Here is a 53010-nt window from a genome sequence, read left to right as displayed (position 1 = left end):
ATCGTCCGGCATGTAGGGGCCTTTCCTCGACCCGGACACCCATGCCTGCGGCCTCATTGAGCAGGTCTTCGTACCGCATCGCCTGCCGTCCTTCTACTCTCGCGGAGTGGTCATCTCGTTTTCCTTGTTGGGGTCATCATTGGCCGCCAGATCGAATTCCTCAGGGTGAGCGGCGATACGATCGGCGAGCGCATCGATGTCCACCTGGTGTTGCGCCTCGCGCTCGCGGGCTTCGGCTTCGGCTTGGAGGCGGGCGGCTTCGCGGATGATGTCGCGGAGGGTCTGGACGGGGTCGGCGTTGCAGACGTCGCAGATCAGCAGGAACTCCGACAGTTTCACCGGCGCACGACGGCCCAGCTCAATGTCGCGCACTCGGTTGTAGCTCATCGATCCGCTTGAGAGCTCCGAGAAGCGTCTGTATGAGTGGCCGCTTTTGCCAATCAACTTGCCCAGTACGTTCTGTGCGGCGAAATCGTACGCAATCCATTCATGTGCTGTAGCCATGCCCCAATGTTAACACCTGACAAACGAAAATAACGACCGTTCACATGTGATGACACGCCGACCTTGCGCAATTGATAACAGCTGTTACCATAAGTAACTGTCATCAGATGTGAACAGGAGGTCGGGATGGACAGCAGGACGGAGACCAAGGCGAGGACCTGGCAGGACACGGCAAGGCCGGACGGGATGACCGACGGCGACTGGCAGCGGTACCTGCACCGGGCGCTCGGCGAGACGCAGGAGACACGGGAGAGACTGGCCGCCCACTGGCGGGCGCTGACCGGCCTGCCGGTCCCGGTCGTCCCGGCCGGCGTCCTCGCCTGACCCGGCCACGGGCGGCGGGCGCCGCCGCCCGTCCTGCCGCGTCCTATCGGAATCTATCGGTTTTTCAACATCGGAAGGGAATCGTCGTGACGGATGTCTCTGTGAAGCGTGGGCCGTCGAATGAGTATGAGCGTCTGGCGGCGGGTGTCGCCGCGGCTACGCGTAATCAGGTGCTCACCACCAAGACGCAGTTCACCACCATCGCCGACAGCCTCGGCATCGCACGTCAGACCGTGAGCAATCGGTTGGAGCGTCCCGATATGACGCTCAGCATGTTCCTCGCCTGCCAGCTGCAGGCGGGCGGCGACCCGGCCAAGGTCATCGCCGACGCGCTCGCGGGCAAGGGGGTGGAGTGATGGGCCGTTTCAATCCGGAGATGAGCAATGACCGGTATCTGGTCGATTACAAGCTGACCGGCAACGCGGGCAGCCCCTACGAGTTCTCCCTGTGGTTCCGCATCGATGACCGGGAGTTCGAGATCAAGGACTTGAGCATGGGCGACATGGTCGACCTCAACAAGGGCATCGCCGGTGCCATCCGTCAGGCCCGCAAAGCCAAACGGGACATGGATTATAAGACCGCGGTACGGCGCCGCAGGGAGACGTCGTCGAATGCCGATTGATGTGAACGGGGTCCGGTCGGACCCGAATCCGGTGCCCTTGTGGGAGCGGCGCACGCTGACCGTGCCGGAGGCCGCGCAGTTGTTCAACGTCGACGCGGACGGCCTGCGCTATGCGGTGCGCAACAAGGATCTCGACGTGCTCTACCCGCTGAAAAGGGACGGGGGGCGCTCGCAAAGGCCGCACGTGTGGCCGGCCGACGTGGAGCGCTACCTCAGGGGCCTGTCGGAATAAAAACACGATTCGGAAAGGAAAACCCATGAGCATGTCGAAGAAGCCGCGTCGCAAGGTCGGCACCGGTGTGAAGGGCGGGATGCTGCTCGCGCTCACCTTCCTCGAGGGCTGGGCCGCCTGCTTCGCGTTGACGCACGACCGGCTGCCCGCGCCCCTAGGGACGGGTACGCCGCAGTGGCTGATCACACTCGCGGTCGGGGTCGCGGTCGTCATCCCGCTGGTGTGGCTGGCGGTCGTGCGCCTGGACACCGACGAGTGACGCGATGAAAAAAGACAGGGAGAAAGGAGACAGCTATGGCATTGGATCCGAGCATCGCGGTCATCCGCGGACGACTGGCCGCCGACCCGGAACTGCGCACCACACGAGGCGGGGCGAACGTCGCGAGCTTCCGCGTCCTGAGCTCCGGATGGGAGCGGGACACGGCGGGACAGCGCGTGGACGTGACCCCCACCAGCTGGCAGTGCGAGGCATGGCGCGACCTGGCCGACCACATCGGCGCGAGCCTGGTCAAAGGCAGTCAGGTCATCATCACCGCACACCCGCGCACCGACCACTACCAGACCAGGGACGGCGCGGACCGGTGGGCGACCCGATGGGTCGTCGACGACATCGGCGCCAGCCTCAAGACCGCGACCGTGCAGATCACCCGCACCCGCCGCGACCACACGCCAGGACCATCCACGCCGCCGGCGAGCGCGCCCGCCCCGAATCCCACGGGTCCCGCCACGGACCCATTCGCCGGCTACGGCCAGCCGGACCCCGGCTACGACGACTACGAGCAGTCGGACCCCGAATTCTAGACACCACCCGCAGAAAGGATCCACAATGACCGGCAAGACCAAGTACGACGAGACCACGCTCGCCCAGCTCTACCAGATCGCCCTCGACGAGGGATGGGACCAGCTCGAACCCGGCGAGCGCATCGCCGTGGGCCGCTGGTGCCGCAGGAACGGGAAACCACGACCCGCCGTCACCCCGACCGTCACACCGCAGACCGCCGGAGAGGAGACCCCCACGACCGAGGAGGCCCCCACGACCGAGGAGGCCCCCACGACCGAGGAGACGCCCACGTCCGAGGAGACGCCCGCCGTCGAGCCCGCACCGGTGCCGGCGGCGGACACCGACCGGATCCTCGACCACCTCTGGACCGACACCGCCGACCACGCCGACCACGACGAGAGCGCCGACGCCCACGATCCGACCCCCGCCGACACCGCGCCGGACGACGAGCCTTCCGTCACCTTCCTCGACACCTGGCCGGCCGACACCGAGAACGACAGCGAGCCGCGCACCAGATGGGCCCGTGTCGCCGCACGCCTGCGCGCCCAGCCCGGCAGGCCCGCCATCATCGCCGACGACCTGTGGCGCAAGCCCGCGGTGGACCTGCGCCGCCGCCTGCGCGACGGCAGCGTCAAAGCCTTCCCCACAGGCGCCTACCGCGTCGAACTCGCACCCGACCAGACCCACGACGGCCGCTACACGGTCATCGCCGCCTACCAGGGCGGGGGCGAGCGATGAAGGCGCGGGACAACGGGGGACGATCCCTCGACATCATCATCCCCGGACCGCCCATCACCAAAGGCTCCTACGCGCCATACACCGGCGGACACGGCAAGGCGCTCGCCGACGACCGGCGCATCCTGGTGTGGGAGAACCGCGTGCGGGTCTTCGCCCTCGACCAGCTGCGCTCGGCCGGCCTGGACCCGTACGACTGCCCCGTCATGATCACGGGCGAGCTGCGCATGCCCCGCCCCCGCAAATCACGCTTCCCCCTCCCCGCCACGCAGACGGCGAAACGGGCGGGGGGAGGCGACCTCGACAAGCTGCTGCGCGCCTTGGGCGACGGCCTGCAGCAGGTCAACAGCAGGCATCTGGGCAAATGCAGGGACGGGGTCCTCGCCGATGACAGCCGCATCATCCGATGGGACGTGGTCAAGCTCTACGAGACCCCGGAACGGCCTATGGGAGCCTACCTGACCATCGCGCCCGCGCAGGACCCCTACCAGACCGACCTCATCCACGGGTGGAAGCCCGCGACCGCCAGGGGACTGCGCCTCCTACGCGCCAGGACCCGAAAAGCCGACACCACAGGCATGCAGGAGACGTCATGAGCATCGAACTCGTCGCAAGAGCCAAGAAGACCAAACTGCACGGCGACAGCACCGCCAAACTCCTCCTCATCGTCCTGGCCGACTACGCCAACGACGACGGGATGGCATGGCCCTCCGTCGCCACCATGGCCCAAGAGGTCGAGAAAAGCGAGCGCAGCATCCAACTGCTGCTGCGCAAACTCGAAAAGACCGGGCTGATCCGCAAAGGCGACCAGCGGCTCGTCGGCAAATACGCCAAAGGACGCCGACCCGTCGTCTACAAGCTCTTCCCCAAGAAAACCAAAAACGAAAACCCCAAGGAACCGCACAACGACACCGAAAACAGGGGTGAAACAGGCTTCACCCCCGAAACCCACTTCACCGGTGAAACAGGCTTCACCCCACAGGTGAAACCGGCTTCACCACACGGGCGAAACCCACTTCACCCCACGGGTGAAACCCACTTCGCTTTAGGGGTGAAACCCACTTCACCCAAACCGTCACAGGAACCGTCAATAGAACCGTCAAGAGAGAGTACGCGCGCGAACCAAACCCAAAACCCGGACCCCGACCTCGACGACCCACGCACCCACATCGACACAAGCGGCTACACACCCGCCGACGACCCCGACGCCACCGCGCTCGCCGCCCGCCTCCACCTCGACGTCGAAAAGGTGTTCGACGACTTCCGCGACTGGGCGCGCGACAAGGGCATGACTAGCGTCGACTGGCCCGCCGCCTTCCGCCGCTGGCTCCGCCGCGAGGCCCAATACCAGGCACGCGACACCGACACCACGCCCACGCCGCCGGGCGGCGGGGACCTGCGCCGACGCGTACGCCGCATGCTCGAATCCAGCACACGCCTCGAACGCGTGATGGGCGAGCGACGCCTCGACCCGCAGGTCATCGCGCTCGCCACCGACATGCGCGCCCAGGGCGAGGAGCCCGCCCGCGTCATCGACCTGCTGTGCGAGGCCTTCGCCGACAGCAAGCCCGCTCCCGGGCCCGTGGACGACCTGGACACGATCGCATGACCGGCCTCGTGTATCCCGCCATCGACTGGCGCACCTGCGAGCCCGCCCGGCTGGACGGCGCCCGATGCGTCCTGCGCACCGCATCCGGCACCGTCATCGACGGGCGGCTCAAGGCCCACCCGCCGGACGGGTCCAACAGCCGGGCGGCGCGGCGGTACACGCTCGACGACACCGACCTCCACCTGACCGCCCTCCACGTGCTCAGCATCGACCCACGAGCCGGCACGCGCATCCTGCAACCCCACGTCACGAACCTGACCACCATCGAAAGGAACCCCGCATGACCACCATCATCGCCACGCCGCCCGCCGCCAGGCCGGACGCGCTCCTCTGGCTCGACCTCGAGACCACCGGCCTCCACACCGGCGCACGCATCCTCGAAACCGGACTGCGCTGCACCAGCATGGACGCGCGCGAGGAGATCGCCCGCCTCACCCTCATCCACCACATCACCGCCGGCGACCTCATCAGCATGGAAATCGACGCGATGCGCATGCACATGGACAACGGGCTGCTCGCCGCATGCGAGACCATGGGCGCCACCGAGGACGACGCGGCCGCCGACATCACCGGCTTCATCACCACCCTCGCCGTCACCCACCGTCTCCACCCGGCCGGCACCAACCCGCAATTCGACCTCACCCGCCTCCTCGACTTCCTCGCCCTCCAGGACCCCGACCTCCACCAGGCCGTCACCACCTGCCTGCACTACCGGCGCCTCGACCTGACCGCCATCCGCCTCCTGCTCCAGGCCGCGGGACACAACCCCTACGCAGGCGACCCCTCCACCCGCCACCGCGTCGACGACTGCCTCGACCGCGACATCCACGACTACCGGCGTTACCTGTCGCTCATCCCGCCCGCCAGACGCCGCGACACCGGCAGCCACGAGCAAGGGTTGTGAGTATGCCGGTACGCATCCTCGCCGAGAAAACCGGCAACTACACGCCGCCCAAACCCATCCCGAACAGCCCGTCGCACACGGATCCCGCGACATTGGCGCTCATGCTCAGCCTCACCGACGACATCGACGCCTACCGGGCCGGAAACCCCACCCACCAGCCGACCGAGCCCGACACATACACCCACGACCCCGAAACCCCCGGCCTCAAACCCCGGTGCCGACGCTGCGAAACCCGCCACAAACTCGACGCACACGGATTGTGCTGGCGCTGCCGCAACACCCTGAACACCACACAACGACGCCACCAACGAAAGGAACACCAATGAACATCGACTACACGAAAATCGCACAGAAAATCGCCGCCAACGTGGACCCCTACGACGACGCCTGCGCAGACGAGGAGAAAACCCATCTCCTACGCAAAGCGCAAATCTACGCCACCCTCGCGCTCGCCGACCAGATCCGCCTCCAGACCCTCATCACCGCCCGACTCCTCGCGGAACTCGGAGACAGCGTCAGCACGCCCGAGGCCAAGAAGTACGAGCACGACGAACCCAACCAGGTCGGAGGCATCTGCATCAATGCGATCACCGTGGACGACCTCAAACACCTCGGCATCGAAAACCCCGAACACGCATGGGAGGACTTCGGATGAGCATATGGGACCTGATCTGCCTGCTCCTCGCCTCCGCCGTCTTCCAAGCCATACTCATGACCGCGACCGTCATCTGCATGACCGTCCTCCACGACGTCTTCGACTGGAACCCCTTCACCAAACGACGACCACAACCCAACCCACCCCGTCCACGCAAACCCGCAGCGATATGGACGACCAGCGAAACCGGAAAGGAACCCCGACAATGACCACCGCCACCCACAACACCGACACCGACGACCTCGTCAAGGCCGCGCTCGCCGCCGGCGCCACCATCCACCTGACCATCACCCCCACCGGCCCCCACACGCCCGACAACGAGGAGGACGACGCCATCGACGCCGAAGTGCCGTGCGACGTGCCGGACCGGCCCGGACTGTGGAAGGACCGCAACGGCTACATATGGCTGATGGACGCCGACCACCGCGCCCACGCCATCCGCACCCCCACAGGCCACTGGATGGGCGGAACCCCCATCCTCAACCTCGACCCCAACTCGTGCAGGACGGACAACGACAGACGCATGACCTCCACCAACCACGGGCCCTTCACCCGCATCCGACTGGAAGGAGACGAAGAATGAGCATCCGCCACCCATTCGACGACTGGACCATGGAAAGCAGCCTCGGCCTGCTCGCCATCATCACCACCATCATCACCGCCACCATCACCGCCGGCACCATCGGACTCTGCGCCTACGAACTCACCCAACCCGAACCCGCTGTGCCAACCCAGACCGTCAGCCAATACCTCGACAAGCAAGGCGACGTCAAACGGTTGTGCCTGGTCTACAAGACCGGCCAGCACGTCGACGCCCTATCCTGCGACCTCATCGACGACACCAAAGGAACCCTGAAATGACCGACCATACCGACTACTGGAAGCTCGCCGGCGAATACCATTGCCCGCAATGCGCACGCCCCCTGCACATGAGGACCGCGCAGCAGAACCACACGCCCCGCACCTCATACCGCGTACGCTGCACCGACCCACGCCACTACCTCGGACCCTGGAAACCCAGCGAACGCGAAGCCTACGAAGCGGCCAGGAAACAACTCGACGGGGAGAGCGCATGAAACAGGAGATCCGCGAGCGCATCATCGCCCAATACGAGCACGGCTTCGACATCCTCGACATCGCCCACCTCACACGCCGCCCGGTCGCCGAGGTATCCGCAGTCGTCAAGGACCACCTGCGCAGGAAAACCCGGGCCGCGACACGGGAAGTGACCCGACTCGAGTTCATCCAACCGCCAAGCCTCTTCGACTAGACGGGGAAAATACACACGAATACACAAAATATCCGCGAATAAAGCGAAACCCCCACCCCCCGAAACAGGGAGCGAGGGCAACACCGAACCAACAGCCAATCGTACACCCGTTCGAACACAGGGGGCTTCGCTTTGACCACACCCACCCAGCTCACCGACGACCTCACCACACTCAAAACCCTCTGGACCCCACTCGACCAACTCGCCAACAAACACATCCACATCGGCGAGCGCGACGGCGGACACGCCACCATGGCGAGCGCGCCCCTGCCCATCAACCTCGCCGCATTCCAACTCCTCCAAGACATCGACGACTACACGATCCGGCTCGTCCACCTGCTCCAACTGCACCCCACGCGCGACATGGACACCCCCGACCTGCTCAAAGGCATCCTCGCCAACCGGACACGCCTCGCCACGCTCGACCCCGAGACCACGACCGCGCTCGCCGGCGAGGCGCGCGATCTGGCGGAGCGGGCGCGGCTGCTGCTGTACCCGCCGGAGGGCACGCGCATGGTCGGCTGGTGTCCCGCCTGCGTGCGTGAACTGCGCTGCGACGAACAGGAGATCGCGGGCGGATACGTACCATGTCCAGTCTGCGGCAGGACGTGGAGGATTAAGGACCTGCACACGCTCGCCATGCAGCGGCTCCACGCGCGTGGCGTCAAGGGCACGCCCGCGCAGTTGTCCCGTCTGCTCAGGCCGTGGGGGATTGACATCAAGGCGGACACGATTAGGAAGTGGGGGCAGCGTGGCGTCATCCGGCCGGTGGGTCGGGGTGGCGGGTCGCCGGTGTTTCTGGTGTGGGACGTATGGGCGGCTCAAACGCGGCTGGACGGGTATGACCGGGCTCGTCGAAAAGCCCGGTATCGTCACGAATCCAGCAGGTCGGTTTGACAAAATGCCTACTGTCCCGCGACACTCTTCTACAGTGGTCATTTCCATACCTACGGTACGGGGATGACACGCTGGCGGCCATCATCCCGGAATCCCCGGGCGGTGGCCGTCGGCATATGGGAGGCTCCCCGATCGGGCGGCGCCGGGTCCACTCCAGTGTCGAATCATGTCCTCCCGCCAAGGCTTGCGTGCCCGAGAGGACTAAAGGACCACGTCGGGATGACGCGGTGTGGAGCAAACGCTGACACTCCACCACGGTTTCGAATACCGTCCAAGCCACCATGCCCATAGTGGCCCAACTGCAGAGGTGCTCCCAAAGAACGGAGAATAAGTGCGGGTACCGAATCCCGCCTATGGGCGCCTACTTCTCAAGCCCCGCCACCGTGCGGGGCTTACTCATATCCAAGAGAGGGGGATCATGGTCGCCCCCAGCAGACGCGTGCGCAAAGGCGGACGTCAGTTCGAGAAGGACAGGAAAGCGTTCTTCGCCAAATGCAGGGCGGCGCACGCCCCATGCTGGCTGTGTGGCATGCCCATCGACTACGAGGCGCCGCAGAACAGCACGGACGACTCCTATAATCTCGACCACTTCTACCCGGTCAGCAAACGCCCGGACCTGCAGCACGACCCCGCCGGCTTCCGCCCCAGCCACACGCAGTGCAACAACCTGCGCGGCAACAAGGACCCGGGAGAGCCCATAGGACAGCTCTCACGCCAATGGATATAGGAGGACACCATGGCACACGAAGACAACGACGGACGCCCCGAGCCGAGCACTCCCATCACACTCCACATCAGCGCAGTCGTCGACGATCACGACGTGGATCTCGCCAGTGTCGAGGTCGACATGCCCATCGTCCTTAGGACCGTCGTCGCCGGCCCTGTCACGTCGGTGCCGAAGCTCGACTCGAAGGCGTTCACTCGCCGCCTCACCGCCGGCGTCAATGCTTTCGTCGATGCGTTCCATTCCTGACCGGCCGGAGGGGCGGGGAGGGGCGGTAGGATCCTGCGACGCCCGTCGATTGCTGCACTATCCGCATGCCCGCCACTCCTCTCTCTCCGAAAATGACCACCCCATCGCGCGCGTGCGCGGGGAAGGAACCGGTGATGGCGAATCTCAAGGTCCAAGCGTTCGCGTTGGACGCGCTGCACACGTACCATCGCAATCCACGGCGCGGCGACGTGGACGCGATCGCCGAATCGCTGAAGGCGCGCGGCCAGTATCGGCCGATCGTGGTCAACGTCGGCACCCACGCCTCGCATGATTACGAGATCCTGGCCGGCAACCACACGTATATGGCTGCCCGGAAGCTCGGGTGGGAGACGATCCAGGCGACGACGGTGGACGTGGACGACGACCAGGCCGCGCAGATCGTCCTCGCCGATAATAGGCTCTCCGATCTCGGCGGCTACGACGAGTCCGAGCTGGCAGCCCTGCTCTCATCCGTCTCCGACCTGGAGGGGACGGGATACACTCCCGAGGATCTGAAGCTGATTTCGGAGTCCCCAGCCGACACTACAGACGAGGAGGAACCGGAGACAAGGACATCTCTGCGAGACCGGTACGGAGCCCCGCCATTCACGGTACTCGACTCCCGGTCCGGACCATGGCGCGATCGAAAGAAAGCGTGGATCGGCCTCGGCCTACGCAGCGACGCAGGGCGGCCCGACGACCTCCTCCTATCCTCACCATCCTCCCACTACCGAAATTGGTATGAGGTCAAGAACAGAGCGGAGGCGGAGGAGGAGCGCAAACTTTCCCGCGAGGAAGTCGTCGGACTATATGGAGATCAGCTGAAGCCGGTGGCGCCCGCGACAAGCGTCTTCGACCCGGTCCTGGCCGAGCTGATGATTTCCTGGCATAGCCGCACCGGAGACCGCATCATCGACCCATGGGCTGGCGGCAGCGTGCGCGGCGTCGTCTCCGCGGCACTGGGACGAGACTACACCGGTATCGAATTACGGGGCGAGCAAATCGAGGAGAATCGGAGGCAGGCCCCGACCGTAGCGGCCAATCTGGGCAATCCAGAGTCGTGGATCGACCCGACCTGGGTAGAAGGAGACAGTACCGAGCGGCTGGGGGACTACCCAGACTCCTTCTTCGACATGGCCATCGGATGCCCCCCCTACTACGGACTCGAGAAGTACTCGGACGACCCCAGAGACCTCAGCACGATGAGACCAAAGGACTTCGACCATGCCATGGCAAAGACACTCTCCGAGATGGCGAGAGTCCTGCGCCCGGACTCCTTCGCCGTCTTCATCGTCGCCTCCGTCCGCGATAAAAGAGACGGCCACATCCTCGACATGCGCCGATGCATGAGCGAGGGATGCGAGGCCGCCGGCATGACGCTGGTGAATGATGCAATCCTCCTGAACAGCGCGGGGAACGCCGCCATCAGATGCATCCGCGCCTTCACACAGACCAGGACCCTGACAAGAGTCCACCAGGAAATACTGGTCTACTGCAAGGGCAATCGACGCAAGGCCGCCAAAAGACTGGGCGCACCAGACACAGGCACCCTCACGGACCCCTCGAATGAGCCGAATGACGAGACATAGGGAGGAGCCGCATGGCAGACAAAGAGAAGGACGCGAAAGCCCTCCGCCTCTTCATCGGCTCCATGCCACTCACAGAGGTCCGCGACATCTGCGGCTTCCGCGACACCACATCGACGGAGGCCGCCATCCGCAGAGCGCTCGCCGTCAATCGGCGGGGCAAGGATCAGGAGACGGAGCGCTCCCTCGAACTTGAGCGCATCGACGCTCTCTACCGTGCCGCCTACCCGCTGGCATTGAAGGGCGACCTCAAGGCCATCGATACATGCAATGCGCTCAGCGAGCGTCGTCTGCGCATCCTGGATAAGCCTGATGATGGCGCGGCGATCACCTCGAGCTATGAGGATACCGTGGCCGCTCTGGACACCACCGACGCGGACGCCGCGGTCATCGCGTCCGGCCGCGCCATAGCCCGGCAGATCGACTACGCCCTTCGCCACGGCACGGGGCAGGAGGTCACCAAGGCCCTCTATCTCGTGCCTCACCTCATGAACGTCCTGCGTGAGCTCGGCGCCACGCCGGCGGCGCGCGTCGGGGTGAAGGCCGCGGTGAAGGAGCAGAAGCCGGTGACCGACGAGTTCGAGGAGTATCTCGCGAGCATCGGATGAGGGGAGGGCGCATGGATCTCGGTGAGATCGATGACGGCGAGCACGGCCGCACCCTTCCCCGCATGTACACGCCCCCGCTGCGCGAGCTGACCCCGGAGACGTCGAACGGGTTCTCCGTCATCGCTTTCGCGGAGCGCTTCCTCGGCGTACGCTTCTACCCCTGGCAGAAGTGGCTGCTCATCCATGCGCTCGAATTGAATCCGGACGGCTCCTACCGGTTCCGCCAGGTCATCACGCTGGTGGCGCGTCAGAACGGCAAGACCACGATCATGGGCGTCCTGTGCGCCTGGTGGCTTTTCGTCGACTCCATCCGCCACCCGGACCGGGTGCCCCCGTACAAGTTCCTCGTGGTCGGCGCCGCCCAGACCCTGGACAATGCGCGCGCCCCCTACCAGGCGGTGCTGAACTGGTGCAACCCGTCGCCGTCGACGGCCGAGGAGGCCGCGCTCGCGGTCCCGGCCCTCCAGTCGCGCGTGCAGCGAGTGAACAACTCGCATGGCGAGGAGGCGATCGTCTGCCGCAGCAAGGCGCAGTACATCGTGCGCGCGGATAAGTCCATCCGGTCCAAGAGCGCGGCCCGCGTCGTCTTCGACGAGCTGCGCGAGCAGTACAACGAGGACGGGTGGAACGCGGTGTCGCAGACCACGAAGGCGATCTGGTCGAGCCAACTGTGGGGCATCTCGAACGCGGGTGATTACCGCAGCGTGAAACTGCGCCAGCTGGTCGACTCCGGACGCCGGCTCGTGGCCTCGTGGGCCGAGGATGTGGAGGCGGGCGACGTGCCCGCAGACACGTGGGCCGCGGAACATGACGCGAGCTTCGGCTACTTCGAATGGTCCGCGCCCGACGGGTGCGCCATCGACGACCGCGACGCGGTACGCCAGGCGAACCCGTCGATGGGGTACGGGGCGATGACCTACCGCAGCATCGTCGCGGACCTCGAGAAGGGCATGACCGAGGCCGCGTTCCGCACCGAGGTCCTCTGCCAGTGGGTCACTGCGGACATCATCCCCTACATCGACCCGAAGCAGTGGAAGCGCGGTATCGACGACACGTCGTCCATTCCCGACGACGGGCGCGTGGTCCTGTCCGTGGACACGAGCGCGGACCGGGAGACCACGTACATCGCCGCCGCCGGCTACCGCGCCGACGGGCTGCCCCACGTCGAGCTGATCGTACGCCGCGACGGCATGCTCTGGGTGCCCAAATACCTCCGGCTCCTCAAGGAGAGATGGCCGTCCATCCATGAGGTCGCGATCCAGTCCAAGGGGTGCCCGGCCGTCGACTTCTGCGACCCCCTGACCGAGGAAGGGTGGACGGTCCACATGATCGAGGGCTTCCGCGTCGGCGCCGCCGCCGGCCGCTTCCGCGACCGCATACGCGACGGGAAACTCCGTCATCTGCCACAGCCGGCCATCGAACAGCAGGCGGCGGTCGCGATCACCCGCCGCCTGGGCGAGGTCGAGGTATGGGACCGACAAAAAAGCGTCATGCAGATCAGTGGCCTGATCGCGGAAAGCCAGGCGCTGTACGCGCTCGAGACGATGAGCGGGGAACCGGAGAAGCCGAAATACCGGCCGTCGACCGGCATCCGTATTCACTGCTAGACCCGACAGGAGGGGCTATGGGACTCTTCACCCGACTCTTGACTGGCCCCGCCGCGATCGCGGAACGCAAGGCCGCACAGGTCGCCACGCCGACCATCATGGACGCGATGCCCGAGGCGATCAGCTGGCCCACCGACGACGACTTCCCCTCCTACGGCATGGCCTACGGCCTGTACGCGCGCGAATACGCGGTACGCGTCGTCGTCGACTTCATCAGCCGCCAGATCGCCTCCCTGCCCTTGAAGGTGTACCGCAAGCGGGCGGACGGGTCGGCCGAGGAGGCGCCCGACTCCATGCTCGCACGGCTCATGAAGCGCCCGTCGCCATTGCGTCCGCGCGAACGGTTCGTGGAATCACTGTTGCGCGACATGCTCCTCGACGACCGGTGGCTGTGCGTCGTCGGACTCGACAAAACGTCCGGGGACTACACGCTGCGCCGTATCCCGCCCGACTCGTACAGCCTCCAGGCGAACGCGTACGGGGAATTGACGCAGGTCACGGTCGGCAGCGACGGGACGGGCCCCGTCACCCGCTACCCGCTGCCGGACCCGCGCGTGGTCATGGACATCGGCTACCTCGACAGCCTCGACTTCGGCAATCCCGTCGCCAATGTGCTGCGCAGCCTCCTGGCCGAGGCGCGCGCCATGGCCGCCTATCGGCGCAAGATCTCGTCGAACGCGCCGCAGACGCCCGCCTACATCTTCCGTCCCAAGGAGGTGCCGTGGGAGTCGCAGGAGGACTACGACGACTTCGTAGAGGCCCTGCGCAACTACCAGTCGGGCGGCGGACGCGAGGGCGCATGGCTCCCACTGCGCGACGGCATGGAGGTGCGCGAGATCGGCAGCCTCTTCAAACCCGTCGACATGAACGATCTGGAGGCGCGCGACAAGATCAACGAGCAGGTCGCCCTCGCCTTCCAGATCAGCCCGGAGAACATCGGCTTCCGCACCGGCACCAACAGCAATATCGCCGCCTATAAGGAAAAGCTCTGGAATGTGGAACTGCTCCCGTATTTGACGGCCTTCGAGGAGGCGTTGAACTTCACCCTGCCCGCCGCACTGGGCGAGCCGGACTGCTATGTGAAGGCGAATCTGGACGCGAAACTGCGCGGCACGCTCGAAACCCAATACCAGGCGCTGTCCACGGCGACCGGCCGCCCGTTCATGGAAACGAACCGGGCGCGCGCCCTGCTGGACATGCCGCCCGTGCCGGGAGGCGACGAGCTCATCACCCCGCTCAACGTCACGGAGGGCGGACAGCCCAGCCCGCAGGACGGCGGGCAGACGCAGAACGCGCAGACCTCGAGCAGCCCCAACGGCAAGGCGCTGGACATGCTCGCCGAATTCAGGCGGGCGTACGCGTACGACGCACGCTTCCGCACCCAATGGGACGACATGATGAAAGGAGGGGCCGATGAGGCTCGACCATAAGAGCTTCCAAGTCAAGGAGCTCACCGAGGACGACGGCGGGGGAGAGGGCGTCTTCCGCGGCTACGCGTCCACGTGGGAGCGCGACATGTACGACGACGTGATCGTCAAAGGAGCCTTCGCCAACACCCTCAGCGCCGACTATCCGGACGGGGGAGCGCACATCCCTATTCATTGGCAGCATAAGGACGGCTCGCCCTTCGACGTGATCGGCGAGACCCTATCCGCGGTGGAGGACGAGCACGGCCTGCTCGTCACCGCCCGCCTTGACACGTCCATCCCGGAGGGTCAGCGCGCCTACGAGCTGCTCAAGCGAGGGCTCATCCACCAGATGAGCATCGGCTTCGTCGCCCAGAAGACCGCGTTCGTGGAGGACGAGGAGTCGAAGAGCCCGTGGGACGGGTACCGGGAGATCCGGGAGATCAAGCTCTTCGAGATCAGCCTCGTCCAACTCGCCGCCAACCAGGGCGCCGAGGTGCTCGAGGTCAAGGCCGGCCGCCGCGCCGGCAAGACCGACCGGGAGACCCTGCGCGGCATCATCGCGCAACTCACCGAAATGGCCGGCCCCGACGACACCGAGGACGACAAGCCCAAGGACGAGCCGGACACGGACAAGCCCGCATCCGAGCCCGCCGACGAGCCCGCCCCGACCGCCACCGGCGACGACACCGCGGACGACGACAAGCCATCCGACGACACCACGGACGACACCACGGACAAGCCGGACGACGAGTCCGACAAGCCCAGGGACGAGTCCGACAAGAAAAGTTTCGACCCACAATCGTGGGCCGCCGAATTCCAGTACATCAGCGACTTCTTCTCGCTGGCCGACATCAGATAAGGAGAACACCCACATGAACCTCGTGGAACAGCTCGCCGCCGAGAAGAAGGCGGCACAGACCCTCATCAGCAAGGGCGCCGACAACCTCACCGAAGAACAGGTCACCGAACTCAAGCAGCATTACGCGGAAGCCAAGCGCCTCCAGGAACGCATCGACCTGTTCTCCGGCGTCAAGAACCTCACGGACGACCATGCCGACCCGGCCCCGCAGGCCAAGGGCGCGCGCACGCTCGGCGACCACTACGCCGCCGAACTCAAGCACGCCGGCCTCACCGTACGTGAGGCCAAGCAGTTCGCCACCACCGACTACAAGGCCGCCACCGACATCCAGACCGTCGGAGACGGCGCCGCCGGCACCGGATACCAGCCGATCATCACCCAGATCGACATGAACGGCGTATGGCCCTACGAACGACCCCTCGTCGTCGCAGACCTCCTCGGCACCGTCACCCTCTCCGGCAACGCCAACACCGTCGAATACCCCGTCTACGGGCCCCTCGAAGGCGGCGCCGGCACCGTGAGCGAAGGCGGCAAGAAGCCCCAGACCCACCTGCCCGCCCCCAGCTGGAAGGCCGACAGCCTCAAGGAAGTCGCCGCATGGTGGAAAGTCACCGACAACATGGCCGAAGACCTCGCCTACATCGTGTCGGAGATCAACAACCACGCCCGCTACAACCTCCAACTCCTCGAAGAGACCCAACTCCTCTCCGGAGACGGCATCGACGCCAACATCAACGGCCTACTCAACCGCGAAGGCATCCAAGCCATGGGACAGGGCACCGACAGCGACCCCGACCGCATCTTCAAGGCACGCACCAAGATCGCGCTCGCCACCGGCTTCCGCGCCGACGCACTCGTCATCAACCCCGCCGACTACGAGACCATCCGCCTGTCCAAGGACGCGAACGGCCAGTACTACGGCGGCGGCTACTTCAACGGCCAGTACGGCAACGGCACGATCATGCAGGACCCGCCCCTGTGGGGACTCAAGACCGTCGTCACCGAGGCCATCGCCCAGGGCACCGCACTCGTCGGCGCCTTCAAGCTCGGCGGCGCCGTCATCCGCAAGGGCGGACTGCGCGCCGAGTCCACCAACAGCCACGCCGAGGACTTCACCTCCGACCTCATCACCTTCCGCGTGCGCGAACGCATCGGCCTGCAGGTCAAGTACCCGCAGGCCTTCGTCAAGGTCACGCTGGGAAAAGCCACGAAGTGACGCCTGACGCCGAGAGCATCACCGTCACACCCGACACCCTCGCAATGAGGGTGGGGGAGACGGCGAGACTCGAGGTATCGGTCCTCCCAGCCAACGCGTCACAGGAATTCACGGCCGAGATCGAAAACCCGGCCATCGCCACCATCGAAAAAGAGGAATCATGACCGATGCGACCATGACCGCCACCGTCACCGACACCACGGCCGACCCCACCCAATACACCACCCGCCTCACCCTCCTGGACACCGACGGCAACCCCATCGACTTGTCCAAGATCAGCGGCGGCGCCATCACCAGCGTCAAAGCCACCGCGCTCGCCGCCGGCACGGCGCCGACCGCGACGCTGGCCGGCGGCGTGCTCACCTTGGGCATCCCCGCCGGCGCCACCGGCCCTGCGGGAAGCCCGGGGGCCGCGGGCAAGAACGGCTCCAACGGCGCGGCCGGCGTGGGTGTCAAAGCCATCGCCCTGACCACCGACACCAGCGGCAAGGTCACCGCCGGCACCTGGACCGACACCGCCAACGCGGCGCACGCGATCACCGTCACCACCGCGGCCGCGGCAGGCGACCAGCCCATGGACCAGCCGTCCGCCATCCAGTAGCCGGAGGGGAGGATCAAGCATGGACGAAACCGCGCCGGCCATGCCGGACATCATCACCGACCCGGCGACGTTCGACGCGGACGGCCTCTTCTGGCTCCACGCCGCACAGGCCGCCATCCGCCGCTACTGCGGCTGGCACATCGCCCCGAACATCGAACTGACGGGAGCGATCAACAGCCGCGGCGGCACCGTCCTGCGCCTGCCCGCACGCCACGTCACCACAATCGACGAGCTCACCGGCCGCGACGGCAAACCCATCGCCCACGCATACGACCCCGCCACCGGCCTCATCGAATGCATGAGCGGAACCTTCCCCACCGGCGTGGCCGCGGTCCACTACCGCATCCACGCCGGCTGGCCACTCGACGACGTACCAGACGTGCAGGGCGTACTCGTCAACGCCGCCAAACGGGCCGCGACCGCCGCAGCAGGCGTCATCCAATCCCAATCCGTCAACGGTTCGACCGTCACCTACAACGTGACCCTCATGGCCGACGAAATGGCCAAACTCAACCCGTACCGGCTGGGAGCCATGCCATGAGCCTGCTCGACGACCTCAACACCGTCAGCATGCCCGGCGCCAGACGCTTCATACGCCTACGCGCCCGCCCCGTGGCCGACGACTACGACCCGACCGACACCACCGACGACTGGACCGACCCCGAGCAACTCGCATTCCGCGGCGCGCTCGCGTCCTCGTCGTCGATGCGCACCCCGGACGTGCTTGACCGGCGCACCACGACCGCCGCCTACCTCACTGTCCCGGACCCGACCGTGGACATCCGGGTGGGCGACCGTATCCGCGCCGACCCGGCCGACGGGGTCGTCTGGTCGGTGACCGGGGTACCCAGCCGGGACGTGAACGCGTTCACCGGCTGGCATCCCACCACCGAGATCCAGCTCACCGAGTGGAAAGGATGACCGATGGCCGGATACGGACAGACCTACATCGATTTCAACGAGTCGGTGTTCGACGAGATCCTCAACTCGGCCGGCGTGCGCGCCATGTGCCGCGGCGCCGCGGAGAAGGCGCTGGCGGCGGCCCGGTCCAATGCGCCAGTCGACACGGGCGCCTACCGGGACGGGCTGGCGGTGGAGACGGTGCAGCACGAGCACCGCACCACCTACATGGTCGTCGGCCACGACCCGAAGACCATGCTCGTCGAATCGCAGACCGGCAACCTCACCAAGGCGTTGAAGGCGGCGAAGTCATGACCGGCGTCGTCCCGCCTGACCTCGAGCAGTGGCTGTGCGACTACCTGCGCGCCCGACTGCCCGACGTGCCGGGTTTGAAGGTCAAGAACAAGACGCCGCCGGACTATGTCGGCGCCTATCCGCTCGTCACCATCCGCGACGACGGCGGTGACCGCGACGAATTCCTCGAATATACGCGGTCCATAGGCGTGAACGTGCTCGGCTGGAATCAGGCGCGCGACAAGCCATGCAAGGACCTCGCGCGCCGTGTCTCCGCGCTGCTCACGGACGAAACCGCATTGCAATCCGCGTCCGGCTCGCCGGTCATCGCGGTCGACTACGGCTCCTGCAACGGCCCCTACGCGGTCACGGAAGAGGCCGAATACGCCCATTACTACCTCATCGTCGGTCTCATGGCGGCCGGCGAACCAATAGATTAAGGAGGATTCCATGGCACGAGACGCCGATGGAAACAATCTGGAAGACGTCAAGTACGTCAAGACCAGCAAGATTCTGCTCGCCCCATACGACGCGACGAAGAAGCTCACGGCCGACATGATCGCGCCGAGCGTCGCCGACCCGATCACCGAGCTCGCCGACATCTTCCCCGTCGCCACCAGCTCGGTCGGCCTGATCACGTCCGACGGTGCGCCGCAGGACTCCCGCGACGCGGACGACGCGAGCGAATTCCACCAGCCCGGCTACCTGCTCACCGCCGACCCCAACCTCTCCCTGGCATTCACCGCCGCGGAGGACAACGAACTGACCCGCCGCATCACCATCGGCGAGCCGGACGCGAACGGCGTCTACCACGTGAGCGACATCATCCAGTCGGAGAAGTGGTTCGCCTACCAGGAGACCGTGTACCGGTCCAACCGGAAGCGCCGCCGCCTGGGCGTCGTCCAGATCACCGGCAACGAGCCGGCGCAGGACACGCGCGGCGAGACCTCGGGCCTCGCCCTGACCGCCCAGTGGCAGATCGACCCGAACGTGGACGGGGGCGCCTCCCGTTACCTGCAGTCCTACGTCGACCCGAAGTGATCCGGCGTCGACCCTGATTCCTCCCCGCGGGCCTCTTTCGGACCCTTTCAGACCCGCGGGGACCTTTCCCTTCCTCTCTCAACCGCAAAGGGTCCCATACGCGTATCCGAGCAAAGGGTGAACCATGTCCAAGACCACTGAATACCAGCCGTCCATCGAGGACTTCGACTCATGGGACGAGACGCAGGACGAGAAGGCCATCAAGGCCGTCGCCGGCCATCTCACCGTCCGCCACATCATCAAGAACGACGAATACTGGGCGCTCGCGCCGTCCAAGCGCATCTACAAGCTGCCGCTGCTGCTCAGCCTCAACGACTTCAAGCGCCTCACGAACGCGGACACGGACGCGGAGAGCATCGACGCGGTCTCCGGCATCCTCGCCGCCTTCGCCGGCCAGAAGCAGGCCGACCAGCTGGCCGACGAGCCGGTGCAGGTCGTCATGAACATCCTCGCCGACTACGGCGAGACCATCACCCGCACCCAGGGCGTCGACCTGGGAAAATCCGATGGTTCTGCGAAGTAGTCGCCGGCGATGACGGCAAGGCGCCGCGCGCAGACTTCGCAACCCGCGGATGGAGCCTGACCGCCGACCTCGGCGGCCGACTCCGCTTCGCCGACGCCATCGCCCTGTATGAAACCCTCGCCGGCGACCCATCCACCCACATTGGCGCCGCCACATTCCACATGCCCCTTCCATTGGATGCGACCGGCATCATCGCCGCATCCGCCATGGGAGCGCACGGACTGCTCGGCGACCTGTCCGGCCAGGCCGAGCAGTGGACACCGAGCGAGGAGGAGCGAGCCGAGGCGGACTCGCAGCTCAGCGGCCTTTTCGACAGATAATCCACATCCCCACTAGGAGGTGACGCATGGCGAACGGCGCCGAGGTCGGTACCGGCCATATCTCGATATTCCCCACCATGAAGGGGTTCCGCAGCGCGGTCAACAAGGGCATGAAGACCGCCGGCAAGGCCGGAGCCAAAACCTTCGGCACCGCATTCGGCACCGGGTCGAAACTCGGCAAGGCCTTCGGCACCAGCTTCAAGACGGGATTCCGGGCGAACTCCGGAGACATGGCCAAGGACGCGCTCAAACCGTTCCAGAGGGACGTGGCGCAGGCATCCAGCAAGGCGTCCGCCGCACTGCTGAACTACCGGCAGGCCACCGTGCAGGTGCAGGCCGCCCAGGACAAGCTCAACGCCGCCGTCAAGAAATACGGGGCCGACAGCACCCAGGCTCAGGCCGCGTCCATCAGACTCGAGCAGGCGCAGCTGCGCCAGTCCGTCGCCCTGGACAAGTCCAACGCGGCCGCGGAGAAACTCGCCGCGGCCAAGAAGGTGCTGAAAGCCGCCGAAGCCGAACTCGTCAAGGAAACCGGCAAAACCACGGTGTCCATGCGCACCATGGCGAGCTCCTTCCTCAGCGGCTTCCAGTCCATGGACCGCGGCCAGTCGTCGTTCACCGGCCTGTCCGGCGCGATAGGCTCCCTCGCCCGTAGCCTGATCGGCATCGACGCGGTCTGGAAGCCGCTCGGCTCCAAAATCACCGGCTTCGCATCCACCGCCACCCAGGCCCTGTCCGGATTCGCCGTACAGGCAGGCGCGAAAATCAGCAATGGCCTGAAAGCCGCGGTCACCGCCGCGCAGAGCACGCTCAAGGGCTGGGGGTCCAATCTCGCCTCGTGGGCCTCCGGCATCGGCACGTCCTTCGGATCGAAAATCGCGACGTGGACCGCCCCATTCCGCACATGGGCTGCGAACACCGGCTCCACCATCAAAACCGCCGTCGCGACGTGGACCGCTCCCGTCCGTGAATTCGGCGGCAAGATCGCGACCACGCTCGCCCCCGTCGCCAACACCATGGCCGCCCCATTCCGAAAATTCGGCTCCATCGTCTCGCCGATCATGTCGAGCACGATGAACAAGGTCGGGGGAGCGGTCAAGACCTATGCCGGCAACATCGCCACCTCCGCATCCGCCGTATGGGCAAAACTCCCCACCGGGGCGCAGAGTGCCGCCGGTGCCATAGGCAGCGCCCTCGGCGGCATGGCATCCACCGCGGTCAGCGGCTTCTCCAATCTCGCCTCCGGCGCCCTGTCCCACCTGAAGGGGCTCGCCACCGGTGCGGTCGCCGCCATCGGAGCCGGGGCCGCGGCCATCGGCGCGAGCGTCGTCGCCGCGGGCAAGCAGGCGCTCGACGCGTACGCCACATGGGAGCAGGCCGTCGGCGGCGTCGACACCCTCTTCAAGGGCGCGTCCGGCACCGTGCAACGGTACGCGGCCGAAGCGTACAAAACGGCCGGCGTCAGCGCGAACGATTACATGAACCAGGTCACGAGCTTCGCCGCAAGCCTCGTGAGCTCCCTCGGCGGGGATACCGCCAAGGCCGCCGAATTCGGCAATCAGGCCATCATCGACATGTCGGACAACGCCAACAAGATGGGCACCGACATCGGCAGCATCCAGCAGACCTACCAGTCGCTCGCCCGCGGCAACTACGCGATGCTGGACAATCTCAAGCTCGGGTACGGCGGTACGAAGACCGAGCTGCAGAGACTCATCGACGACGCGAACAAGCTGCCCGGCGTGCTCAAGGACGGCAACGACCTGAGCATCGACAGCTTCTCCGACGTCGTCGAGGCCATCAGCCGCGTCCAGAAGGAAATGGGCATCAGCGGCACCACCGCCAAAGAAGCCGCGACCACCATCGAGGGCAGCGTCAACTCGATGAAGGCCGCCTGGTCGAACTGGCTCGCCGGCCTCGGACAGGAAAACGCCGACATGGGCGCCCTGTCCCAACAGCTCGCCGAATCCATCGGCACCGCGCTGAAGAACATCCTTCCCCGCATCGGCCAGATCGCCAAGGGCATCGTCGCGGCGATCCCCAGCCTCTTCTCCGGACTCGTCGACCTGCTACCCAAACCCTTCCAGGAAGCAGTGGACGCGGTCTCCGACGTCTTCTCCGGCTTCGGGGACTTCATCAAACCGATACAGGGAGCCATCGCCCCCTTGGTCGCGGCCTTCACCGCACTGGGCATCGGAGGCATAGCCCCGCTCCTATCCAACATCCCGCTGCTCGGCGGCGCCCTGAGCGGTCTGACCGCCCCACTGTCCGCCCTGGGCGGCCCCATCGGAATCCTGGTGTCCGCCATCGCCGCGCTCGTCGCGACCACGCCCGAACTCCGTGACGCGTTCGGCGATCAGGTCACCGCCATATTCAGCCAGTTCAAGGGCGAAATCACGGGCATGCAACCTGCCTTCGACGCGATGGCGAAAAGCATCCAATCCGCGGTCAAGCAGATCCTGCCCGCCATCACGGACACAATCGGAACGCTCATCCCCGCCATCGGCAGCATCATCCAGACGCTCATGCCGCTCATACCCACGGTCATGGAACCGCTCATGGCCGCCGTGACCGCGATCATGCCCGTCATCGGGCAGCTCGTGTCGAGCATCCTGCCGCCACTGGCCGAACTGATTGCCGGACTGCTGCCGCCGGCCGCGCAGATCATCACGATGATCGCCGAGGTCGCCGCACAAATCGTCGACATCCTCCTACCCATCATCCAGCAGGTGATGGATTTCATCAGCCAAGTGATCACGGTCATCGCGCCCGTAATCCAACAGCTGGTGACGGTCATCACCGAAGCCGTGGCGGGAATCGTCGGCATCATCCAGCAGCTGCTTCCGGTCATCCAGAGCATCCTGAGCGTAGTAGGGTCCGTAATCTCCACCATCGTGGGCTTCATCACCGGGCTACTGCTACCCACAATCCAGTCGATGCTCCCATATGTATCCGGAGTCATCAACGGCATCGGCGGAGTCATCCAAGCCGTGGTCGGCATCGTGTCCGGCGTCATCAGCATGGTATCCGCCTTAATCAGCGGCAACTGGTCCGCAGCATGGAACGCTTTCAAAAGCGTCCTATCCAACGCGGCCAGCGGAGCACGCAGCGCACTCAGCGGCGTCACCAGCGCCATCAAAGGCGTCTTCGCCGGCGCAGGCACACTCCTCCTCAGCGCAGGCAAAGCCATCGTCCAAGGCCTCATCGACGGCATCACCGGCATGATCGGAGCCGCCGGCAGCGCCATCAAAGGCGTCATGAGCAAAATCGCCTCCTTCCTCCCGCACTCGCCGGCCAAGGAGGGGCCGTTCTCAGGACGCGGCTGGACCCCGTACTCGGGTCGAGCGCTCGTGAGGGGCCTCGCCGAGGGCATGGACTCAGCGTCTTCGGATGCGGAGAATTCCATCGGGAAAGTGATGGAGGGAATCAGCTCCCGTGTCGCCGGCACACGACTGGCCGTGTCCGGGCTGAAGGTGAACGGTGTCGCCGCCGGATCCGGCATGTCCGACGCTGGCAGCACTCCCGCGTCAATGGCCTCCGACATCCCGACCCTCTTGGAAGAAATCCGTGGGTTGCGCTCGGACCTGCGGTCCTTCCATGGAGACATCGGCCCGATCATCGCCAAGTACGCGCCCGGCATGACCATCCGTGAAAGCAAGCGCGTGCTCGGCATCGTCTGAAAGGAGACCGGAAGATGAGAAGCATGACCTACAGCTGCGGGGCGAACCCACAGCGGGTGATAGATCTCATCGACCCGGCCGGCATCATGGTCAGGCGCATCGAGTCCCTACGCACCCACTCGTGGGATGTGGAACTCGCCTCCCACGGCATCGAGTCCGCGGTACGCAAGGCGACAACGGTGAGCCTGACCGGCACGTGCGGCGACCTGACCCAACTCGACGAGGCCTGCCGCCTCTTCGACGCGGACATGGCCGCCGCCACCCCACTAGGCGGCCGCGGGGTCGCCGGCACCCTACGAGTGGACGGCTGGTCGCAGAACGCGCTCGTCACCGGCGTCACGCCAGACTACGATCCGCCCGGACCCGCCACCTTCGAATTCTCCATCGCACTCCTGGACGGCGTCTGGCGCAAGCCCGGCGACGTGCAGCAATACCTGGCCGACGAGCTCGTACCGGACCTCGACCTCGACTACCCGTACGACTATCCATACGACTACGCGCCCGGCTCGCGCGGCCAGACCGTCACCAACCCGGCCGCAGCGCCCATGCCATTCCGCATGGTCATCTACGGGCCGGCCGCGAACCCTCAAATCACCATCGGCGAGAACCTGTACGCGCTCGACATAACCATCCCCACGGGCGCGTACGTGACCGTGGAAAGCGTCGACGGAAACCGGACCGTCGTCATGACGCACGAGAACGGCGACACGGAGAACGTATTCTCCAGCGCTCGCCGCGGTACCGGGCTAGACGGGGGCGAATACATCTTCCAACCCATCCCTGCCGGCACGAGTGATGTCGCATGGCGCGGCTTCGGCTTCGATCTGACCGTCTACGAGGAAAGGAGCACACCCGCATGGCTGACCTCATCGTGACCGACGCCGATCGGCGCGACGACGCATGCCTGCAGGACTTCACCCTCGACCTCGCGTGGGGGAGCGGAGACAATGGCGAAAACGACTTCGAACTCACCGCCGCCAGACTCATCCCCGCCGGCGCCCTCGTCTACATGGACGGCGGCGAATGCGGCGGCGTCGTCGACGCGATGCGCGACCAGCTCGACGCATCCGGATCCACGCTCACCTACACCGGGCGTACCTGGCACGGCATCCTCGCCGGCAAGGTACTCCAGCCCGACAAGGGCAAGGACTACCTGACAGTGTCAGGCGCCGCCGGCACGGTCATCGCCTCGCTTCTCTCCCGCATCGGACTCACGCCATTCTTCCAAGCCAATCAGCCGGCCGGAGTCAACCCCACCGTCAACGCTTTCCAATTCGACCGGTACATCGACGCATACACGGGGCTGACTGCCATGTGCAAGGCCAACGGCCTGAAATTGCGCCTCGCATACCGGTCCGGACACGTGGACGTATGGGCCGAACCCGCCGCCCACTACGGCGACACCATCGACAGCGACATCCTCGACTTCGACGCCACCCGCACCTGGCGACGCGTCAACCACCTGATCGGCATGGGCAAAGGCGACCTCGCAGCCCGCATCATCACCCACTGGTACGCGGACGAAAAAGGCAATGTCAGCCAGACGCAATCCATGACCGGCATCGACGAGATCACAGAGACCTACGACTACAACAACCTCGAACTCGCCGAACTCAACGAAAAAACCCGACAGAAACTCCTCGACGAACAATCCCAAGGCGACGTGTCCGCAACCGTCAGAGACGGAGCCGGCATCCTGCTCGACGTCGGAGACACGCTCTCCGCACGCGACAACATCACCGGAATCACCGTCGACGCGACCGTCGTCAAGAAAATCGTCAAGGTCACAGGCGACGTGACGAGCGTCGACTACGAAGCCGAATAACCGGAAGGAACCACCACATGGCAAGAATCGACGACTGCACCGTCTTCCAATGCGACCGGTGCAAAACCATCAAATGGTATCCGCCCACCGACGAAGACGGTATGAAGGAATGGTACTCGACCACCCGCTACGACGCGAATAATGCTGGACACGAATACCTCTTCTGCTTGAACTGCTGGCAGGAATACCTCAACAAGCTCAAGGACGCAGACAACGCATTCGACTCATGGATGCAGAACGCGGGGGTGAGATCATGAGCTGCGAACTCGTCACAGGCCACCTCGGAGAGAAGCACATCAACCCCGAGGACGACGCCGGGCTGACCGCCGGAATCCTCGGCGCCGACGAATACGTCCTCGTCACCGGAGACCAACTCGCCATCAACGTCGTGTCCGCCAACAGCGTCACCATCGGCACCGGAGACCTCGTCATGCAGGGGTATCACGTCACGTGCCAGAAGCCCACGACGCTGACCATCACCAACGGCGCACAAGGGATGAAACGTAACGACCTGATTGCCTGCCGGTACACAAAGACCACTGCAGGAATCCAATCAGCCGACCTCGTAGTCATCAAGGGCACCGCCACCACCGGCACACCCGTCGACCCCACCTATACGACCGGAGACATCCGGGGCAACGTTTCCACTCACACCATGCCCCTCTACCGCATCCCCCTCGACGGCATCACCGTAGGTACGCCCGTCCCGCTCTTCAACGTCTTGAAGCCGATGCAGAGCGTGTGGGATTCGCTAACCCAATCCGGGGACCTGTCCCTGGGAGGAGGATGGGTGACGAGCGGCGTGGCGCGATGGAAGCGGGTCGGCGACATGCTGATCCTGGCCGGCATCATCAAATCGAATTACGCCGTGAACCCCAGTGCGGGAGACGTGCTCTTCCGCCTGCCGACTCCGGCCAAGAGCCGCTTCCGCGCCATCGTGGGCACCAACATGTGGTGGCAGTCGATAGTCATGGAAGCAGCCGCCGGCAGCAACACCGTCAAGCTCGTCGGCGGCGAGACCGGCACCTACAACGCCGGCACCGAAATCGTGCTCTCCGGACTGTCCGTATACATCGGATAGCTTTCGCTAACCCAATCAAGGAAGGCAAAGCTCAATCCCGGTCTCTCCGGCATCTTCAAGGAACTCGACCCCCCTAAACTGGCGACGCGTCGGCAACATCGCCCAATTGGGCGGCAGCGTCCGTCTCGTGGGCAGTTGGAACCCAGTCGCGCCCGGCAATGGCGACCGGGTGATAGTCGACACGCCGTTCGAGTTCGACGGCTACCAGCAGAACTTCACGTGGGCAACGAACAGCCGACCAAACACGATCCTCACGGACGGGGACAGTCTCCGGCTGACCGGTACGGGCGGAATATCCGACTGGCCGGTCGGCACGTACATCTATCTGCAGTCCACTTGGATTGTCAAGGACAAATAGCACCCAGGGGATTCGCTAACCCAGTCCGTTCCACAGACGGTCCGATGGACAGACCTGGCCGCACCGGGCAACCCCCAGCTGGTGGTTGCCGCCTGTGCGGTGGGCCGGTTCGTGTACTGCTGGTGCACATGCACCGGCAATCTCACCGGACTGGGCCCCGGGCGCGACGACAAAAGCGGCCCTCTGCCTGAGGAGTTACGCCCCACAAACGCCATACCGGAAATCGATGAATTTTACCTGGTTTCCGCGCCGACGGAATCGGTAAGCGTCACCCGTGATGGCTACATCCATTTCCGTACGTCCAGCCAATCCTCCAGCAGCACCAACCGCTTCCCGCGCGGCCACGCCATGTGGATTCGCTGAACGCGGGATTCGCTAACCCCTCGGCAGTTCGTGCAGTGTGGGTCGCATACGGTCACGACGAACGAGGACGGGACGTTCCTCTTCGGAGTGAAGTCCCCGAACGGCAAGAAAGCGGATTACGCTGCCTACACCATCGGTCCCTTCGGCAGCGGCTTCATCCAGGCGGGAGAGTTCACCGTGCAACGCTGGGAGACCGCGGACGTGAACAAAGTCCGTTTCCGATTATGGGACACCAAGAAAAACGACTGGTGCGGTAGGGTCGCGATCTTCGGCTGCTGGATCGCCATGTGGAACCTCGTCTAGCCGAACGTGACCCCGTCGGGGATGGGCAGGGTGCGGGGAGTGTGGATCAGACGGTCGTCGGCGTTGCCGCCGCCGACGACCGCGACGTCACCGTTGGTCTGCCATCGCGCCTGATTCGCGAAATTGCCGGACGGGATCGACCACAGGCATCCGAGGTCGATGGTCTGGGATGGCTTCGGCCCGGACTTCCAATGGAACACCGCGAACGAGCCGGGCAGGCCCACGCGGAGCTTGAAACCGGACAGGTGCACGTGCAGCAACCGGTTCCTTTGGTCGACGATGATTTCCATGCCCCCGCCGTACGAATCCGCAGCGAAGGACCCCGTGTCCTGCCAGTCGAACTTCGCGCGCAACGGCGTCTGGGTTAGCGAAACCCTTAGAATCTCTCAGTCAATTAAAGCCCGCTCGTAGAGGCGTTGGGCGTCTCTCAAGGCGGTGATGTCGGGCTTGAGGTAGTAGGCGGCGGTGGTTTTGATGTCCGAGTGGCCGAGCATGCGGCTGACCACGGCGATGTCGGCGCCGGCGTGCAAGGCGTTGGTGGCCCAGCTATGTCGGAGGTTGCGTGCCGGCACGTGCGGCAGATTATGCCGCTTGCACCATGATGTGTACGCCCTCGCGACCTGCGGGGGTGTGCGCTCGCTGATGAGCCGGCCTCCCGTCTTGGGTTTGAGTTCGCGCAATCGTTTGACGGCGAAGCGGGGCAGGGGCAGCGTGCGCCGACTCAACTCGGTCTTCGGCTCGACGACGGCTTCATGCCCTTTGACCCATTGCAATCCTCGCTCTACATGGAGGACGCCGCGTCTCAGGTCGATGTCGGTCCATGTGAGTCCGTAGCCTTCCTCGGTTCTGAGCCCGCAGGTTGCGGCGCAGATGAGCCATGCCTCGAGTTCGTGCCCGTAGAAGCCGCGGAGGAGCTGCCGTGTCTGTCGCACGGTCAACAGGGTCGGCTCGTAGCGACGGCGTTGTGGCAGTCGGATGTCGCGGCGCGTGATGTCCTCGTCGAGCAATCCCCAGCGGATGGCGCGGCGGAGCATGGCGCGCAATACGGCCCACGCCTTGCGTGCGGCGCCCGGCTTGTCGAAAGCCGCGAGCCACGCGTCCACGGCCTCCACCGTGACCGCGGACAACTCCATGTCGCCGAACGTGGGCCGGATGTGGCGTCGCCACGCCGACTCGTAGCCGACCAGTGTGGATTCACGCAGCGCCTGCGCGCAGTAGGGGTGGAAGCGGGTCGTCCAGTAGTCCTTCAAGATCATTCTTTTCCTCCGGAAATCCCACACGTCTGGCGGCCGGTCCGCCTGCGGGACGCGTGTGGGTTTTCCACTATCCCGAAGGGAGTCCGATGATGACGTCCTTGCCGGCCTGGGTGACGATCCTGGTCGCCTTGATCACCACGTGCGGGGGCACGGTATGCGGGTGGATCCTGCGCCGTGTGGACGCGCACGAGTCGACCATCACGCGCGACCGTCTCGACCAGGCGCTGGCAGATTCGACCACGATCCGCGACCTGCAGGCGAAGCTGGAGCGGGATTTCGAACGTCTCGAGGAGTCGGAGCGGGAACGGCGCGCGATCCGTCTGGACGTGCTCCGCGTCGAGATGTTCGCGCACACCAACAGTCGTACCCAGCATGAGCGGCAGTTGGAGGCCGGCAAGGAATACCTCGAATTGGGCGGCAACGGTCTGGGGCATACGCGCTACGACGCGTTGCGCCAGGATTACCTGCGCCGCGAGGCCGGCTGCGACTGGACCTACCGGTAAGCATCAACCATTTGAAGTAAGGAGACAGTATGACACAGGTGCACATCAGCATCAAGAAGCCGTTGGCGGACGGCACGCTCGCCGGCGTGGCGGGCGTGGTCCGCTTCCGCCCGGTCCGCCGGCATTTCGACACGGAGAAGCATCTCGTGGTCGCCGAGGCGTTCGAGCTGACGCTCGACGACAAGGGCGAGGGCACGGTGGACCTGCTGCCGACCACGCCCGCGTTCGTCTGGCAGGTCGTCGAACTCGCCGACACGCCGCTCGCCTTCACCCGCTACGTGGAGGTCCCCTCCTCGCAAACGCAGGTGGAGTACGCGGATCTGGTGGACGTGGATCCGGCCACGGGCCAGCCGCTCGCCGTGGCGGACAGTCCGTTGGTGAATTGGATGCTCACGGGCTCGCAGACCAGCGCGGAGCCCCTGTCGGCGGCGAATCCGACGAAGCTGGTCCTGTATTTCGCGGACACGACCGTCTCCATGGCGCGCGAGGTGATGGAGTCGCTCGACCAGTTGAAGGCGTTCGCCGAGACGAACGCGGCCACGGTCGCGGCCATGAAGACCCGTGCCGTGTCGGACGCGGGCGTCGTGTCGGACGCGGTCGCCTCCGCGTCCATGGTCGGCGAGCACGCGGCGTCGGTCAGGGCCGAGATCGACGCGAAGGGCTCGCAGGCGGCCGTCGCGATCGACGAGGCCGTCGCATCCGTACGCGACAAGGCAGCGCAGGCCGGCAGTGATCTCGACGCCGTGCAGGACACCACGGCCGCCACGGTGGAGGACTAGCCATGCCGGTACTCCTGAATGGCAAACCGATAGGCCGGCCGTATCTGAACGGAAGGCCCCTGAACGCGCTCTATAACGGCCGTATCGTCTGGCCGACCCCCGCGGACACGGTCACCAAAATCGAGATTCTCTCGACGGACGGCAAGCCGGCGCCCACGAGCCTGCCCGTCGATGACACGGTCGCTCTTGCGGCTCGTGCCACGTATGCGGACGGCCACCAGTCCGATCTGCTGACCGACCGGGGTGTGACGTGGTCGAGCCTGGACACGAGCGTGGCCACGGTCTCCGGCAACACGGTGTCGTGGAGGCACGGCGGTACGGCGCTGGTCACGGCACGGGTGGCGGGTTTCACGTCCGCCGCGCTGAGCATTGCGTGCGCGTACGCGCCGGAGTCCGTCAGCGTATCGGATGACGCGGGCAGGCCCGTGGGCTCGGTGACCCTGCGTGCGGGCGAATCCATGAACCTTCAGGTGAAAATCCTGCCCGCGGAAGCGTCGCAGGAGTTCACCGCCGTCAGCGGGGACGAGACGGTGGCCGTGGTGGGCGACGCGAAACCGACCGGCATCACGGTCTCACCGGAGTCGGTGACATTGCGCGTGGGCGAATCCACGACCCTCGACGTGAGTATCCTGCCCGCGTACGCGCCGCAGGAGTATACGGCGGACATTCTCGATAAGACCATCGCAGCCATCAACAAGGAGTGATTGATTATGAGTGAATCTTTTAGGGGGGGGGTGGCCGTAACCGGCCTCGTCCCGGGTGAGACGAGCCTGAAGCTCACGGCCGATAATGGTGTCGTGAAAACCATGCCCGTCATCGTGCGGGAGAACCTGCTCAAGGACTGGCCCAACGCCATCTTCACGGTCAACTCGTTCGACAACAAGACCATTCCCTCGTTCGCGATCACGGGCGGGACCATGACCTTGACGGGCGCGGCCGGGGTCACGGACCAGAGGGTCGCGACCGTCGTGACCCTACCGGCGGGTTTCGGCTCCAAGGTCACGGTCGGATTGGACTACACGGGTCCCACATTGGCGAGCATGGGCTTGGCGGACGGACTGCTCAGGGTCATCGCCGTCGGACCCGACGGCTTGTACTCGCCGGTGGCGACGCTGCAGGCGCCCGCCACGGTCACGCCCGGCCATTACCGGCTCGACGCCGTCCTGCCCGACAAGGCCACGCAGGTCGAAATGCGCATCGGCGTGTTCACCACCACCCCGTTCACCGTCACACGGCTCGCCATCATGCGGACCAGCGAATACATCGAATAAGCAAGCCCCATACGGGGCTTTTCCCATCACAAGGAGGCCCCAATATGGGCGAAGCATTCAGGGGGGGGGGCTAGCGTCCGCGCCCTCAAGGAGGGCGACACCCTCATCACCATCACCGCCGGCAGCATCGTAAAGACCATCCCGGTCAGCGTGTGGGAGAACAAATGGGCGTTGCCCACCCTGCCCGCCACCGCCAACGGCATCACGTTCACCGCGGCCGGCGACGGGATGGTGCATGCGGAGGGCACGTCGACCGGGTGGGCGACCGTCCGCACCACCACGGCCCTGCCGGCCGGCGAGTACACGCTCGAACACACGCTCGGCAGCGGCGACAGCCTGTTCTGCGAATTGAAAAGCCCGGACGGCACGGTCGATTTGTTCTCGCATTCCAGCGTGAACAGGGCGACGATCCCGGCTGGCGACTACCAGATGATCGTCAGCGTCCCGCCCTCCAAGACCGTCGACCAGGCCATCACCCCCATCCTCAGGAAACTCAACTAAAGCCCCGATTGGGGCTTTCTTCATAAGGAGGCCCCAATATGGGCGCGTTATCAATCACCGGCAAAACTATGGGCTCCACCAGCCTCAACCTCAAAACCGGCTCCATCACGAAAACCATTCCCGTCACCGTGAAATCCACGAACCTCCTGTCGTACGGGCCCGCGGAAGCCAGCAATTTGAAGGCCACGGTCACGGCGGACGGCAGTCTCGACCTGTCGTCGGCCGGGGACGTGGAAGTCGGCAGGGGCGTCCAATGGGAGCTCGACATGAGCATGCTCATCGGCAGGACCGTGACCCTCAGCTATGAGGGCAGCGTCCCGTCGGCCATGATCGCGTCCGTCCGCAAGGCGGACACGACCGGCGGCGCGAGCGTCTACCAAGGCAAGAACAACCAGTCGTTCACCGTGGACGCGAGCATGAAGACCCTGATCTTGCGCGTCTACAAAGGCGGCAGCACCGCCGGCCCCGTATCCGGCAACCTGAAGATCACCCTCAACGAGGGCACGACCGCATTGCCGTGGATGCGCCCCGACGACACGACGCTCGCGGGGGGGGGGGATTTGAGTTAGCGAACCTGTGGCCCACGTTCCAGGCCGGCGCCAGCAACGGCGTGACCATCACCCCCGATGGCGCCGGCGGGTACACGCTCACGGGCACCCCGACCGCATGGACCGCATGGACCCAACCCATCACCCTCACCCCGGGCTCGTACCTCATGCTCCCCAACGAGACCGGCACGGGCGCCACCGCGGCCGTCTACAACGGCGACCCGGGCACGACCCAGCCGACCACGGGCCGGTTCGAGGTCACCGAGACCGGCGAATGGACCGCGCGCATCTACACCGACCAGCCCGGCAGCACGGTCGACGCGACCCTCCACCCGCGCCTCATCCGACCCTGACCACACCCAACCAATAAAGGAGAAAACCATGTCCGAAACATTTAGGGGGGGGGGCTTGCGGTTTCCGCGCTCACTCCCGGCACCACCCACCTGACCATTACCTGTGGTGACGGTGTTACCAAGACCATCCCCGTCACCATCTACCCGGCCGGCGTGTTCCCCATCCTCGATTCCATGCTGCCGAAGACCATAAACGGCGTCGTCTACACGACGGGCCCCACGCCGGGAAGCATCCACGCCACGGGCACGGTGACGGACTGGGGCGGGGTCAACCAGACCATCCAGTTGGAGGCCGGCGAATACTCGGTCGCCGGCACGGTCTCCGGCGACGTGAAAAACCTGTACGCGCAGGCCCTACTGCCGGACGGCACGATCATGAACACCAGCAACGGGATCAGGCCTCCTTCACGCTCACCGAGCCCGCGACGATCACGCTCAGCGTGGTCGCCCGCAACGGCACCACCGTCGACGCGGACATCACACCCATCCTCACCAAAACCAAGTAAAGGAGCACCCATGCGTCCCCTCCCGGATCTGCTCATAGCCGTCCTCGGCGTCGCCGTCCTGCTCGCCGTCCTCGGCGTCGGCGTGATTCTCGCGTTGGGAGCGGTCTCATGGTGAGGATCCTGCTCGTCGCGGGCGCGTGCGTCGCCGCCATCCTGCTGCTCGGTCTTCTGGTCCTCTGGATGGACTGGATGGAAGCCAGATGCAGTCCCCACGCGCGCCCGTATCCCATGCCGCCCCGTCATTGGAGCGGCCAGTATTCCAAGCCCCTCGGCCACCCGGTTGAGGGGCTTCATCATATCCACCGCATGAAAGGAGAAGACCATGACCACTGAGCCAACCGTCCAGCCGCAGGGCGACAGCCTGCCGCCCGACAATATCCAGCCCATGAGTGAACTCGAATCCGAACAGGCGCTCACTGCCGCTGAGGGCGCCGCCGACGAGGGGGAGGCCGCCTGATGGGCAATCTCAACACTCTCGTCAACCGGATGCGCTACTGGTGCGCGTCCGTGTCCCTCGGCTATGACCAGTCGAACCGCTGGGACATCAGGCCCGGCGGCGAATGCGATTGCTCCAGCCTGGTCATCCACGCGCTCAGGGAGGCGGGCTTCGACACCGGCGGCGCCACCTACACCGGCAACATGTCGAGCAATCTGACCGCGCGCGGGTGGCGTCGCCTGCCCGCCGACGGCAACCCCCGCCCCGGCGACATCCTCCTCAACGACATCCACCACGTCGCCGTCTACCTCGGCAATGGCATGCTCGCCCAGGCGAGCATCGACGAGCGTGGCAAGGCGTCGGGAGGCAAGGCGGGCGACCAGACCGGCCGCGAGACCAATGTGCGCGCCTACTACTCGTACCCGTGGAACTGCTACCTGCGCTACGGCGCCGACACGGTCATCACGGTCGGACCGCTCAAGGTGGACGGCTCGTGCGGCACCGCGACCGTCAGCAAATGGCAGGCCGTCATGGGTACCCCGGTCGACGGGGTCATCTCGGGTCAGGTCGTCCCCGACCAGAAGACCTACTGGAGGCCCGCGCTCGACACGAGCGCCGTCTCCTACGGGGGTAGGGGCTCCCAGCTCATCGGCGCCGTACAGCGCACACTCGGCCTCAAGCATGACGGACTCCTCGGACCCAAGACCATCAAGGCCATCCAAGCCCACCTCGGCGTCACGCAGGACGCCTCCTTCGGCCCCGCCACCGTACGCGCCCTCCAGACCCGGCTCAACACCGGCCGCTTCTAACCCACCGACAATCAGGAAGGAACCTCATGGCAGACCATGCAGCCCACGACACCGACACGTCCGCGATCGACCAGAGCGAACACGTCACCGAACCCACATCCACGTACACGCCCATGTTCAACGACACCGTCCGCACCGGCATCTACGTGCTCACCCTCATCATCGGACTCGTCGGCCTCGGCGTCTCGGCTTTCGGCGACCCGCAGGTCGGCGCCTACATCTCCAGCGCGGCCGGCATCCTCGCCGCCGCGTTCGGCGTCACATACAACCCCATGCGACTCGCCTCCAAGTGAGACGTCACGGCCATCCAGTGAGAGCCGCCCCGCCCCACCGTCGCTCAATGCGACCGTGGGGCGGGGCGGTTTCGCCGTACCCGGGTCAGTCCTGCGCAAGGAGGGTGCAGACGATGCCGTACTCCTCGCGCATTTCGTCCATCGCGACCGTGGCCGCGAGATTCCAGAGGGCGTGCGGCCAGCCGGTCATGTCGGGCCAATCCGTCCAGAACTCCCCGTCGGTCGCGTATCCATTCACGCGGACGAACGGGTCGTCTCGCACGGCGGACGAGTGCTCGATGATTCCCTCGATGCGCTCGCACATCTCATCGGCCTTGACGTCGATGGCGTCGAACAGGGCGAGCACCGTGTCGTCGTCGGCCCACTCGGGCAGGCCGCGCGCGCCCTCCCAGCTCGCTATCGTCGCCTGCTTGATGGGTGCGCGCGGCGAACCGTCGGGTTGGGAGGACACGAGCGCGAGGCACCGACCCAGCTCTTCCTGGGAGAGTCCCAGGCGCTTGCGTCTCGTCATGAATTCGAGAGGGGTCATTCGTCCTGTCCTTCCCCGCGGAGTTCGCGGATGTAGGCTTCGATCTGCTCCTCGACGGCCCTCTTCGCGCCGCGGATGTACCCGGCCGACCAGCCGATCACGACGATGGAACCGTCGGGATCGCTCGCCACCGTGGCGACGGGCTGTCCGTACCAATCGCCGAATCCGAAGGTCTTGTAGTAGGCGTCCCTCCCGGCGAACCGGAAGGCGGGGGTATCGCCATTGCCGTCGAGGCGGGCGTTGATGGTCCTGGTGGTCATGGTCGTTCCTTTCGAGGAGCCGGGCATGGCTTCTGCCTTCCCGCTGATGTAATAATTATATTACATCAGGTCGTGTGACACGCCGGGATTTTGTTTTTCGCCGTTGCGCCATCATCGACCGCCATAAGACCATCTAGTGGGAACCCCGCCGTCGCTTAATGCGGCCGTGGGGGCGGGGCGGTTTGACGAGTCGGGCGGGGTATCATGCGTCATAGGGCCCACCATTGTGGGGATGACCCGGTGGACGGGTGCGATTCTGTGGTGTTCCCCTTCACGGAGGGGTTTCAGTCTGGGCCTATTCCTTGTGGCGGGTCAGCGTGATGCCGGTCTCGGGGGATTCGATCCGGTCGAGGTCGCCGGCTTGGGCGCGCAGCACGAGGCGTTTCACCTGGTCGCGGAAGTCCTTCTGCCCGTCGGTCATCCTCTTATCGTCATCCCAGTCGCGGGCGATCCCGTCCTCGTCATCCCAGTCGGCGAGCTCGTCGAATCGGGTGATGAGCATGTCCTGCAGCGCTTCCAGGAGCCGGGCTTCAGGCACGCCCGACACCGGCGCGGCGTCCTCGGCTTGGATGTCCCATTCCGGGGAGTCCTTCAGGGTGTCCGTCTCGGCTTTCTTCACGATCTTCCACAGGGTCGTGCGGGACAAGCCGGTCGCCAGCGCGACGTCCAGCCGGTCGGCGCCGGCGTGGATCGCGTCGACCGCGAGCCTGTCGCGCTCCTCGACGAGCTCGCGCATCCGCTTGTCGGTCTCGAGGCGTTCCTTCCAGTTGTCGAGCAGCTTGCCGAGGATCGGCGCGTAGGCGTCCCTGGTCATCATCGGTCTCCTTTCCGCGAGGGGTCATGGGCCGCGTACTCGTCACCCCATCGGGTGAGCGTGCGGCGTCGGGGTTCCGGGTCCTCGTCGTGCAGGCGGGCGAGATCCACGGCGAGCGTGGGATAGTCGAAGCCCATGCCGTCCGCCTTGAGCATGAGCGTGCAGTCGCGCAGGCGACGGAACCCCTCCTCCGTGTCGCCGCCCATGTAGGCGTGCTCCACGCAGCGCAGGCGTTCCAGGGCGATGCGGTGCCGCACCGTGGGCAGCAGCGCCATGGCCCCGGCCAATCCCAGACGGCCCCGGTGCCCGGCCATCGAGTATCCCATGATCCGGTCGCGGCACACGGCGCTTGCGGCGTGCTCCGCGAGCAGGCTCAGCATCTCGCGCATGGCCGCTTCGTACGTGCCGGCCGGCGGCGCGGGGGACTGGGCGGGCTGGTCGATTTCCACGAGGGCGCACACCGCCTTGAGCGATTCCATGTCATCGGGGTCGCGGGCGAGCCGCGCCAGGTGCGCCGCGTCCTCCCGCACCTGGCGGTCGACGTCCCATCTGGCGCACAGGCGTGACACACGCCTGCGCGCCAGATTCCTGTATGCCCTGTCGTGATCGTCCATCACAGCCCCCTCAACCGCTCGTCGACGTACAGGAGGCCGGCATCAATCCGGTCGGGGTAGCGGCCGTACCTGGCGGCCGCGTCCACCCAGGCCTGCGCCTCCCCTTGGCTCATCCCCTCCCCGCCCCGGCGGCCCCGGAAGCACAGGATCGCGTCGGGCGCCGGATCGCGGTGGTCCGCGTACCACGCGCCGTGGGGCATGGAGTGCAGGCGACGCCCGTCCGCATCGTAGTAGACGCGGAACTCCGGGCTGGTGCCGTTGACGTCGCGGGCGATGCGACGCGCCGCCGTGGTGATCGTGGCCATGGTCACGCCTCCTTGACGGTCTGGGTGGCCGCCGCACCCGGACGACGGCGACGGCGACGGCGGGCGAACATCTGGCGGCGACGCTCGCACGCCTCATCCGAATCCAGGCCGGCCGGTTCGGGCTCAGGCTCCGCCTCGCGCTCGCGCTTGGCATCGGCGAGCGTCGCGAGCCGAATCTCCTCCTCCTCGCGGGGGGTGATGATTTCGGTGCCGTCGGCGGCGAAGTGGCCCTTGCACCAGTCGATGACCTTGCCGGCGTCGGTGCATGCCTCGAGACGGTCGGCCTTGAACCGGTCGACGCGGGCATGGAAGGTGTCGGACCCGGCGCTGTTGCGGCGCAGGAGCGCGACCGTGGTCTCGCGCAGGTCGGCGGCGTAGGCGATCTGCTTCGGGGTGCCCGTGATAATCTGTTCCATGGTGAACCTCCAGTGTTCATCCGTTCCCCCGCGGGTGGCAGCCCGGCGGGGGACTTTGTTTTTGATGTTGATACCATGTTAACCTAGTGAACATGATGATGCAAGCGTGGACACGTGTGGGCGTGTCGCAGGAGGCCGCCCGCGCAAAAGACAAAGGAGCCCGGAGCGGGCGCTATACTGGACGCAAAAGGAAATAGAGTGCACATAGGGTGTAATCTCGTGTCGACTCACCTAGGAGTCAAGCGCGAGTAGGGCACCGAAGAACGGCGCTATAAGGCCGATTTATGACGACACCTCAGTGTCGCTGATGACTTTGTTCAAGGATGTGTTTGATAGTCTGGGCGGGTTGAAAGCCGTTTCGTCTATGACAGCAGTATGGAGGATTCATGACTGCACTCACGTCCGTGTCCGGATTCCCGCGCATCGGTCAGAACCGAGAGCTCAAGAAGATCATCGAGGCCTACTGGAAGGGCAACGCCACTCTCGACGAGGTGCACGCCACCGCCAAGGAGCTGCGCGCCAAGCACTGGAAGCTGCAGGCGGCGGCCGGCGTCGACCTCATCCCGAGCAACGACTTCAGCTACTTCGACCAGTTGCTCGACACCGCGATCCTGCTCAACGTGATCCCGCAGCGCTACCAGCGTCTCGGCTTCACCGAGCCGGAGGAGACCCTGTTCGCCATGTCCCGCGGCTACCAGGGCGACAAGGGCGACGTGACCGCCCTGCCGATGAAGAAGTGGTTCACCACCAACTACCACTACATCGTGCCGGAGATCGAGCCGTCCACCGAGATCAGGCTCAACGGCACCAAGCCGTTCGACGAGTACCTCGAGGCCAGGGAGCTCGGCATCGAGACCAAGCCGGTGCTCATCGGCCCGTACACCTTCCTCAAGCTCGCCCGCGACGACGACGCCCAGGAACTCGCCTTCGACAAGGGCCTTGTGAACGCCGTGGCCGCCGTCTACGCCGAGGTGCTCGCCAAGTTCAACGAGCTCGGCGCCAAGTGGGTGCAGATCGACGAGCCGTTCCTCGTGCTCGACAAGCAGCCGGGCGACGTGGAGCTGTTCAAGAGCCTCTACGCGAAGATCCTGCCCGCACGCGACGGCAAGGTCAAGGTGCTGCTCAACACCTACTTCGGCCACATCGCCGACGTGTACGAGACCGTCAACCTGCTCGGCTTCGACGGCATCGGCCTCGACCTCAACGAAGGCAAGGACGAGAACCTCGCCGCCGTCTCCAAGCACGGCGTCGCCGAAGGCACCACGATCTTCGCCGGCGTGGTCAACGGCCGCAACATCTGGCGCAACGACTACGCCGTCAGCCTCGGCCTCGTCGACGCCCTCAAGCAGGTCACGCCGAACGTTGCCGTCTCCACCGCCAGCTCCCTGCTGCACGTGCCGTTCAGCACCGAAGGCGAGACCGCCCTCGACCCGGCCGTCCTCAAGCACTTCGCGTTCGCCGTCGAGAAGCTCGGCGAGCTCAAGGAGATCGCCGAGCTCGCCGACGCCGACGACGAGGCCCGCAAGGCCGATCCGGCGCTCGCTGCCAACCAGGAGCTGTTCGACGGCACCCGCGTGGCCGCCGACCCGAAGGTCGCCGAACGCATCGCCGCCCTCACCGAGGCCGACTACACGCGCCAGCCGGCCCGCGCCGAGCGTCAGAAGCTGCAGCGCGAGGCCCTCGGCCTGCCGCTGCTGCCTACCACCACGATCGGCTCCTTCCCGCAGACGCGCGAGATCCGCGCCGAGCGTGCGAAGTTCCGCAAGGGCGAGATCACCAAGGAGGCGTACGACCAGTTCATCAAGGACCAGATCGACACCTGCATCAAGCACCAGGAGGAGATCGGCCTCGACGTGCTCGTCCACGGCGAGTTCGAGCGCAACGACATGGTCGAGTACTTCGGCCAGAACCTCAACGGCTTCCTGTTCACCAAGAACGCGTGGGTCCAGTCCTACGGCACCCGTTGCGTCAAGCCCCCGATCGTGTGGGGCGACGTCTCCCGCGCCAAGCCGATCACCGTCGCATGGTCCGCGTACGCGCAGAGCCGTACGGACCACGTCATGAAGGGCATGCTCACCGGCCCGGTCACCATCCTCAACTGGTCCTGGCCGCGCGAGGACATCACCCACGAGCAGCAGACCCAGCAGCTGGCCCTCGCCATCCGCGACGAGGTCCTCGACCTGGAGGCCGCTGGCATCAAGGTCATCCAGATCGACGAGGCCGCGCTGCGCGAGAAGCTGCCGCTCAGGAAGACCGACTGGCACGCCAAGTACCTCGACTGGGCCGTGCCCGCGTTCCGTCTCGTGCACTCCGGCGTCAAGCCGACCACGCAGATCCACACGCACATGTGCTACTCCGAGTTCAACGACATCATCCGCGACATCGACGCGATGGACGCCGACGTGATCTCCTTCGAGGCCTCCCGCGGCGACCTCGTCGTCCTCGACGCCATCCACGAGGCCAACTTCGAGACCGAGGCCGGCCCGGGCGTCTACGACATCCACTCCCCGCGCATCCCCTCCGAGGAGGAGATCGAGGAGCGCATCGGCGAGATCCTCAAGAAGATGGACGTCGAGAAGGTCTGGATCAACCCGGACTGCGGTCTGAAGACCCGCGGTAACGCGGAGACCTGGCCGAGCCTCGAGCATCTCGTCGCCGCCGCCAAGGCCGTGCGCGCACGGCTCGCCAAGTGATCGCGTCCCGCGGAACGCGATGAGTGAGTGAGGCTCCCTCCCAAAGAGGGAGCCTCCTTTATCGAGGAAGGTTTGCAATCATGCATCAGCCGATGTTCTCGCTGGAAGTGTTCCCGCCCAAGCGGGACGCGCCCGTCGGCACGATCTACGACACGCTCGACGGCCTGCAGGGCATGCACCCGGACTTCATCTCGGTGACCTACGGCCACGGCACCCACGCCGACCGCACCGCCACCGCGCGCATTGCCAACACGATCCGCAAGGAATACCGCATCCCCACGGTCGCCCATCTGACCGCCCTCTACTCCGACGAGGCGAAGGTCGACGAGGCGTTGGAGATGTTCGAACACGCGGGCGTCGACGCCGTGCTCGCCCTGCGCGGCGACTACATCGAGGGCGAGACCCCTGTCGGCGTCTTCGAGCGCGCCATCGACCTCGTGCGCTACATCCGCGCCCGCAAGCCGGCTCTCAAGGTGTTCGGCGCCTGCTACCCGGAGGGGCACTACCAGGCCACGTCGCTGGACGAGGACATCGAACACCTCAAGGAGAAGGTGGACGCCGGCGCCACGCACCTCATCTCCCAGCTGTTCTACGACAACGAGGACTTCTACCGGTTCCTCGACAAGGCGCGCGCCGCCGGCATCGACGTGCCGATCGAGGCTGGCATCATGCCTATCAACGGCGCGAAGTCGCTGCGTTCCATGGCCGCGAAGAACAACACGGTCGTGCCGCCCGCCGTCGAGGCACTGCTCGACCGCTGGGGCGACGACGTGCCCACGCTGCGCGAGGCCGGCATCAACTACGCGTCCGCGCAGATCACCGATCTCGTCGCGCACGGCGTCGACGGCGTGCACCTGTACACGATGAACCGTCCCGCCACCACGCGCCGCATCTGGCGCAACGTGCGTCCCCTGTTCGCCAAGACCGGGGAGTGAAACCGGGGGGCGAACGAATCAGCGGATGACAAGGAGGGGGGCTTCCACGGCCGTATGACCGCGGAAGCCCCCCTCCTCATGTCCGGGGACTACCTGCGTCCCTGCTTCGACTTGGACTTGCCCGACTTGGATTTCACACGCTTCGCCGGCCGTTCCGGCTTGGGCTTCAGCCACGGCCAACGCTCGAGCGCCCGGCGGTGCAGCGGAGGGATTTTGCCGATGGCCACACCCGCGAGCATCGCGAAGATCGCCGCCCACGAGGCGAGATCCTGCTTGGTGAAGATCAGGACGATCACCAGACCCACGCCGATCAGGCCGAGCGTCTGCGAGGCCCGGTTCTGTTCATCGGTGATCCTGTCGGTCCTCAGGGGGATGAGACCGAAGAACGTGCCGATCGCCACACCCACGACGCAGACGACGACGGTGACGGCGATTTCAAGACTGCTCATGGCGTGTGCCTCCTGGCTGCGGTGATGATGTTGCGGGTACCGCGTCTCAGTGTAGCCCATGCGGGGCGTATGGACGCGGGGGAGCGGGGCGACCCGGGCGTGCGGGGCATGGGTCCTCAGTACCCGTCGCCCTCCAATGCGGCGCTCATCGTGCGGTCGATGAGCTTGTTCTGCTGCACCATCCGCTCGTATTTCGGGTCTTCGGCGATCTCTTCGTATTCGTGTTCCGTGGCGACTCCCGCGATTTCGGCGATGATCTCCTCATAGGAGGTCTCCACCGTGCGGTGCACGCCGGTGATGCGCCCCTGCCGGACCACGACGATGCGGTCGGCGACGGCGAACACGTCCGGCAGGTCATGGCACACCATCACGATGGACCGTCCCTCCGAACGCAGCCGTTTGATATAGGAGAGCACCTCGGCCGTCTGCATGACGGACAGGGACGAGGTGGGCTCGTCGAGCAGGATGAGCTTCGGATCGTTGAGCAGCGTACGCGCGATGGCGACGGTCTGCCGCTGGCCCACGGACAGGGACGAAATCGGCGAGCCGACGCGGATCGCGGAGCTCAGCGTCTTGAGCACCTGCCGTGCACGCGAGTTCATCACGTCGTCGTCGCGCACCCCGCCCGTGTTGACCTCCTTGCCGAGGAACAGGTTCGAGGCCACGTCGAGGTTGTCGCAGAACTCCTGGCCCTGGAACACGGATGCGATGCCCAGCCGGTCCGCGGCGCGGATCGAGGGGATCGCCACCTCCTCGCCGTCAAGGTAGATGTGCCCGAAGCCCGGTTGCAGGAAGCCCGCGATGACCTTGACCAGCGTTGACTTGCCGGCGCCGTTGTCGCCGACGAGGGCGACGACCTCCTGCCGGCCGATGCGCAGGCTCACGGATTTGAGCGCCTCCACGAACCCGAATCTGACGCAGACGTCACGCAGCTCCAGAAGCGGAGGCGCCTTCGTCCCGCGCACGGCGGCATTGACCATGACCCACGTCCCTTTCCTCCGCGACCATCGTCCGTGATGGTCGGATCGCATAGTTGACAATGGTAGCGTTCACTGGGAGACAGGCGAAATCGGCGCGCTCCGGACCGACCGTTCGATGGCGAGCAGAGCCCCGCCCAGCGCCGAATTGTCCTGCGGGTTCGGTGATGTGCGCACTTCGATCGGCGCGACCGCGTCCGGGAACAGCATGCGTTGCAGCGCCTCCCTGAACGGCTGCGAGAACACCTCCCCGCTCATCGCGAGTCTGCCGCCCAGCACGATGAGCTCCGGGTCCACGCTGATGCACAGGTCCGCCGCGACCTGCCCGATGCGCAGTGCCGCGTCCCCGATGATGCGTCTGCATCCGGGGTCGCCGGCGTTGGCCTGGTCCACCAGGTCGTCCAGCGTCATGTTGCCGTGGGTCACGCTGAGCAGCTGCACGAGCCGGTTCTCCGCGACAAGGGTGTTGAGGCATCCGCGATTGCCGCAGGTGCAGATGGATCCGAGCGGGTCGACCTGGATGTGCCCGATCTCCCCGGCGAGACCCGTCACGCCGTGCAGCACCTCGCCGCCGATCATGATACCGGCGCCCACGCCGTCGTCGACCTGGATGTACACGAGGCTGCGTTTGCCGACGGCGGCGCCCATGCGCGACTCGGCGAACGCGGCGAGGTTCGCATCGTTGTCGATGTAGACGGGCGTGTTGAACGCGGCCCCGAGGGGGGCGGCGACGTCCACGCCCTCCCATCCGGGCAGGATGCCGGGGATGGCGATCATATGGTCGTGGCTGGCCACCGGCGCCGCCAACGCCACGCCGATGCCGACGATTTCGTTCGCGTCGGCGCCGGCGTTGCCGAGCGCCTCGTTGACGAGCACCATGGCGCGTTCCAACGTGACGTCGGCCTTGTGCCCGTAGGGGAGCGGCAGCATGTGCTCGGCGATGATTGACTTCGAAAAGTCAACGATAGTAAGCGTCAGTTGCCTTGGCGCCACCCATATCCCGACGCCGAGGCCCTGGTGCCGGGCCAATTTGACCAAAGTGGCGCGTCTGCCGTTGCGTGTGGTGCCCGCGGTCTCCAGCCGTCCCTCGTCGACGAGCTGGTGGACGAGGGTGGAGACCGTCGCGGTGGACAGTCCGGTGACCTCGGCGAGTTCCACCTGCGTCATGGCGCCGAACTTGTGGATGCTGGCCAGCAAGTTGGCGCGGTTCGCCTCGCGTAGCGAGGTTTGCGATCCGAAAAGCCTTGCCATACGCGCCAAGTGTAGCCTGACGGGTCGCTTTGCGGCAGGGGTGGTCCAAACGTCCGCAGCGTGTCGCATGCCAGGGCCATGAAAGCCGTGTGATCACACCATTGAATTAGAGAAATAAACACAAAAATGGAGATTAACGAATATTTGAATTTGACAACCTAACTCAAGCGAGTATGCTGTGAGCAGAGCCTGGGCCTACGTCCGGGTTCCGGCGGACAAGGACCGTCCGCCGTATCCCTCGATGATGAAGGAGAGCACATGAAGTTCACGAAGAAGATCGTCGCGGCCATGGCGGGCGTCGCGATGATGGCCGGCCTCGCGGCCTGCGGCGGAAGCCGCACCGGACAGGCGACCGGCGGCGAGAAGATCGAAAAGGGCGCCACGATCGGCATCTCCATGCCGACCAAATCCGAGGAACGCTGGAACAAGGACGGCAACAACCTCAAGGCCAAGCTGGAGAAGGCCGGATACAAGGTCATCCTGTCGTTCGCCGACGACAAGCCGGCCCAGCAGAACGCCGACATCGAGAACATGGTCAACAACGACGCCAAGATCGTCGTCGTGGCGTCCAAGGACGGCACCGCCGTCGGACCCGCCGTCGAGAAGGCGCGCGACGCCGGCGCCAAGGTCATCGCCTACGACCGTCTTATCATGAACACCGACGCCGTCGACTACTACGCCACCTTCCAGCTGGAGCAGGTGGGCGTGCTCGAGGCCAACTACCTGATCGACAAGCTCGGCCTCGAGGACGGCGCCAAGGGGCCGTACAACATCGAGCTGTTCACCGGATCCCCGGACGACAACAACGCCAAGTACTTCTTCAAGGGCGCGTGGGACCTGCTCCAGCCCTACTTCGAGAAGGGTGTGCTCGTCTCCCCGTCCCAGCACGGCCAGGGCGGCGTGACCAAGGACTTCACCGTCGAGGACTGGCAGAAGATCTCCGTCATGAGCTGGAAGACCGAGCAGGCGCAGAAGGACATGGAATCCATCCTCGACTCCACCTACGCGCACGGCGAGAAGCTCGACGCGGTCCTCACCCCGTACGACGGCATCGCCCAGGGCGTCATCAACGCCATCGAATCCAAGCGGCCCGACATGAAGCCGGGCACCGACACCTGGCCGTACATCACCGGACAGGACGCGATGGAGATCGCCGTCGCCAACATCTCCAACGACAAGCAGGGCGAGACCGTCTTCAAGGACGTGAACAAACTGGCCGACGCCGTGTACGACATGATCGTCGAGATCGCCGAGAACAAGGAGGTCTCCGGCATCAACGGCAAGTTCAACAACAACAACATCGACGTGCCGTCCAAGCTGCTCGACCCGCAGAACATCACCAAGGACAACCTGTCCGACCTGGTGAAGGCCAACTACATCACCCAGGAACGCTTCGACGAGCTGACCAAGTGACCGGTCGCCGGTGCCGGACCACGGCATCGGCCGGCGACCCGAGGCATGCGGCGCCCGCCGCTCGCGACGAGCGCCGCATGCCCATGAAACCAGTACTGTGAACGGAGTGATGACATGTCAGACACCATTTTGACGATGGAGGACATCACGAAGACGTTCGGACCGGTCAAAGCCCTCACCAACGTGAACCTCTCGGTCGACCGAGGGGAGATCCACGCCATCTGCGGCGAGAACGGCGCGGGCAAATCGACCCTGATGAACGTGCTTTCGGGAGTCTACCCATACGGCAGCTATTCCGGCAAGATCACCTTTGACGGCAAGGAATGCAAATACCATACGATCAACGATTCCGAGGCGGACGGTATCGTGATCATCCACCAGGAACTCGCCCTGAGCCCCTTCCTGTCCATCGCCGAGAACATCTTCATCGGCAACGAGCGGGCCAGAGGAGGCGTGATCGACTGGGACAGGACCCGCGCCGAGGCCAGGAGGCTGCTCGACCGCGTGGGCCTTCCCGAGGATCCGGACACCAAGATCATGGACATCGGCGTCGGCAAGCAGCAGCTCGTCGAGATCGCCAAGGCCCTGTCCAAGGACGTGAAGCTGCTCATCCTCGACGAGCCGACCGCGGCCCTGAACGACGAGGACTCCGCGCACCTGCTCGACCTGGTGCGCCAGCTGCGCGACGAACAGGGCGTGACGAGCATCATCATCACGCACAAGCTCAACGAGGTCGCCGCCATCGCCGACAACGTCACCATCATCCGCGACGGCTCCACCGTCGGTGTGATGTACGTGACGCCGGAGACTCCCCTCGACCAGGACGAGCTGATACGCAAGATGGTGGGCCGTCCGCTGCACAACCTCTACCCGAACCATCCGTCCAACGAGCCCGGGCCCGAATACCTGCGCGTCGAGGACTGGACCGTGCACCATCCGCTCGACCCGGAGCGTGTCATCGTCGACCACGCGAACATCAAGGTGCACGCCGGCGAGATCGTCGGACTGGCGGGCCTCATGGGCGCTGGGCGCACCGAACTGGCCATGTCCGTGTTCGGGCATTCCTACGGCTCGAACATCTCCGGCAGGGTGTTCGTCAAAGGCAAGGAGGTCAGGCTGCCGAACGTGCAGGCGGCCATCGACGCCGGCCTCGCGTACGCCACCGAGGACCGCAAGGGCAACGGCCTGAACCTGTTGCAGAACATCCGCGAGAACGCTTCGCTCGCCGCACTCACCAAGATGAGCAGGCTCGGCGTGATGGACGACAACGTCGAACGCAAGTCCGTCGAACGCTACCGCAGGGACTTCAACATCAAATGCCACGACATCGACGTGAACGTCGCCACCCTCTCCGGCGGCAACCAGCAGAAGGTGCTGCTCGCCAAATGGGTCATCTCGCAGCCGGACATCCTCATCCTCGACGAGCCGACGCGAGGCATCGACGTCGGCGCGAAGTACGAGATCTACGAGATCATCGACAAGCTCGCCGACGCGGGCAAGGCCGTGATCGTGATCTCATCCGAGCTGCCGGAGCTCATCGGCATCTGCGACCGCATCTACACGGTCTCCTACGGCGTCGTCACCGATGACGTCGACAAGAACGGATTCACCCAGGAATACCTCATGAAGGGCATGACCAAGGAAAGGGAGGTGGCAGCCTGATGAGCGCCGCAACCGCAACACCCGCGAAGAAAGAAGAGAAGGCCGGGCTGCTCGCGACCGTCGCGAACAACGCGCGCCAGTACGGCATCGTCGGCGCGCTGCTCGTCATCGTCGTCGCCTTCGAGATCCTCACCGGAGGCGTGCTGCTCAAGCCGAACTCCTTCGTGTCGCTGATCCAGCAGAACGCGTACGTGATCATCCTCGCCATCGGCATGGTGATGGTCATCATCGCCACGCACATCGACCTGTCGGTCGGCTCGCTCGTCGCATTCATCGGCGGCGTATGCGCCCTGCTCATGGAACGCGCCGGCGTCAACTGGATGACGGCCATCCTCGTCGCGCTCGTCGTCGGCCTGCTCGTCGGCATCTGGCAGGGCTTCTGGGTCGCCGTCGTCGGCATCCCGGGCTTCATCACCACGCTGGCCGGCATGCTCATCTTCCGCGGCCTCGCCACCGTCATCGTCGGCGAATCCGTGCCGATCACCTCGCTCGAATTCCGTGGCATCGCCCGCAACTACCTGCCGAACGTCCTCGGCTGGTGGGGGCCTTTCGACGGCCTGACCATCGTCCTGGGCCTCCTGTGCATCGCGGGCTTCGCCTACAGCCAGATCCGCAAGCGCAGGCGCGTCGAGAAGGTCGGTCTCGTGCCCGAGCCGATGAGCCTGACCGTCCTCAAGATCGTCCTCGCCACCGTCGTCATCCTGTTCGTCACCTACCTGCTCGCCTCCTCCGGCAACGCCGACCAGGGCGGCACCCCGATCATGCTCGTGATCGTCGGCGTGCTGGTGTTCATCTACAACTTCATCCTCACGAAGACGGTCTTCGGCCGCCACGTGTACGCCGTCGGCGGCAACCGCAAGGCCGCCGTCCTCTCCGGCATCAACACGCGCCGCGTCGATTTCCTTCTCTTCGTCCACATGGGCTTCCTGTCCGCGGTGGCCGCCGTCTGCATGCTCTCCCGCCTCGCCTCCGCCACCGCGCAGGCCGGCATGGAGTTCGAGATGGACGCCATCGCCGCCTGCTTCATCGGAGGCACGGCCGTCACCGGCGGCATCGGCACCATCCCCGGCGCCGTGGTCGGCGCGTTCGTGATGGGCGTCATCAACCAGGGCCTGTCCATCATGGGCGTCGACACCGCGGTCGTCAAGACCATCAAGGGCCTCGTGCTCCTGCTGGCTGTCGCCGTGGACATCATGTCCAAGAGGAAGAAGAGCTGACCGCACCCGCTCCTTGCGGCCGGACGGGGCCTGCGCCCCAGCGACGCGGACCCCGTCCCCGCCGTCGGCGCGCGTTCGTCGGGATGCGCGCCGACATGATTTCGAACGACGTCGGCCACGCCGACGGGAAGGGAACCGACATGAACCTCGGCAAACGCTCCTCCGCGCGCCTGTACGCCCTCACCTGCCTCGCCTGCGTGGCATGGCTCATCCAATCGCTCGTCCAGGCGAGCGACGACGGTTCGCTCGCGAACTGGGCCACCATCGTGTTCTCGCTGTGCCTGCTCGTCGTAATCGGGTGGACCGGATACTGCGCCGTCACCGGATGGAACGCCAAAGGCGACGCGGACGACGCAGACCGCTGACCGCCGCGGCGGCCGCGGCCGGACCTATGCCCGCGCCGGTGTACATTAGCTAGGTATGAACGCAAACGACGCATTCCGGCCGACCGCCATGGACCTCATCCGCGCGGGACTGCAGAACCTCGACGACGCACGCGGCATGTTCGAACGCCTCAAGGCGGACGGCGTCCCGGACGCACGGCTGCGCTCCATCCTCAAGGCCCTGGCCAAGGCATGCGACCCGGATGCGGCGCTCGCCAACCTCGTCGGCATCACCAATGCGGTGCAGAGCCAGGGACGCGACTTCGAGGAGATGGTCCCCGACGAGGCGGCATTCGAGCGGCTCGTCACCGTGCTCGGCGTCTCCGACGCGCTCGGCAAGCTCATGCGCTTCCGTCCCGAACTGGTCGAGGCCGCATCCAAGGACGGCTGCAACAGCCACTTGTACAACAAGGCGCAACGACGCGCCCATGTGCTCAAGGCGGTCGGCGCCGACCCGGACGACACCGCCATGCCCGCCGCCACGCTGCCGCTTGCCGAGGCGACCACCGCATTGCGCGGCACCTACCGGCGCCAGCTCGCCGCCATCATGGCTCAGGACGCCACCGCCGCCGACCCATGCGAGATCCAGCCCGTCATCAGCCGCGGTCTGTCCGACCTCGCCGATGCGGCGCTCGAAGGGGCGCTCGCCATCGCTCGCCACGAGGTGCCGGGAAGCGAACACGTGCGCTTCGTCATCATCGGCATGGGCAAACTCGGCGCGCAGGAACTCAACTACGTGTCCGATGTGGACCTCATCTACGCCGTCGAGCCGGCGGACAAGGGGATCGGACGCCAGGAGCTCATACGCACCGGCACGAAGATGGCCACCACGCTGCAGCGCGTATGCCAGTCCGTGATCATGGGCGTCGCCGAACCGACGCTGTGGCAGATCGACGGCGGACTGCGCCCCGAAGGCAAGGACGGTCCGTTGGTGCGCACCATCGAATCGCATCGCGGATACTACGAGCAGTGGGCCGAGAACTGGGAATTCCAGGCGCTGCTCAAGGCGCGCCCCGTCGCCGGCGACCCGGATCTGGGACGCGACTACATGGACATGACCCGGCCGTTCGTCTGGTCCGCCTCCAAGCGCGACAATTTCGTCTACGACTGCCAGAAGATGCGCAAGCGCGTCGAGGACCTCATCCCCGCACCGCTCAAGGACCGGGAGATCAAACTCGGCAAGGGCGGGCTGCGTGATGTGGAGTTCACCGTGCAGATGCTCCAGCTCGTGCACGGCCGTTCCGACGAAACGTTGCGTACGCGATCCACGCTCGAATCGCTGGCGCGTCTCGCCGAAGGCGGCTATGTCTCGCGCAAGCAGGCCGCGAGGCTGTCCGCCGACTACCGGTTCGAACGGGTGCTCGAACACCGTCAGCAGATGTGGGCGCTCAAGCGCACCCACCTGTTCCCCGACATGGGCGCCGCGAACCTGGGCGGGCTCGAACGCAAACGCGACATCGACGTGGACGCGCTGAACCAGAACCAGGAGCTGCGCCGCGTGGCGCGCGCCTTCCGCATACACCCCGAGGAACTCGTCGAACGGTACGACGAGACCCGCCGTGAGGTGCGCCACCTGCATCTCGACATCTACTACCGTCCGATGCTGCCCGTCTCCGCCCAGCTCGAGGACGATCAGATCGACCTGAGCCAGCACGCCGCGCGCGAGCGTTTCAGCTCCATCGGATTCGGCGACCCGGACGCCGCCATGCGCCACGTCGTGGCGCTGACCGCCGGCGTCGGACGCGCCGCCAAGATCAACCGCATCATCCTGCCCGCCGTGCTCGAATGGCTCGGCCAAGGGCAGAACCCGGACATGGGCCTGCTGAACTGGCGCAAACTCGAGGAGCATTTCGGCACCGAAAGCGAATACCTCGGGTTCCTGCGCGACTCCACCTCCGCCGCGCAGCGCCTGTGCCACGTGCTGTCCAATTCGCGTTTCCTCGGCGACGCGCTCAACAAGTCCGTCGAATCGGTCACCTGGCTCGGCGACGACGACCGGCTCAAGGCGCGCACGCGCGACAGCCTCGACGTGCAATGCCGTTCCTCGCTGGAACGCAATGCGGGCGACATCAACGATTTCGCCACATCGATGCGCGCGATGCGCCGCCACGAGATCGAACGCATCGGCCTGGCGTGGATGAGCGGCGTGATGGACGACGCCGCGTCGCTGGAGGGCATGACCGACGTGTACGACGCGATCATCGACGCGGCGCTCGCCTGGTCCGTGAACCACCGCGTACGCGAACTCGGGGGAGGGGACGCGCCCGCCTCGCTCGCCGTCATCGGCATGGGCCGTTACGGCGGCCGCGAGGTGAACTTCAGCTCCGACGCCGACGCGATCCTCATCTACCGTCCCGCCGACGGCGCCGACGAGGACACGGCGAACCGTTTCGCACGCAAGGTGGTCGAGGACCTACGTGCCATCCTCCAGGGGCCGACCACGCTGGAACCGAAGATCGAACTCGACCTGGACCTGCGTCCGGAAGGCAAGAACGGGCCGCTCGTGCGCTCCTACGCCTCCTGCGAGGAGTACTACCGCTCCTGGTCGAGCACGTGGGAACGTCAGGCGCTGCTGCGTGCACGTCACGCGGCCGGAGACAAGGATCTCGCACGCGACTTCCTCGCCAACCTCGCCGACCCGCTGCGCTATCCGCACACGGACCTGACCGACGCCGAGATCGGCGACATCCGCAAGCTCAAGGCGCGTATGGAGGCGGAACGGCTGCCGCGCAACGTGCGTCGCGACCGGCATCTCAAACTCGGCAAGGGAGGCCTGTCCGACGTGGAATGGACCGTGCAGCTCATGCAGCTGCGCCATGCCGGCGACATCAAGGAACTGCGCGTCGGAGGCACCCTCGAGGCGCTCGATGTGTTGGAACGCCGCAAGCTCGTCGACGCGGGCGATGCGATGACCCTGCGTCACGCGTGGACGATGTGCACGGCGGCCCGCAACGGCAACTACCTGTGGTCCGGCCGCGTCAACCAGGCCGACATCCTGCCCGACGACATGTACTCGCTCGGCGGCATCGCCGTCTACCTCGGCTATGACGCGAACCGCGGCCAGCATTTCGAGAACGATCTGCTCGCCGTGATGCGCAAGGCCAGGGAAGTCACCGACCGTCTGTTCTACGGACGCTGAACCGTCCGGGTCCGCTGGGCTATACCGGGCGATGGATGAGGATTCGTCGTCCGGTCCTCTGCAATCGGGGGGGGGGGACGGTATCCATCGAGGAAGTAGAGAGACATGGAGAACCTCCGCCGGACGCGCACCGCGTCATCACGACGCATCGATGACGACACGGATCCGATGACACGGGCCGGAAGACGCGCGGCGGTCCGCAACGGCGCGCATATCAACGCCATCGACGGGTTGCGTGCGCTCGCCATCATCGGCATACATGGACTGGTGTGGGCTGAGCGAAGGCCATGACGAATACTTCGTCGATGACGGCACCCACCTGACACAGGGGGCCGGATTGGGCGACGAGGCGTATTCCCGCATGATTGTCATCGCATTGTGCGGACAGTGATGATCATGTCGTGATCGTGTGGTCGCGAAGCCCGGTGTCGTGCGTTTTGGTTGATCCAGGATGTGCGGTGCCGGGTTTCGTCGTATTCGTGTGTTGCCGGTGAGGGGTGGGGTCGCCGGTTGTGGGTGTGGTTTGTGTTCATGTTCGTCGCTGTATTGTCTCGGGGCATGGTTGACGCATGTCTCGGGGCATGGTTGACGGTGTCTCCTGGGGCATGGTTTACATGT

At 65.5% G+C, this 53010-nt stretch carries 75 protein-coding genes (1 of these 75 only partly in view); 61 read left to right on the top strand and 14 right to left on the bottom strand.

Features of this window, described 5'->3' with window-relative positions; genetic code table 11:
• A protein-coding gene (locus GFD21_RS10515; RefSeq protein ID WP_163197924.1) for an ImmA/IrrE family metallo-endopeptidase crosses the window boundary here: on the bottom strand, nt 1–79 show its start. The gene continues 320 nt to the left of window position 1, outside the view; 79 of the gene's 399 nt are visible here — the first part of the coding sequence; its start codon is at nt 77–79; its stop codon lies beyond the left edge, outside the window.
• 14 nt (nt 80–93) lie between these two features.
• Entirely contained in the window at nt 94–504 is a 411-nt protein-coding gene (locus tag GFD21_RS11195) for a hypothetical protein (RefSeq protein ID WP_225431803.1), read from the bottom strand.
• A 126-nt stretch (nt 505–630) separates the two neighbouring features.
• Between GFD21_RS11195 and GFD21_RS10505 the strand changes: the two genes are divergently transcribed.
• The 42 genes from GFD21_RS10505 (at nt 631) to GFD21_RS10300 (ending at nt 28080) form a co-directional block, all read left to right on the top strand.
• On the top strand, nt 631–828 hold the full coding sequence (locus GFD21_RS10505) for a hypothetical protein (protein ID WP_163197923.1): 198 nt from the start codon (nt 631–633) through the stop codon (nt 826–828).
• 86 nt (nt 829–914) lie between these two features.
• On the top strand, nt 915–1184 hold the full coding sequence (locus GFD21_RS10500; protein ID WP_163197922.1) for a hypothetical protein: 270 nt from the start codon (nt 915–917) through the stop codon (nt 1182–1184).
• On the top strand, nt 1184–1450 hold the full coding sequence (locus tag GFD21_RS10495) for a hypothetical protein (RefSeq protein WP_163197921.1): 267 nt from the start codon (nt 1184–1186) through the stop codon (nt 1448–1450). Before GFD21_RS10500 ends, GFD21_RS10495 begins: the two co-directional genes overlap by 1 nt.
• Nucleotides 1440–1682 carry a DNA-binding protein gene (locus tag GFD21_RS10490; protein WP_163197920.1) on the top strand — a complete coding sequence of 81 codons (243 nt, stop codon included), beginning with the start codon at nt 1440–1442 and terminating at the stop codon, nt 1680–1682. The genes GFD21_RS10495 and GFD21_RS10490 overlap by 11 nt, the downstream gene beginning before the upstream one ends.
• A gap of 25 nt (nt 1683–1707) precedes the next feature.
• Entirely contained in the window at nt 1708–1941 is a 234-nt protein-coding gene (locus GFD21_RS10485) for a hypothetical protein (protein WP_163197919.1), read from the top strand.
• A gap of 35 nt (nt 1942–1976) precedes the next feature.
• Nucleotides 1977–2483: a single-stranded DNA-binding protein gene (gene ssb, locus GFD21_RS10480; RefSeq protein WP_163197918.1), complete on the top strand. Its 507-nt coding sequence runs from the start codon at nt 1977–1979 to the stop codon at nt 2481–2483.
• Between the two features lie 25 nt (nt 2484–2508).
• Nucleotides 2509–3201 carry a hypothetical protein gene (locus GFD21_RS10475; protein ID WP_163197917.1) on the top strand — a complete coding sequence of 231 codons (693 nt, stop codon included), beginning with the start codon at nt 2509–2511 and terminating at the stop codon, nt 3199–3201.
• A complete protein-coding gene (locus GFD21_RS10470) occupies nt 3198–3794 on the top strand; it encodes a RusA family crossover junction endodeoxyribonuclease (RefSeq protein WP_163197916.1) in 597 nt (198 codons plus the stop codon). The genes GFD21_RS10475 and GFD21_RS10470 overlap by 4 nt, the downstream gene beginning before the upstream one ends.
• On the top strand, nt 3791–4807 hold the full coding sequence (locus GFD21_RS11190) for a helix-turn-helix domain-containing protein (RefSeq protein WP_225431802.1): 1017 nt from the start codon (nt 3791–3793) through the stop codon (nt 4805–4807). The genes GFD21_RS10470 and GFD21_RS11190 overlap by 4 nt, the downstream gene beginning before the upstream one ends.
• Complete coding sequence (locus GFD21_RS10460; protein ID WP_163197915.1) at nt 4804–5091, top strand: hypothetical protein; 288 nt, start codon at nt 4804–4806, stop codon at nt 5089–5091. Before GFD21_RS11190 ends, GFD21_RS10460 begins: the two co-directional genes overlap by 4 nt.
• Nucleotides 5088–5711 (top strand): 3'-5' exonuclease family protein, encoded by a 624-nt coding sequence (locus tag GFD21_RS10455; protein ID WP_163197914.1) that lies wholly within the window; start codon nt 5088–5090, stop codon nt 5709–5711. Before GFD21_RS10460 ends, GFD21_RS10455 begins: the two co-directional genes overlap by 4 nt.
• 2 nt (nt 5712–5713) lie before the next feature.
• Nucleotides 5714–6037 carry a hypothetical protein gene (locus GFD21_RS10450; RefSeq protein ID WP_163197913.1) on the top strand — a complete coding sequence of 108 codons (324 nt, stop codon included), beginning with the start codon at nt 5714–5716 and terminating at the stop codon, nt 6035–6037.
• Nucleotides 6034–6366: a hypothetical protein gene (locus tag GFD21_RS10445; protein WP_163197912.1), complete on the top strand. Its 333-nt coding sequence runs from the start codon at nt 6034–6036 to the stop codon at nt 6364–6366. The genes GFD21_RS10450 and GFD21_RS10445 overlap by 4 nt, the downstream gene beginning before the upstream one ends.
• Nucleotides 6367–6571: 205 nt before the next feature.
• Nucleotides 6572–6949: a hypothetical protein gene (locus GFD21_RS10440; protein ID WP_163197911.1), complete on the top strand. Its 378-nt coding sequence runs from the start codon at nt 6572–6574 to the stop codon at nt 6947–6949.
• Nucleotides 6946–7227, top strand: a complete 282-nt coding sequence (locus GFD21_RS10435; protein ID WP_163197910.1) for a tight junction protein ZO-3 — start codon at nt 6946–6948, stop codon at nt 7225–7227. The genes GFD21_RS10440 and GFD21_RS10435 overlap by 4 nt, the downstream gene beginning before the upstream one ends.
• Nucleotides 7224–7442, top strand: a complete 219-nt coding sequence (locus GFD21_RS10430; protein ID WP_163197909.1) for a hypothetical protein — start codon at nt 7224–7226, stop codon at nt 7440–7442. Before GFD21_RS10435 ends, GFD21_RS10430 begins: the two co-directional genes overlap by 4 nt.
• A complete protein-coding gene (locus tag GFD21_RS10425) occupies nt 7439–7636 on the top strand; it encodes a hypothetical protein (RefSeq protein WP_163197908.1) in 198 nt (65 codons plus the stop codon). Before GFD21_RS10430 ends, GFD21_RS10425 begins: the two co-directional genes overlap by 4 nt.
• A 132-nt stretch (nt 7637–7768) precedes the next feature.
• Nucleotides 7769–8533 carry a hypothetical protein gene (locus tag GFD21_RS10420; RefSeq protein WP_163197907.1) on the top strand — a complete coding sequence of 255 codons (765 nt, stop codon included), beginning with the start codon at nt 7769–7771 and terminating at the stop codon, nt 8531–8533.
• Nucleotides 8534–8951: 418 nt separating this feature from the next.
• Nucleotides 8952–9260, top strand: coding sequence for a hypothetical protein (locus GFD21_RS10415; RefSeq protein WP_163197906.1), 309 nt, complete (start codon nt 8952–8954; stop codon nt 9258–9260).
• Nucleotides 9261–9269: 9 nt separating this feature from the next.
• Complete coding sequence (locus GFD21_RS10410; RefSeq protein WP_163197905.1) at nt 9270–9506, top strand: hypothetical protein; 237 nt, start codon at nt 9270–9272, stop codon at nt 9504–9506.
• 134 nt (nt 9507–9640) lie between these two features.
• Nucleotides 9641–11095: a ParB/RepB/Spo0J family partition protein gene (locus GFD21_RS10405; RefSeq protein ID WP_163197904.1), complete on the top strand. Its 1455-nt coding sequence runs from the start codon at nt 9641–9643 to the stop codon at nt 11093–11095.
• An 11-nt stretch (nt 11096–11106) separates the two neighbouring features.
• Nucleotides 11107–11700, top strand: coding sequence for a terminase small subunit (locus GFD21_RS10400; protein WP_163197903.1), 594 nt, complete (start codon nt 11107–11109; stop codon nt 11698–11700).
• An 11-nt stretch (nt 11701–11711) separates the two neighbouring features.
• Complete coding sequence (locus GFD21_RS10395) at nt 11712–13307, top strand: terminase (protein WP_163197902.1); 1596 nt, start codon at nt 11712–11714, stop codon at nt 13305–13307.
• A 17-nt stretch (nt 13308–13324) separates the two neighbouring features.
• Nucleotides 13325–14737 carry a phage portal protein gene (locus tag GFD21_RS10390; RefSeq protein WP_163197901.1) on the top strand — a complete coding sequence of 471 codons (1413 nt, stop codon included), beginning with the start codon at nt 13325–13327 and terminating at the stop codon, nt 14735–14737.
• Entirely contained in the window at nt 14721–15575 is an 855-nt protein-coding gene (locus tag GFD21_RS10385) for an HK97 family phage prohead protease (protein WP_163197900.1), read from the top strand. The genes GFD21_RS10390 and GFD21_RS10385 overlap by 17 nt, the downstream gene beginning before the upstream one ends.
• Before the next feature lie 13 nt (nt 15576–15588).
• On the top strand, nt 15589–16791 hold the full coding sequence (locus tag GFD21_RS10380) for a phage major capsid protein (protein ID WP_163197899.1): 1203 nt from the start codon (nt 15589–15591) through the stop codon (nt 16789–16791).
• On the top strand, nt 16788–16955 hold the full coding sequence (locus GFD21_RS11495; protein ID WP_163197898.1) for an Ig-like domain-containing protein: 168 nt from the start codon (nt 16788–16790) through the stop codon (nt 16953–16955). The genes GFD21_RS10380 and GFD21_RS11495 overlap by 4 nt, the downstream gene beginning before the upstream one ends.
• Entirely contained in the window at nt 16952–17392 is a 441-nt protein-coding gene (locus tag GFD21_RS10370; RefSeq protein ID WP_163197897.1) for a hypothetical protein, read from the top strand. Before GFD21_RS11495 ends, GFD21_RS10370 begins: the two co-directional genes overlap by 4 nt.
• A 19-nt stretch (nt 17393–17411) precedes the next feature.
• Complete coding sequence (locus tag GFD21_RS10365; protein ID WP_163197896.1) at nt 17412–17933, top strand: hypothetical protein; 522 nt, start codon at nt 17412–17414, stop codon at nt 17931–17933.
• Nucleotides 17930–18313 carry a hypothetical protein gene (locus GFD21_RS10360; RefSeq protein WP_163197895.1) on the top strand — a complete coding sequence of 128 codons (384 nt, stop codon included), beginning with the start codon at nt 17930–17932 and terminating at the stop codon, nt 18311–18313. The genes GFD21_RS10365 and GFD21_RS10360 overlap by 4 nt, the downstream gene beginning before the upstream one ends.
• Before the next feature lie 3 nt (nt 18314–18316).
• The gene (locus GFD21_RS10355) at nt 18317–18607 is read left to right on the top strand and encodes an HK97 gp10 family phage protein (protein WP_163197894.1); all 291 of its coding nucleotides are present in this window, start codon (nt 18317–18319) and stop codon (nt 18605–18607) included.
• Complete coding sequence (locus tag GFD21_RS10350) at nt 18604–19026, top strand: hypothetical protein (protein ID WP_163197893.1); 423 nt, start codon at nt 18604–18606, stop codon at nt 19024–19026. Before GFD21_RS10355 ends, GFD21_RS10350 begins: the two co-directional genes overlap by 4 nt.
• A 10-nt stretch (nt 19027–19036) precedes the next feature.
• Nucleotides 19037–19627 carry a hypothetical protein gene (locus tag GFD21_RS10345; protein ID WP_163197892.1) on the top strand — a complete coding sequence of 197 codons (591 nt, stop codon included), beginning with the start codon at nt 19037–19039 and terminating at the stop codon, nt 19625–19627.
• A 124-nt stretch (nt 19628–19751) separates the two neighbouring features.
• Nucleotides 19752–20150 carry a hypothetical protein gene (locus GFD21_RS10340; RefSeq protein WP_163197891.1) on the top strand — a complete coding sequence of 133 codons (399 nt, stop codon included), beginning with the start codon at nt 19752–19754 and terminating at the stop codon, nt 20148–20150.
• A gap of 161 nt (nt 20151–20311) precedes the next feature.
• The gene (locus tag GFD21_RS10335) at nt 20312–20470 is read left to right on the top strand and encodes a hypothetical protein (RefSeq protein WP_163197890.1); all 159 of its coding nucleotides are present in this window, start codon (nt 20312–20314) and stop codon (nt 20468–20470) included.
• Nucleotides 20471–20496: 26 nt separating this feature from the next.
• The gene (locus GFD21_RS10330) at nt 20497–24150 is read left to right on the top strand and encodes a phage tail protein (RefSeq protein WP_163197889.1); all 3654 of its coding nucleotides are present in this window, start codon (nt 20497–20499) and stop codon (nt 24148–24150) included.
• 14 nt (nt 24151–24164) lie between these two features.
• Nucleotides 24165–25025 carry a hypothetical protein gene (locus tag GFD21_RS10325; RefSeq protein ID WP_163197888.1) on the top strand — a complete coding sequence of 287 codons (861 nt, stop codon included), beginning with the start codon at nt 24165–24167 and terminating at the stop codon, nt 25023–25025.
• On the top strand, nt 25007–25975 hold the full coding sequence (locus tag GFD21_RS10320) for a hypothetical protein (RefSeq protein WP_163197887.1): 969 nt from the start codon (nt 25007–25009) through the stop codon (nt 25973–25975). Before GFD21_RS10325 ends, GFD21_RS10320 begins: the two co-directional genes overlap by 19 nt.
• Before the next feature lie 17 nt (nt 25976–25992).
• The gene (locus tag GFD21_RS10315) at nt 25993–26232 is read left to right on the top strand and encodes a hypothetical protein (RefSeq protein WP_163197886.1); all 240 of its coding nucleotides are present in this window, start codon (nt 25993–25995) and stop codon (nt 26230–26232) included.
• Nucleotides 26229–27056 carry a hypothetical protein gene (locus tag GFD21_RS10310; RefSeq protein WP_163197885.1) on the top strand — a complete coding sequence of 276 codons (828 nt, stop codon included), beginning with the start codon at nt 26229–26231 and terminating at the stop codon, nt 27054–27056. Before GFD21_RS10315 ends, GFD21_RS10310 begins: the two co-directional genes overlap by 4 nt.
• Nucleotides 27057–27225: 169 nt before the next feature.
• The gene (locus tag GFD21_RS10305; protein ID WP_163197884.1) at nt 27226–27414 is read left to right on the top strand and encodes a hypothetical protein; all 189 of its coding nucleotides are present in this window, start codon (nt 27226–27228) and stop codon (nt 27412–27414) included.
• A 450-nt stretch (nt 27415–27864) separates the two neighbouring features.
• Nucleotides 27865–28080 carry a hypothetical protein gene (locus GFD21_RS10300; protein WP_225431801.1) on the top strand — a complete coding sequence of 72 codons (216 nt, stop codon included), beginning with the start codon at nt 27865–27867 and terminating at the stop codon, nt 28078–28080.
• On the opposite strand, the gene GFD21_RS10295 is transcribed toward GFD21_RS10300, so the two are convergent.
• Entirely contained in the window at nt 28077–28370 is a 294-nt protein-coding gene (locus tag GFD21_RS10295; RefSeq protein ID WP_163197882.1) for a hypothetical protein, read from the bottom strand. The genes GFD21_RS10300 and GFD21_RS10295 overlap by 4 nt on opposite strands.
• A gap of 96 nt (nt 28371–28466) precedes the next feature.
• Nucleotides 28467–29336, bottom strand: a complete 870-nt coding sequence (locus GFD21_RS10290) for a tyrosine-type recombinase/integrase (RefSeq protein ID WP_163197881.1) — start codon at nt 29334–29336, stop codon at nt 28467–28469.
• An 86-nt stretch (nt 29337–29422) separates the two neighbouring features.
• On the opposite strand from GFD21_RS10290, the gene GFD21_RS10285 reads away from it, so the two are divergent.
• From GFD21_RS10285 to GFD21_RS10255, 7 genes are all read left to right on the top strand, one after another.
• Complete coding sequence (locus tag GFD21_RS10285) at nt 29423–29839, top strand: hypothetical protein (RefSeq protein WP_163197880.1); 417 nt, start codon at nt 29423–29425, stop codon at nt 29837–29839.
• A gap of 29 nt (nt 29840–29868) precedes the next feature.
• Nucleotides 29869–30618: a hypothetical protein gene (locus GFD21_RS10280; protein ID WP_163197879.1), complete on the top strand. Its 750-nt coding sequence runs from the start codon at nt 29869–29871 to the stop codon at nt 30616–30618.
• 2 nt (nt 30619–30620) lie between these two features.
• Nucleotides 30621–31322 carry a hypothetical protein gene (locus GFD21_RS10275; protein WP_225431800.1) on the top strand — a complete coding sequence of 234 codons (702 nt, stop codon included), beginning with the start codon at nt 30621–30623 and terminating at the stop codon, nt 31320–31322.
• 30 nt (nt 31323–31352) lie between these two features.
• Nucleotides 31353–31889 carry a hypothetical protein gene (locus GFD21_RS10270; RefSeq protein WP_163197878.1) on the top strand — a complete coding sequence of 179 codons (537 nt, stop codon included), beginning with the start codon at nt 31353–31355 and terminating at the stop codon, nt 31887–31889.
• 150 nt (nt 31890–32039) lie between these two features.
• Nucleotides 32040–32390 (top strand): hypothetical protein, encoded by a 351-nt coding sequence (locus GFD21_RS10265; RefSeq protein ID WP_318643763.1) that lies wholly within the window; start codon nt 32040–32042, stop codon nt 32388–32390.
• Between the two features lie 38 nt (nt 32391–32428).
• Nucleotides 32429–32959 carry a hypothetical protein gene (locus tag GFD21_RS10260; RefSeq protein WP_163197877.1) on the top strand — a complete coding sequence of 177 codons (531 nt, stop codon included), beginning with the start codon at nt 32429–32431 and terminating at the stop codon, nt 32957–32959.
• 41 nt (nt 32960–33000) lie between these two features.
• The gene (locus GFD21_RS10255) at nt 33001–33291 is read left to right on the top strand and encodes a hypothetical protein (RefSeq protein ID WP_163197876.1); all 291 of its coding nucleotides are present in this window, start codon (nt 33001–33003) and stop codon (nt 33289–33291) included.
• A 203-nt stretch (nt 33292–33494) separates the two neighbouring features.
• On the opposite strand, the gene GFD21_RS10250 is transcribed toward GFD21_RS10255, so the two are convergent.
• Nucleotides 33495–33680, bottom strand: coding sequence for a hypothetical protein (locus GFD21_RS10250; RefSeq protein WP_163197875.1), 186 nt, complete (start codon nt 33678–33680; stop codon nt 33495–33497).
• A gap of 225 nt (nt 33681–33905) precedes the next feature.
• On the opposite strand from GFD21_RS10250, the gene GFD21_RS10245 reads away from it, so the two are divergent.
• Genes GFD21_RS10245 through GFD21_RS10235 form a run of 4 tightly spaced genes read left to right on the top strand, consistent with a single transcriptional unit; the run spans nt 33906 to nt 35335 of the window.
• Nucleotides 33906–34130: a hypothetical protein gene (locus GFD21_RS10245; protein WP_163197874.1), complete on the top strand. Its 225-nt coding sequence runs from the start codon at nt 33906–33908 to the stop codon at nt 34128–34130.
• Nucleotides 34120–34254, top strand: a complete 135-nt coding sequence (locus GFD21_RS11300; RefSeq protein WP_263862672.1) for a hypothetical protein — start codon at nt 34120–34122, stop codon at nt 34252–34254. Before GFD21_RS10245 ends, GFD21_RS11300 begins: the two co-directional genes overlap by 11 nt.
• A complete protein-coding gene (locus tag GFD21_RS10240) occupies nt 34254–35042 on the top strand; it encodes an endolysin-like domain-containing protein (protein WP_163197873.1) in 789 nt (262 codons plus the stop codon). The genes GFD21_RS11300 and GFD21_RS10240 overlap by 1 nt, the downstream gene beginning before the upstream one ends.
• Nucleotides 35043–35068: 26 nt before the next feature.
• Nucleotides 35069–35335: a hypothetical protein gene (locus GFD21_RS10235; RefSeq protein ID WP_191996932.1), complete on the top strand. Its 267-nt coding sequence runs from the start codon at nt 35069–35071 to the stop codon at nt 35333–35335.
• Between the two features lie 85 nt (nt 35336–35420).
• Here the strand turns inward: GFD21_RS10235 and GFD21_RS10230 are convergent, their stop codons facing one another.
• The 6 genes from GFD21_RS10230 to GFD21_RS10205 all read right to left on the bottom strand — a co-directional run bounded on the left by GFD21_RS10230 (nt 35421) and on the right by GFD21_RS10205 (nt 38273).
• Nucleotides 35421–35864, bottom strand: a complete 444-nt coding sequence (locus tag GFD21_RS10230) for a helix-turn-helix domain-containing protein (RefSeq protein ID WP_163197872.1) — start codon at nt 35862–35864, stop codon at nt 35421–35423.
• Nucleotides 35861–36124 (bottom strand): hypothetical protein, encoded by a 264-nt coding sequence (locus GFD21_RS10225; protein ID WP_163197871.1) that lies wholly within the window; start codon nt 36122–36124, stop codon nt 35861–35863. The genes GFD21_RS10230 and GFD21_RS10225 overlap by 4 nt, the downstream gene beginning before the upstream one ends.
• Nucleotides 36125–36419: 295 nt before the next feature.
• On the bottom strand, nt 36420–36941 hold the full coding sequence (locus GFD21_RS10220) for a hypothetical protein (RefSeq protein WP_163197870.1): 522 nt from the start codon (nt 36939–36941) through the stop codon (nt 36420–36422).
• Nucleotides 36938–37552, bottom strand: a complete 615-nt coding sequence (gene casB / locus GFD21_RS10215) for a type I-E CRISPR-associated protein Cse2/CasB (RefSeq protein ID WP_163197869.1) — start codon at nt 37550–37552, stop codon at nt 36938–36940. The genes GFD21_RS10220 and casB overlap by 4 nt, the downstream gene beginning before the upstream one ends.
• Nucleotides 37552–37857, bottom strand: coding sequence for a hypothetical protein (locus GFD21_RS10210; RefSeq protein ID WP_163197868.1), 306 nt, complete (start codon nt 37855–37857; stop codon nt 37552–37554). Before GFD21_RS10210 ends, casB begins: the two co-directional genes overlap by 1 nt.
• A gap of 2 nt (nt 37858–37859) precedes the next feature.
• The gene (locus GFD21_RS10205) at nt 37860–38273 is read right to left on the bottom strand and encodes a hypothetical protein (RefSeq protein ID WP_163197867.1); all 414 of its coding nucleotides are present in this window, start codon (nt 38271–38273) and stop codon (nt 37860–37862) included.
• Nucleotides 38274–38659: 386 nt separating this feature from the next.
• On the opposite strand from GFD21_RS10205, the gene metE reads away from it, so the two are divergent.
• A complete protein-coding gene (gene metE / locus GFD21_RS10200) occupies nt 38660–40966 on the top strand; it encodes a 5-methyltetrahydropteroyltriglutamate--homocysteine S-methyltransferase (RefSeq protein ID WP_163197866.1) in 2307 nt (768 codons plus the stop codon).
• 80 nt (nt 40967–41046) lie between these two features.
• Nucleotides 41047–41901, top strand: a complete 855-nt coding sequence (gene metF / locus GFD21_RS10195) for a methylenetetrahydrofolate reductase [NAD(P)H] (protein ID WP_163197865.1) — start codon at nt 41047–41049, stop codon at nt 41899–41901.
• Between the two features lie 89 nt (nt 41902–41990).
• Here the strand turns inward: metF and GFD21_RS10190 are convergent, their stop codons facing one another.
• From GFD21_RS10190 to GFD21_RS10180, 3 genes are all read right to left on the bottom strand, one after another.
• Entirely contained in the window at nt 41991–42350 is a 360-nt protein-coding gene (locus GFD21_RS10190; protein WP_163197864.1) for a hypothetical protein, read from the bottom strand.
• Nucleotides 42351–42466: 116 nt separating this feature from the next.
• Entirely contained in the window at nt 42467–43330 is an 864-nt protein-coding gene (locus GFD21_RS10185) for an ATP-binding cassette domain-containing protein (RefSeq protein ID WP_163197863.1), read from the bottom strand.
• 69 nt (nt 43331–43399) lie between these two features.
• Nucleotides 43400–44578 (bottom strand): ROK family transcriptional regulator, encoded by a 1179-nt coding sequence (locus GFD21_RS10180; RefSeq protein ID WP_163197862.1) that lies wholly within the window; start codon nt 44576–44578, stop codon nt 43400–43402.
• A 258-nt stretch (nt 44579–44836) separates the two neighbouring features.
• On the opposite strand from GFD21_RS10180, the gene GFD21_RS10175 reads away from it, so the two are divergent.
• The 6 genes from GFD21_RS10175 (at nt 44837) to GFD21_RS11295 (ending at nt 52783) form a co-directional block, all read left to right on the top strand.
• Nucleotides 44837–45991 carry a substrate-binding domain-containing protein gene (locus GFD21_RS10175; protein ID WP_163197861.1) on the top strand — a complete coding sequence of 385 codons (1155 nt, stop codon included), beginning with the start codon at nt 44837–44839 and terminating at the stop codon, nt 45989–45991.
• 114 nt (nt 45992–46105) lie between these two features.
• Complete coding sequence (locus tag GFD21_RS10170) at nt 46106–47653, top strand: sugar ABC transporter ATP-binding protein (protein ID WP_163197860.1); 1548 nt, start codon at nt 46106–46108, stop codon at nt 47651–47653.
• The gene (mmsB, locus tag GFD21_RS10165; protein WP_163197859.1) at nt 47653–48870 is read left to right on the top strand and encodes a multiple monosaccharide ABC transporter permease; all 1218 of its coding nucleotides are present in this window, start codon (nt 47653–47655) and stop codon (nt 48868–48870) included. Before GFD21_RS10170 ends, mmsB begins: the two co-directional genes overlap by 1 nt.
• A 95-nt stretch (nt 48871–48965) precedes the next feature.
• Nucleotides 48966–49235: a hypothetical protein gene (locus GFD21_RS10160; RefSeq protein ID WP_225431799.1), complete on the top strand. Its 270-nt coding sequence runs from the start codon at nt 48966–48968 to the stop codon at nt 49233–49235.
• A gap of 55 nt (nt 49236–49290) precedes the next feature.
• Complete coding sequence (locus tag GFD21_RS10155; protein WP_163197858.1) at nt 49291–52392, top strand: bifunctional [glutamine synthetase] adenylyltransferase/[glutamine synthetase]-adenylyl-L-tyrosine phosphorylase; 3102 nt, start codon at nt 49291–49293, stop codon at nt 52390–52392.
• Between the two features lie 259 nt (nt 52393–52651).
• The gene (locus GFD21_RS11295; RefSeq protein WP_263862671.1) at nt 52652–52783 is read left to right on the top strand and encodes an SGNH/GDSL hydrolase family protein; all 132 of its coding nucleotides are present in this window, start codon (nt 52652–52654) and stop codon (nt 52781–52783) included.
• The last annotated feature ends 227 nt before the right edge of the window (nt 52784–53010 follow it).

The organism is Bifidobacterium platyrrhinorum (assembly GCF_010667645.1).
GTDB classification, from domain to species: Bacteria; Actinomycetota; Actinomycetes; order Actinomycetales; family Bifidobacteriaceae; genus Bifidobacterium; species Bifidobacterium platyrrhinorum.
This window is presented reverse-complemented; position numbering and strand designations above follow the sequence as displayed.

Coding starts and splice junctions, on each gene's coding strand:
- GFD21_RS10235 (WP_191996932.1), top strand. CDS start 35,069: ATGGCAGACCATGCAGCCCACGACACCGACACGTCCGCGATCGACCAG.
- mmsB (WP_163197859.1), top strand. CDS start 47,653: ATGAGCGCCGCAACCGCAACACCCGCGAAGAAAGAAGAGAAGGCCGGG.
- GFD21_RS10170 (WP_163197860.1), top strand. CDS start 46,106: ATGTCAGACACCATTTTGACGATGGAGGACATCACGAAGACGTTCGGA.
- GFD21_RS10360 (WP_163197895.1), top strand. CDS start 17,930: ATGAGCCTGCTCGACGACCTCAACACCGTCAGCATGCCCGGCGCCAGA.
- GFD21_RS10295 (WP_163197882.1), bottom strand. CDS start 28,370: ATGGAAATCATCGTCGACCAAAGGAACCGGTTGCTGCACGTGCACCTG.
- GFD21_RS10460 (WP_163197915.1), top strand. CDS start 4,804: ATGACCGGCCTCGTGTATCCCGCCATCGACTGGCGCACCTGCGAGCCC.
- GFD21_RS10180 (WP_163197862.1), bottom strand. CDS start 44,578: ATGGCAAGGCTTTTCGGATCGCAAACCTCGCTACGCGAGGCGAACCGC.
- GFD21_RS10155 (WP_163197858.1), top strand. CDS start 49,291: ATGAACGCAAACGACGCATTCCGGCCGACCGCCATGGACCTCATCCGC.
- GFD21_RS10390 (WP_163197901.1), top strand. CDS start 13,325: ATGGGACTCTTCACCCGACTCTTGACTGGCCCCGCCGCGATCGCGGAA.
- GFD21_RS10370 (WP_163197897.1), top strand. CDS start 16,952: ATGACCGATGCGACCATGACCGCCACCGTCACCGACACCACGGCCGAC.
- GFD21_RS10260 (WP_163197877.1), top strand. CDS start 32,429: ATGGGCGCGTTATCAATCACCGGCAAAACTATGGGCTCCACCAGCCTC.
- GFD21_RS10320 (WP_163197887.1), top strand. CDS start 25,007: ATGGCTGACCTCATCGTGACCGACGCCGATCGGCGCGACGACGCATGC.
- GFD21_RS10340 (WP_163197891.1), top strand. CDS start 19,752: ATGTCCAAGACCACTGAATACCAGCCGTCCATCGAGGACTTCGACTCA.
- GFD21_RS10275 (WP_225431800.1), top strand. CDS start 30,621: ATGCCGGTACTCCTGAATGGCAAACCGATAGGCCGGCCGTATCTGAAC.
- GFD21_RS10190 (WP_163197864.1), bottom strand. CDS start 42,350: ATGAGCAGTCTTGAAATCGCCGTCACCGTCGTCGTCTGCGTCGTGGGT.
- GFD21_RS10505 (WP_163197923.1), top strand. CDS start 631: ATGGACAGCAGGACGGAGACCAAGGCGAGGACCTGGCAGGACACGGCA.
- GFD21_RS10410 (WP_163197905.1), top strand. CDS start 9,270: ATGGCACACGAAGACAACGACGGACGCCCCGAGCCGAGCACTCCCATC.
- GFD21_RS10315 (WP_163197886.1), top strand. CDS start 25,993: ATGGCAAGAATCGACGACTGCACCGTCTTCCAATGCGACCGGTGCAAA.
- GFD21_RS10290 (WP_163197881.1), bottom strand. CDS start 29,336: ATGATCTTGAAGGACTACTGGACGACCCGCTTCCACCCCTACTGCGCG.
- GFD21_RS10355 (WP_163197894.1), top strand. CDS start 18,317: ATGGCCGGATACGGACAGACCTACATCGATTTCAACGAGTCGGTGTTC.
- GFD21_RS10330 (WP_163197889.1), top strand. CDS start 20,497: ATGGCGAACGGCGCCGAGGTCGGTACCGGCCATATCTCGATATTCCCC.
- GFD21_RS10445 (WP_163197912.1), top strand. CDS start 6,034: ATGAACATCGACTACACGAAAATCGCACAGAAAATCGCCGCCAACGTG.
- metF (WP_163197865.1), top strand. CDS start 41,047: ATGCATCAGCCGATGTTCTCGCTGGAAGTGTTCCCGCCCAAGCGGGAC.
- GFD21_RS10440 (WP_163197911.1), top strand. CDS start 6,572: ATGACCACCGCCACCCACAACACCGACACCGACGACCTCGTCAAGGCC.
- GFD21_RS11190 (WP_225431802.1), top strand. CDS start 3,791: ATGAGCATCGAACTCGTCGCAAGAGCCAAGAAGACCAAACTGCACGGC.
- GFD21_RS10365 (WP_163197896.1), top strand. CDS start 17,412: ATGGACGAAACCGCGCCGGCCATGCCGGACATCATCACCGACCCGGCG.
- GFD21_RS10225 (WP_163197871.1), bottom strand. CDS start 36,124: ATGACCACCAGGACCATCAACGCCCGCCTCGACGGCAATGGCGATACC.
- GFD21_RS10325 (WP_163197888.1), top strand. CDS start 24,165: ATGAGAAGCATGACCTACAGCTGCGGGGCGAACCCACAGCGGGTGATA.
- GFD21_RS10220 (WP_163197870.1), bottom strand. CDS start 36,941: ATGATGACCAGGGACGCCTACGCGCCGATCCTCGGCAAGCTGCTCGAC.
- GFD21_RS10350 (WP_163197893.1), top strand. CDS start 18,604: ATGACCGGCGTCGTCCCGCCTGACCTCGAGCAGTGGCTGTGCGACTAC.
- GFD21_RS10455 (WP_163197914.1), top strand. CDS start 5,088: ATGACCACCATCATCGCCACGCCGCCCGCCGCCAGGCCGGACGCGCTC.
- GFD21_RS10475 (WP_163197917.1), top strand. CDS start 2,509: ATGACCGGCAAGACCAAGTACGACGAGACCACGCTCGCCCAGCTCTAC.
- GFD21_RS10345 (WP_163197892.1), top strand. CDS start 19,037: ATGGCACGAGACGCCGATGGAAACAATCTGGAAGACGTCAAGTACGTC.
- GFD21_RS10425 (WP_163197908.1), top strand. CDS start 7,439: ATGAAACAGGAGATCCGCGAGCGCATCATCGCCCAATACGAGCACGGC.
- GFD21_RS10415 (WP_163197906.1), top strand. CDS start 8,952: ATGGTCGCCCCCAGCAGACGCGTGCGCAAAGGCGGACGTCAGTTCGAG.
- GFD21_RS11195 (WP_225431803.1), bottom strand. CDS start 504: ATGGCTACAGCACATGAATGGATTGCGTACGATTTCGCCGCACAGAAC.
- GFD21_RS10160 (WP_225431799.1), top strand. CDS start 48,966: ATGATTTCGAACGACGTCGGCCACGCCGACGGGAAGGGAACCGACATG.
- GFD21_RS11300 (WP_263862672.1), top strand. CDS start 34,120: ATGACCACTGAGCCAACCGTCCAGCCGCAGGGCGACAGCCTGCCGCCC.
- GFD21_RS10400 (WP_163197903.1), top strand. CDS start 11,107: ATGGCAGACAAAGAGAAGGACGCGAAAGCCCTCCGCCTCTTCATCGGC.
- GFD21_RS10285 (WP_163197880.1), top strand. CDS start 29,423: ATGATGACGTCCTTGCCGGCCTGGGTGACGATCCTGGTCGCCTTGATC.
- GFD21_RS10185 (WP_163197863.1), bottom strand. CDS start 43,330: ATGGTCAATGCCGCCGTGCGCGGGACGAAGGCGCCTCCGCTTCTGGAG.
- GFD21_RS10430 (WP_163197909.1), top strand. CDS start 7,224: ATGACCGACCATACCGACTACTGGAAGCTCGCCGGCGAATACCATTGC.
- GFD21_RS10385 (WP_163197900.1), top strand. CDS start 14,721: ATGAGGCTCGACCATAAGAGCTTCCAAGTCAAGGAGCTCACCGAGGAC.
- GFD21_RS10245 (WP_163197874.1), top strand. CDS start 33,906: ATGGTGAGGATCCTGCTCGTCGCGGGCGCGTGCGTCGCCGCCATCCTG.
- GFD21_RS10380 (WP_163197899.1), top strand. CDS start 15,589: ATGAACCTCGTGGAACAGCTCGCCGCCGAGAAGAAGGCGGCACAGACC.
- GFD21_RS10485 (WP_163197919.1), top strand. CDS start 1,708: ATGAGCATGTCGAAGAAGCCGCGTCGCAAGGTCGGCACCGGTGTGAAG.
- ssb (WP_163197918.1), top strand. CDS start 1,977: ATGGCATTGGATCCGAGCATCGCGGTCATCCGCGGACGACTGGCCGCC.
- metE (WP_163197866.1), top strand. CDS start 38,660: ATGACTGCACTCACGTCCGTGTCCGGATTCCCGCGCATCGGTCAGAAC.
- GFD21_RS10205 (WP_163197867.1), bottom strand. CDS start 38,273: ATGGAACAGATTATCACGGGCACCCCGAAGCAGATCGCCTACGCCGCC.
- casB (WP_163197869.1), bottom strand. CDS start 37,552: ATGGACGATCACGACAGGGCATACAGGAATCTGGCGCGCAGGCGTGTG.
- GFD21_RS10230 (WP_163197872.1), bottom strand. CDS start 35,864: ATGACCCCTCTCGAATTCATGACGAGACGCAAGCGCCTGGGACTCTCC.
- GFD21_RS10240 (WP_163197873.1), top strand. CDS start 34,254: ATGGGCAATCTCAACACTCTCGTCAACCGGATGCGCTACTGGTGCGCG.
- GFD21_RS10405 (WP_163197904.1), top strand. CDS start 9,641: ATGGCGAATCTCAAGGTCCAAGCGTTCGCGTTGGACGCGCTGCACACG.
- GFD21_RS10435 (WP_163197910.1), top strand. CDS start 6,946: ATGAGCATCCGCCACCCATTCGACGACTGGACCATGGAAAGCAGCCTC.
- GFD21_RS10495 (WP_163197921.1), top strand. CDS start 1,184: ATGGGCCGTTTCAATCCGGAGATGAGCAATGACCGGTATCTGGTCGAT.
- GFD21_RS10175 (WP_163197861.1), top strand. CDS start 44,837: ATGAAGTTCACGAAGAAGATCGTCGCGGCCATGGCGGGCGTCGCGATG.
- GFD21_RS10310 (WP_163197885.1), top strand. CDS start 26,229: ATGAGCTGCGAACTCGTCACAGGCCACCTCGGAGAGAAGCACATCAAC.
- GFD21_RS10395 (WP_163197902.1), top strand. CDS start 11,712: ATGGATCTCGGTGAGATCGATGACGGCGAGCACGGCCGCACCCTTCCC.
- GFD21_RS10490 (WP_163197920.1), top strand. CDS start 1,440: ATGCCGATTGATGTGAACGGGGTCCGGTCGGACCCGAATCCGGTGCCC.
- GFD21_RS10470 (WP_163197916.1), top strand. CDS start 3,198: ATGAAGGCGCGGGACAACGGGGGACGATCCCTCGACATCATCATCCCC.
- GFD21_RS10450 (WP_163197913.1), top strand. CDS start 5,714: ATGCCGGTACGCATCCTCGCCGAGAAAACCGGCAACTACACGCCGCCC.
- GFD21_RS10210 (WP_163197868.1), bottom strand. CDS start 37,857: ATGGCCACGATCACCACGGCGGCGCGTCGCATCGCCCGCGACGTCAAC.
- GFD21_RS10335 (WP_163197890.1), top strand. CDS start 20,312: ATGCCCCTTCCATTGGATGCGACCGGCATCATCGCCGCATCCGCCATG.
- GFD21_RS11295 (WP_263862671.1), top strand. CDS start 52,652: ATGGACTGGTGTGGGCTGAGCGAAGGCCATGACGAATACTTCGTCGAT.
- GFD21_RS10280 (WP_163197879.1), top strand. CDS start 29,869: ATGACACAGGTGCACATCAGCATCAAGAAGCCGTTGGCGGACGGCACG.